General features: G+C 64.0%; 46 protein-coding genes (2 of these 46 only partly in view). 26 read left to right on the forward strand and 20 right to left on the reverse strand.

Annotation, left to right across the window (positions count from 1 at the left end; translation table 11 throughout):
- A protein-coding gene (locus ACFSOZ_RS28685; protein ID WP_379103585.1) for an autotransporter assembly complex protein TamA crosses the window boundary here: on the reverse strand, positions 1 to 1,112 show its 5' portion. It extends 817 nt beyond the left edge of the window; only the first 1,112 of its 1,929 coding nucleotides appear in the window; its start codon is at positions 1,110 to 1,112; the stop codon falls past the left edge of the window.
- A 273-nt stretch (positions 1,113 to 1,385) separates the two neighbouring features.
- On the opposite strand from ACFSOZ_RS28685, the gene ACFSOZ_RS28690 reads away from it, so the two are divergent.
- The 11 genes from ACFSOZ_RS28690 to ACFSOZ_RS28740 all read left to right on the forward strand — a co-directional run bounded on the left by ACFSOZ_RS28690 (position 1,386) and on the right by ACFSOZ_RS28740 (position 21,516).
- Positions 1,386 to 6,884 carry an alpha-2-macroglobulin family protein gene (locus ACFSOZ_RS28690; RefSeq protein ID WP_379103587.1) on the forward strand — a complete coding sequence of 1,833 codons (5,499 nt, stop codon included), beginning with the start codon at positions 1,386 to 1,388 and terminating at the stop codon, positions 6,882 to 6,884.
- A gap of 108 nt (positions 6,885 to 6,992) precedes the next feature.
- Complete coding sequence (gene pbpC, locus ACFSOZ_RS28695; protein WP_379103589.1) at positions 6,993 to 9,083, forward strand: penicillin-binding protein 1C; 2,091 nt, start codon at positions 6,993 to 6,995, stop codon at positions 9,081 to 9,083.
- A 9-nt stretch (positions 9,084 to 9,092) separates the two neighbouring features.
- Positions 9,093 to 9,824 carry a M15 family metallopeptidase gene (locus ACFSOZ_RS28700; protein ID WP_379103591.1) on the forward strand — a complete coding sequence of 244 codons (732 nt, stop codon included), beginning with the start codon at positions 9,093 to 9,095 and terminating at the stop codon, positions 9,822 to 9,824.
- 165 nt (positions 9,825 to 9,989) lie between these two features.
- Entirely contained in the window at positions 9,990 to 14,255 is a 4,266-nt protein-coding gene (locus ACFSOZ_RS28705) for a beta strand repeat-containing protein (RefSeq protein ID WP_379103593.1), read from the forward strand.
- 80 nt (positions 14,256 to 14,335) lie between these two features.
- A complete protein-coding gene (locus ACFSOZ_RS28710; RefSeq protein ID WP_379103595.1) occupies positions 14,336 to 15,439 on the forward strand; it encodes a TIGR03032 family protein in 1,104 nt (367 codons plus the stop codon).
- A 223-nt stretch (positions 15,440 to 15,662) separates the two neighbouring features.
- Complete coding sequence (locus ACFSOZ_RS28715; RefSeq protein ID WP_379103598.1) at positions 15,663 to 16,691, forward strand: sulfate ABC transporter substrate-binding protein; 1,029 nt, start codon at positions 15,663 to 15,665, stop codon at positions 16,689 to 16,691.
- A 22-nt stretch (positions 16,692 to 16,713) separates the two neighbouring features.
- Complete coding sequence (gene cysT, locus ACFSOZ_RS28720) at positions 16,714 to 17,565, forward strand: sulfate ABC transporter permease subunit CysT (protein WP_379103600.1); 852 nt, start codon at positions 16,714 to 16,716, stop codon at positions 17,563 to 17,565.
- Positions 17,558 to 18,442 carry a sulfate ABC transporter permease subunit CysW gene (cysW, locus tag ACFSOZ_RS28725; RefSeq protein WP_379103602.1) on the forward strand — a complete coding sequence of 295 codons (885 nt, stop codon included), beginning with the start codon at positions 17,558 to 17,560 and terminating at the stop codon, positions 18,440 to 18,442. Before cysT ends, cysW begins: the two co-directional genes overlap by 8 nt.
- Before the next feature lie 13 nt (positions 18,443 to 18,455).
- Complete coding sequence (locus ACFSOZ_RS28730; RefSeq protein WP_379103604.1) at positions 18,456 to 19,496, forward strand: sulfate/molybdate ABC transporter ATP-binding protein; 1,041 nt, start codon at positions 18,456 to 18,458, stop codon at positions 19,494 to 19,496.
- A 229-nt stretch (positions 19,497 to 19,725) separates the two neighbouring features.
- Positions 19,726 to 20,712: a sulfate ABC transporter substrate-binding protein gene (locus ACFSOZ_RS28735; RefSeq protein WP_379103606.1), complete on the forward strand. Its 987-nt coding sequence runs from the start codon at positions 19,726 to 19,728 to the stop codon at positions 20,710 to 20,712.
- A gap of 354 nt (positions 20,713 to 21,066) precedes the next feature.
- The gene (locus tag ACFSOZ_RS28740) at positions 21,067 to 21,516 is read left to right on the forward strand and encodes an RrF2 family transcriptional regulator (RefSeq protein ID WP_013530871.1); all 450 of its coding nucleotides are present in this window, start codon (positions 21,067 to 21,069) and stop codon (positions 21,514 to 21,516) included.
- A 16-nt stretch (positions 21,517 to 21,532) separates the two neighbouring features.
- Here ACFSOZ_RS28740 and ACFSOZ_RS28745 read toward each other — a convergent pair whose 3' ends face one another.
- From ACFSOZ_RS28745 to ACFSOZ_RS28775, 7 genes are all read right to left on the reverse strand, one after another.
- Complete coding sequence (locus ACFSOZ_RS28745) at positions 21,533 to 22,078, reverse strand: gluconokinase (protein WP_379103607.1); 546 nt, start codon at positions 22,076 to 22,078, stop codon at positions 21,533 to 21,535.
- 2 nt (positions 22,079 to 22,080) lie between these two features.
- A complete protein-coding gene (locus tag ACFSOZ_RS28750) occupies positions 22,081 to 23,067 on the reverse strand; it encodes an ABC transporter permease (protein ID WP_379103609.1) in 987 nt (328 codons plus the stop codon).
- Positions 23,064 to 24,044 carry an ABC transporter permease gene (locus ACFSOZ_RS28755; RefSeq protein ID WP_379103611.1) on the reverse strand — a complete coding sequence of 327 codons (981 nt, stop codon included), beginning with the start codon at positions 24,042 to 24,044 and terminating at the stop codon, positions 23,064 to 23,066. The genes ACFSOZ_RS28750 and ACFSOZ_RS28755 overlap by 4 nt, the downstream gene beginning before the upstream one ends.
- Positions 24,041 to 25,588, reverse strand: coding sequence for a sugar ABC transporter ATP-binding protein (locus tag ACFSOZ_RS28760; protein ID WP_379103613.1), 1,548 nt, complete (start codon positions 25,586 to 25,588; stop codon positions 24,041 to 24,043). The genes ACFSOZ_RS28755 and ACFSOZ_RS28760 overlap by 4 nt, the downstream gene beginning before the upstream one ends.
- 79 nt (positions 25,589 to 25,667) lie before the next feature.
- Complete coding sequence (locus ACFSOZ_RS28765; protein WP_379103615.1) at positions 25,668 to 26,795, reverse strand: sugar ABC transporter substrate-binding protein; 1,128 nt, start codon at positions 26,793 to 26,795, stop codon at positions 25,668 to 25,670.
- A gap of 304 nt (positions 26,796 to 27,099) precedes the next feature.
- On the reverse strand, positions 27,100 to 28,128 hold the full coding sequence (gene gntR / locus ACFSOZ_RS28770) for an HTH-type transcriptional regulator GntR (protein WP_379103617.1): 1,029 nt from the start codon (positions 28,126 to 28,128) through the stop codon (positions 27,100 to 27,102).
- A 156-nt stretch (positions 28,129 to 28,284) separates the two neighbouring features.
- Positions 28,285 to 29,514, reverse strand: a complete 1,230-nt coding sequence (locus ACFSOZ_RS28775) for an MFS transporter (protein ID WP_379103619.1) — start codon at positions 29,512 to 29,514, stop codon at positions 28,285 to 28,287.
- A gap of 177 nt (positions 29,515 to 29,691) precedes the next feature.
- On the opposite strand from ACFSOZ_RS28775, the gene ACFSOZ_RS28780 reads away from it, so the two are divergent.
- Positions 29,692 to 29,970: a DUF3175 domain-containing protein gene (locus ACFSOZ_RS28780; RefSeq protein ID WP_379103621.1), complete on the forward strand. Its 279-nt coding sequence runs from the start codon at positions 29,692 to 29,694 to the stop codon at positions 29,968 to 29,970.
- Positions 29,971 to 29,988: 18 nt separating this feature from the next.
- Here the strand turns inward: ACFSOZ_RS28780 and ACFSOZ_RS28785 are convergent, their stop codons facing one another.
- A complete protein-coding gene (locus ACFSOZ_RS28785) occupies positions 29,989 to 30,765 on the reverse strand; it encodes a FadR/GntR family transcriptional regulator (RefSeq protein WP_379103623.1) in 777 nt (258 codons plus the stop codon).
- A 103-nt stretch (positions 30,766 to 30,868) separates the two neighbouring features.
- The gene (locus tag ACFSOZ_RS28790; RefSeq protein WP_379103625.1) at positions 30,869 to 31,765 is read right to left on the reverse strand and encodes an NAD-dependent epimerase/dehydratase family protein; all 897 of its coding nucleotides are present in this window, start codon (positions 31,763 to 31,765) and stop codon (positions 30,869 to 30,871) included.
- 119 nt (positions 31,766 to 31,884) lie between these two features.
- Here ACFSOZ_RS28790 and ACFSOZ_RS28795 point away from each other — a divergent pair, with 119 nt between their 5' ends.
- A complete protein-coding gene (locus ACFSOZ_RS28795) occupies positions 31,885 to 32,823 on the forward strand; it encodes an NAD(P)-dependent oxidoreductase (protein WP_379103627.1) in 939 nt (312 codons plus the stop codon).
- 186 nt (positions 32,824 to 33,009) lie between these two features.
- Here the strand turns inward: ACFSOZ_RS28795 and ACFSOZ_RS28800 are convergent, their stop codons facing one another.
- Positions 33,010 to 33,792, reverse strand: coding sequence for a FadR/GntR family transcriptional regulator (locus ACFSOZ_RS28800; RefSeq protein WP_379103630.1), 783 nt, complete (start codon positions 33,790 to 33,792; stop codon positions 33,010 to 33,012).
- Between the two features lie 182 nt (positions 33,793 to 33,974).
- Complete coding sequence (locus ACFSOZ_RS28805; RefSeq protein ID WP_379103632.1) at positions 33,975 to 34,964, reverse strand: substrate-binding domain-containing protein; 990 nt, start codon at positions 34,962 to 34,964, stop codon at positions 33,975 to 33,977.
- A 439-nt stretch (positions 34,965 to 35,403) separates the two neighbouring features.
- On the opposite strand from ACFSOZ_RS28805, the gene ACFSOZ_RS28810 reads away from it, so the two are divergent.
- The 11 genes from ACFSOZ_RS28810 (at position 35,404) to ACFSOZ_RS28860 (ending at position 45,466) form a co-directional block, all read left to right on the forward strand.
- Positions 35,404 to 36,144, forward strand: a complete 741-nt coding sequence (locus ACFSOZ_RS28810) for an ATP-binding cassette domain-containing protein (protein WP_111543565.1) — start codon at positions 35,404 to 35,406, stop codon at positions 36,142 to 36,144.
- 40 nt (positions 36,145 to 36,184) lie between these two features.
- A complete protein-coding gene (locus ACFSOZ_RS28815; protein ID WP_379103634.1) occupies positions 36,185 to 37,183 on the forward strand; it encodes an ABC transporter permease in 999 nt (332 codons plus the stop codon).
- Positions 37,184 to 37,419: 236 nt separating this feature from the next.
- Positions 37,420 to 38,247 (forward strand): AraC family transcriptional regulator, encoded by an 828-nt coding sequence (locus tag ACFSOZ_RS28820; RefSeq protein ID WP_379103636.1) that lies wholly within the window; start codon positions 37,420 to 37,422, stop codon positions 38,245 to 38,247.
- A gap of 137 nt (positions 38,248 to 38,384) precedes the next feature.
- Positions 38,385 to 38,828, forward strand: a complete 444-nt coding sequence (locus ACFSOZ_RS28825; protein WP_379103638.1) for an SRPBCC family protein — start codon at positions 38,385 to 38,387, stop codon at positions 38,826 to 38,828.
- Positions 38,829 to 38,840: 12 nt separating this feature from the next.
- Positions 38,841 to 39,635, forward strand: coding sequence for an FAD binding domain-containing protein (locus ACFSOZ_RS28830; protein WP_379103639.1), 795 nt, complete (start codon positions 38,841 to 38,843; stop codon positions 39,633 to 39,635).
- A 61-nt stretch (positions 39,636 to 39,696) separates the two neighbouring features.
- Positions 39,697 to 40,179 carry a (2Fe-2S)-binding protein gene (locus ACFSOZ_RS28835; RefSeq protein ID WP_379103641.1) on the forward strand — a complete coding sequence of 161 codons (483 nt, stop codon included), beginning with the start codon at positions 39,697 to 39,699 and terminating at the stop codon, positions 40,177 to 40,179.
- An 11-nt stretch (positions 40,180 to 40,190) separates the two neighbouring features.
- Positions 40,191 to 41,558 carry a xanthine dehydrogenase family protein molybdopterin-binding subunit gene (locus tag ACFSOZ_RS28840; RefSeq protein ID WP_379103643.1) on the forward strand — a complete coding sequence of 456 codons (1,368 nt, stop codon included), beginning with the start codon at positions 40,191 to 40,193 and terminating at the stop codon, positions 41,556 to 41,558.
- 1 nt (position 41,559) lies between these two features.
- Positions 41,560 to 42,564: a xanthine dehydrogenase family protein molybdopterin-binding subunit gene (locus ACFSOZ_RS28845; RefSeq protein ID WP_379103644.1), complete on the forward strand. Its 1,005-nt coding sequence runs from the start codon at positions 41,560 to 41,562 to the stop codon at positions 42,562 to 42,564.
- A gap of 9 nt (positions 42,565 to 42,573) precedes the next feature.
- Positions 42,574 to 43,455: an AAA family ATPase gene (locus ACFSOZ_RS28850; protein ID WP_379103859.1), complete on the forward strand. Its 882-nt coding sequence runs from the start codon at positions 42,574 to 42,576 to the stop codon at positions 43,453 to 43,455.
- A 5-nt stretch (positions 43,456 to 43,460) separates the two neighbouring features.
- Positions 43,461 to 44,579, forward strand: a complete 1,119-nt coding sequence (locus ACFSOZ_RS28855; RefSeq protein ID WP_379103861.1) for a vWA domain-containing protein — start codon at positions 43,461 to 43,463, stop codon at positions 44,577 to 44,579.
- Positions 44,579 to 45,466 (forward strand): amidohydrolase family protein, encoded by an 888-nt coding sequence (locus ACFSOZ_RS28860; RefSeq protein WP_379103863.1) that lies wholly within the window; start codon positions 44,579 to 44,581, stop codon positions 45,464 to 45,466. The genes ACFSOZ_RS28855 and ACFSOZ_RS28860 overlap by 1 nt, the downstream gene beginning before the upstream one ends.
- A gap of 22 nt (positions 45,467 to 45,488) precedes the next feature.
- On the opposite strand, the gene ACFSOZ_RS28865 is transcribed toward ACFSOZ_RS28860, so the two are convergent.
- The 8 genes from ACFSOZ_RS28865 to ACFSOZ_RS28900 all read right to left on the reverse strand — a co-directional run bounded on the left by ACFSOZ_RS28865 (position 45,489) and on the right by ACFSOZ_RS28900 (position 55,214).
- A complete protein-coding gene (locus ACFSOZ_RS28865) occupies positions 45,489 to 46,019 on the reverse strand; it encodes a GNAT family N-acetyltransferase (RefSeq protein WP_379103646.1) in 531 nt (176 codons plus the stop codon).
- A 30-nt stretch (positions 46,020 to 46,049) separates the two neighbouring features.
- A complete protein-coding gene (locus ACFSOZ_RS28870) occupies positions 46,050 to 46,457 on the reverse strand; it encodes a carboxymuconolactone decarboxylase family protein (protein WP_379103648.1) in 408 nt (135 codons plus the stop codon).
- A 234-nt stretch (positions 46,458 to 46,691) separates the two neighbouring features.
- Complete coding sequence (locus ACFSOZ_RS28875; RefSeq protein WP_379103650.1) at positions 46,692 to 48,188, reverse strand: sugar ABC transporter ATP-binding protein; 1,497 nt, start codon at positions 48,186 to 48,188, stop codon at positions 46,692 to 46,694.
- Positions 48,188 to 49,243 carry an SMP-30/gluconolactonase/LRE family protein gene (locus ACFSOZ_RS28880; protein ID WP_379103651.1) on the reverse strand — a complete coding sequence of 352 codons (1,056 nt, stop codon included), beginning with the start codon at positions 49,241 to 49,243 and terminating at the stop codon, positions 48,188 to 48,190. The genes ACFSOZ_RS28875 and ACFSOZ_RS28880 overlap by 1 nt, the downstream gene beginning before the upstream one ends.
- Complete coding sequence (locus ACFSOZ_RS28885) at positions 49,240 to 51,363, reverse strand: ABC transporter permease (protein WP_379103653.1); 2,124 nt, start codon at positions 51,361 to 51,363, stop codon at positions 49,240 to 49,242. The genes ACFSOZ_RS28880 and ACFSOZ_RS28885 overlap by 4 nt, the downstream gene beginning before the upstream one ends.
- A gap of 75 nt (positions 51,364 to 51,438) precedes the next feature.
- Complete coding sequence (locus ACFSOZ_RS28890) at positions 51,439 to 52,464, reverse strand: sugar ABC transporter substrate-binding protein (RefSeq protein WP_379103655.1); 1,026 nt, start codon at positions 52,462 to 52,464, stop codon at positions 51,439 to 51,441.
- Positions 52,465 to 52,523: 59 nt separating this feature from the next.
- On the reverse strand, positions 52,524 to 53,510 hold the full coding sequence (locus ACFSOZ_RS28895) for an ABC transporter permease (RefSeq protein ID WP_379103657.1): 987 nt from the start codon (positions 53,508 to 53,510) through the stop codon (positions 52,524 to 52,526).
- Positions 53,511 to 53,780: 270 nt separating this feature from the next.
- Positions 53,781 to 55,214, reverse strand: coding sequence for a DHA2 family efflux MFS transporter permease subunit (locus ACFSOZ_RS28900; RefSeq protein ID WP_379103659.1), 1,434 nt, complete (start codon positions 55,212 to 55,214; stop codon positions 53,781 to 53,783).
- Positions 55,215 to 55,332: 118 nt separating this feature from the next.
- On the opposite strand from ACFSOZ_RS28900, the gene ACFSOZ_RS28905 reads away from it, so the two are divergent.
- Together ACFSOZ_RS28905 and ACFSOZ_RS28910 are read left to right on the forward strand one after the other, a co-directional pair.
- Positions 55,333 to 56,334, forward strand: a complete 1,002-nt coding sequence (locus ACFSOZ_RS28905; protein WP_379103661.1) for an ornithine cyclodeaminase family protein — start codon at positions 55,333 to 55,335, stop codon at positions 56,332 to 56,334.
- Positions 56,331 to 57,671: the 5' portion of an HAL/PAL/TAL family ammonia-lyase gene (locus tag ACFSOZ_RS28910; RefSeq protein WP_379103663.1), read on the forward strand. Its footprint extends 177 nt past the window's final position; 1,341 of the gene's 1,518 nt are visible here — the first part of the coding sequence; it begins with the start codon at positions 56,331 to 56,333; its stop codon lies off the right edge, out of view. The genes ACFSOZ_RS28905 and ACFSOZ_RS28910 overlap by 4 nt, the downstream gene beginning before the upstream one ends.

The raw sequence follows: 57,671 nt of genomic DNA on the forward strand, positions 1-57,671 counted from the left end.
TAATTGAGCTGGCTGAGATCATTGCTGCCGATGCCGCTGATGGCGCCGTCGATGCGCAGCTTTTCAGCCCGGCCAAACAGGTTGCGGTGGCCCCAATAGCCTTCCAGGCCGAGGCCTTCGGTGTTGGAGAACGTGCCGCCGACGCCGAAATAGCGCGGCTTGCGCTCGCTGACCTGGACGCCGATCGGAATGTTCCCGTCGGCATCGAGCTTGTCGGCTTCCTTGAACGTCACGCTGTTGAAGACCTCGAGCGCCAGCAATCGGTCGCGCGCGTCGCTGATCTCTTGCGGCGAGTATTGCCGGCCACGCTTGAGGCCGGTCATGTATTCGGTGAAGTCGCGATCGACCTTCTCGGTGCCTTCCACCGTGGTGTCGCCATAGCCGGCGACCGGCCCGGCGGCGACCGTCAGCGTCACGTCGAGCGTCGAGGTGGCATGGTCGGCGACGATCTGGCGGTCGGTTACCTTGGCCAGCGGCCTGCCCTGCTCTTTCAGTGTCCGCACGACCAGCGCCTCGGCCTTGAGCACGGCGCCGGAACCGGCGTCGCCGCCGGCGATCAGGCCATAATCGGCGCTCATCAGCCCGGCCGCGTCGCCCTCCAGCCGGACATTGCCGAGAGTGAATTTCGGCCCGCTGGCAATATCGATGACCACCGGGACCGGTTGCGGACCCTTGAATTCGGCATCCGGCGGCAAATCGTCGAGCGGCTTGCCGTCGATGGTGATGGTGACGACGCCCTCGTAGCGGGCATCGGCATAGAGCGCGGCGACCAGCTGTTCACGGTCGCTGCGCGCCTTGGCCATCAGCCCGAGCGAGCCGGAAACCGGGCGCTCCTCGTCACCTTTCAGCGTCGAGGCGTTTTCGAGCTTCTTGACGAGATCCTTGTCGGCATCGGGCGCGGAGATGGTCACGGCATAGCGCATGGGATCGACGATGTCGGCGTCCTCGTCCTTGGACGCCCCCCACAGCTTGATGCCGAAAAGCTCGAAAGCGGTGGCATTTCCGGCCTCGGCGACCAGTGCGGTCGAGCAGAGCATGGCCAAAAGCAGGGCGCGCGGAAGCACACGCCCTGGCGCGGTACCTCCTGACATCTGCTCTTCATGCGCCGGCATTAAGACAACCTAGATTGAAAAACTAAAATTGGAATGAAGTTCTGAAGCGCTCGTAAAGGGGCCACAATCCAATTGTCTGAAATAGGCAGGGCTTGGAATTCACACCTTCTGCGTTGCCGCAAGAAAGCGTGATCCCCTGTCCTATGGAGGTACTACCGGTCATCGGCCGGAAAGGAAACCGTTGGCAGGCGGAACCCTGCCGCGTCCGTGTGTTGACAAGCCTGACTGATGCTTGATCATGCCTTGGACGTCAGCAGTGTCTGGGAGGGTGTTATGGCAATGCGCGCGGCTCGTGGTCTGTCGATCCTGATTCTTCTCTTTTTCGCCTGGGCCAATGTCTTAGCCTGGGGAGGTGTCGCGCAAGCGGCCGAAGCCCGAAGAATCGCGACAACGGACAATTCCGATTATTTCGGCTTTGACCTCAGGTCCGACCAGAATGTCACGCTCGACCAGTGCAAGACGACATGTCTTGGCGATCCGGCCTGCCGCGCCTTCACCTACAACACCAAGGCCAAATGGTGTTTCCTCAAATCCGACTACAATCAGCTGAAGCCGTTCAACGGTGCGGTCGCCGGCAAGGTCGTCAACATCGATGGCGACCCCGACATCGGCGCGCCGCCGGAACTCGCCTTCTTCCCCAACTGGATGGCCGATCAGGCGCAGCAATACCGCAACAAGCTGCTCGGCCCGGCCTATGACAAGCCCACCGAAGGGCTGACGGCGCTGACGAATGCTGCCGAGCAGGCCGTGCTGACCGGCGACCATCGCTCCGCCATGCTGAAATACGAGGCCGCGGTCTCGGTGCTGCCCGACAATGGCCAATTCTGGCTCAACCTGGCGCGTGAAACGCTGGCCGTGCAGCCCGCCGCCAACACCTCCGAAGCGTCCACTTTGCCGGCGAACGGCACTTCGGCCGCTTTCAATGCCTACAAGCTGCTGCGCACCACCAAGACGCGCGCCGACGTGCTGGCGCTGCTCGGGAACGGCCTCGACAAGCGCGACCTCTACCGGCCGGCGCTGCAGGCCTATGAAGCCAGCCTTGCGCTGGTGCCTTCGCCGGCGGTGCAGGCCGATTATTCCGATCTGAAGGCGCGCAAGGGTTTCCGCGTCATCGACCACACCGTCGATGCCGACACCAGTGCGCCGCGCATCTGCGCGCAATTTTCCGAGGATCTGGTCAAGACGGGCGTCGACTACGCCCAGTTCGTCACCGTCGACAACGCGCCGCCCAAGGGCGTTGAGGCCAAGGACAAGCAGATCTGCGTCGAAGGGCTGGAGCATGGCCAGCATTACGACGTCACATTCCGCGCCGGCCTGCCGGCCGCCATTGGCGAGGTGACCGCCGCCCCCGTGGTGCTGTCGATCTATGTGCAGGACCGGGCCCCCTCGGCCCGCTTCACCGGCGACAGCTTCGTGCTGCCGGCCGGCGCGCGCCGCGGCATTCCGGTCGTCACCGTCAACATGAATGCCGCTGAAATGAAGCTCTACCGCATCGGCGACCGCTCGTTGGCCCAGCTGCTGTCGGGCTACCAGTTCCTGCGTCAGCTCGACGGCTACGATATCTCCAACATTTCCGAGCAGATGGGCGAGCCGGTCTGGCAAGGCCAGCTCGACATCGCCAATGATCTGAACAAGGAGGTCACCACCTCCTTCCCGGTCGACGAAGCGCTGCCGCAGCGCAAGCCCGGCGTCTATGTGCTGACCGCCCAGACCGTCAGCGACAAGAGCGACGACTACAACTCGATGGCCACGCAATGGTTCGTCGTCTCCGACATCGGCCTGTCGACCTATACCGGCCAGGACGGGCTCAATGTCTTTGCCCGTTCGCTGGGCAGCGCCAGGCCGATATCGGGTGCCGAACTGACGCTGGTTGCCAGGAACAACGAGGTTCTCGGCACCGCGACCACGGATGCGGACGGCCACGCCGTCTTCAACCCCGGCCTGACGCGTGGCGACGGCGGCATGGTGCCGGCCGTGCTGATGGCCAAGCAGGGCGACAATGATTTCGTCTTCCTCGACATGGGCCGGGCCGGCTTCGACCTGTCCGACCGCGGCGTCACCGGACGCCCGGCACCGGGCGCGCTCGACGTCTATGCCTGGACCGAGCGCGGCATCTACCGCGCCGGCGAGGATGTCCATGTCGCGGCCCTTGCCCGCGATGGCGCCGCCAAGGCGGTGGAGAACCTGCCGCTGACCTTCATCTTCTCGCGCCCCGACGGCGTCGAGGACCGCCGCATCGTCAGTGACGGCGCATCGGCCGGCGGCCATGCCGTCGACCTGCCGCTCGAGCCCAACGCCATGCGCGGCACCTGGTCGGTGTCGATCTACACCGATCCCAAGCAGCCGGCGGTTGCCAGCCAGATGTTCCTGGTCGAGGATTTCGTGCCGGATCGCATCGAATTCGACATGACCGCCGACAAACAGGAGATCGCGCAGGGCGAAACCGCCAACATCAACATTGACGGCCGCTTCCTCTATGGCGCGCCGGCGGCAGGCCTCGCGCTGGAAGGCGAATTGACACTGTCGACGTCCCGCGATTGGGACCGTTTCCAGGGCTTTTCCTTCGGCCTCGCCGACGAGCAATCGGCCGAACCCACGGTCACCCCCCTCACCGATTTGCCGGTGGTTGGCGACGACGGCAAGGTGACGTTCCCAGTCTCCGTCGAGCAACTGCCGTCGACCACCAAGCTGGTCGACGCCAAGGTGACGGTGCGCATGCGCGAAACCGGCGGCCGCGCCATCGAGCGCTCGCTCAACATCGGCATCCGCCCGCAAGGCCATATGATCGGCATCCGTCCGGATTTCGCCGACGGTGAAGTGCCGCAGGGCGGCACGGCCAAGTTCAGCCTGATCGCCGTCGATCCGGACGGCAAGCGTGAGGCGCTGAAAGGCGCGCAGTGGACGCTGGTCAAGGTCGAACGCAATTACCAGTGGTACCGCTCCAACAATTCCTGGAACTACGAGCCGGTCACCTTCACCAAGTCGATCGCCAACGGCCAGGTCGACCTCAGCGCCGACGGCGACGCAACGGTGTCCGTACCGGTCGACTGGGGCCAGTACCGGCTCGAGGTCGAGACCTCGGATCCCGAGGGTCCGGCGACCAGCTACGAGTTCGATGCCGGCTGGTATGTCTCCTCGACCACCACCGAAACGCCTGACGGCCTCGAGATCGCCCTCGACAAGGACACCTATGCCGCCGGCGAAGTGGCCAAGCTCAAGGTCTCGCCGCATTTTGCCGGCGAACTTCTGATCAACATCGGCTCCGACAAGCTGCTGAAGACCGTCACGGCAACCGTGCCGGTCGGCGGCAGCACCATCGACATCCCGGTCGGCGACGACTGGGGCGCCGGCGCCTATGTCACGGCAACCCTGTTCCGGCCGGGCGATGCGCAGGAAACGCGCATGCCGGCCCGCGCCATCGGCGTGAAATGGCTGAAGGTCGATCCGGGCTCGAAGAAGCTCGCCGTCACCCTGACGCCCCCGGACAAGACCATGCCGCGCCAGCAGCTGTCGATCCCGGTTTCCGTAGCCGGCGTGCAGCCGGGCAGCAACGCCTATGTCATGGTTGCCGCCGTCGATGTAGGCATCCTCAACCTGACCAACTACAAGGCGCCGGACCCGGAAAACTGGTTCTTCGGCCAGCGCATGCTGGGCATGGAAATCCGCGACCTCTACGGCCGCCTGATCGATGGTTCGCTGGGTAACACCGGCAAGCTCAGGACCGGCGGCGACGGCGCCAACATGCAGGCGCAAGGTAGCCCGCCGACCGAAAAGCTGGTCGCCTTCTTCTCCGGCCCGGTGCAGCTCGATGCTGACGGCAAGGCGCGGATCGACTTCGACATTCCGCAGTTCAACGGCACCGTGCGTGTCATGGCTGTCGCCTGGACCAAGGAAGCGCTCGGCCATGCCCAGTCCGACGTCATCGTGCGCGATCCGGTGGTGATCACCGCCGGCTTGCCGCGCTTCCTGGCGCCTGGCGACGCCGCCGTCATGCGCCTCGATGTCGCCGACACCGATGGCCCGGCTGGCGACTATGCTCTGTCGATCGAAACGACCGGCGACCTGTCGACGGGCGACAAGCCCCTGCCCCAGAAGCTGACGCTGGCTCAGGGCAAACGCCAAACCCTGACCGTGCCGCTGATCGCGCAGACGGCGGGCAACGCCTCGCTTACCATCAAGCTCGCCCACGCCGATGGCACGAAGGTCGAGCAGACGCTCTATGTGCCGGTGCGTCCGGCGCAATTGCCGGTCACCACCCGTCTGGTGGTCGACCTCAAGGGCAATGGCGGCGCGCTGCGCGTCGACAAGGAGCTTTTGGCGGCAAGCCTGCTCGACGGCGCCTCCGTCAGCGTCGGCGTTTCGCAGGCCGCCGCCTTCGACGTGCCGTCGCTTTTGATGACGCTCGACCGCTACCCCTATGGTTGCGCCGAGCAGACCACCAGCCGTGCCATGCCGCTTCTCTACGTCAATGAAATGGCGTCCGGCATCGGCATGGCCAGCGACCCTGACCTGCATGGCCGTATCCAGGATGCCATCTACAAGGTCCTGAGCTACCAGGCCTCGGCCGGCAGCTTCGGCCTGTGGGGTCCGGGCTCCGGCGACCTCTGGCTCGATGCCTATGTGACGGACTTCCTGACCAGGGCGCGCGAGCAGAAATACGACGTGCCGAGCCTGGCCATGAACCAGGCGCTGAGCAATCTGCAGAACTCGCTCGGCTACGACCAGAGCGTACAGGACCGTGGCAGCGAGATCGCCTACGCCCTCTACGTTCTGGCCCGCAACAAGAAGGCCTCGATCGGCGATCTGCGCTACTATGCCGACACCCAGCTCGAAGCCTTCTCGAGCCCGATGGCGGTTGCCCAGCTGGCGGCGAGCCTTGCGCTCTACGGCGATACGCCGCGCGCGGAATCCACGTTCCAGACCGCCCTGCAACTGGCCAGGTCAGCCACCGAGTACGACTACTACCGCTCCGACTATGGCTCGCCGCTGCGAGACGGCGCGGCGATGCTGGCGCTGGCGGCGGAATCGAAGCCGGTGCCGAAGATCGTGCCGGAGCTGATCAAGCTGGTGACCAGGGAACGCGCGCAAGCCCGCTGGACCAGCACACAGGACGATTCCTGGATGCTGCTGGCGGCCCGTGCGCTGAAGGAAGGCAATGATACGATCACGCTGACCGTCAATGGCGCGCAGCATGCCGGCGGCTATTCCGACCAGATCAACGGCAGCGACCTGGTCGACAGCCCGCTGACCATCGCCAACACCGGCAAGACCCCGCTGCAGGCCGTTGTCACCACCGTGGCGTCGCCGATCCAGCCCTTGCCGGCCGGCGGCGACGGCTTCACCATCAGCCGCACCTACTACAAGCTTGATGGCACCGAAGCCAATGTCACCGAGGCAACCCAGAACGAACGCTATGTCGTCGTGCTCAAGGTCAACGAGCAGAACACCTGGCCTTCGCGGTTGCTGATCACCGACCTGTTGCCGGCCGGCTTCGAGATCGACAATCCGGGCCTGGTCTCCAGCGCCCAGTTGACGAACTTCTCCTGGCTGGCGCAGACCGATGCCGCCCATCTCGAATTCCGCGACGACCGTTTCGTCGCAGCGTTCAACCCGAGCGACGGCGACCACGACCACAATCTGACCCTCGCCTATGTCGTGCGCGCGGTGACGCCGGGCACCTACGCCCATCCGGCGGCGACGGTGGAAGACATGTACCGGCCGCAATATTCGGCCCGCACCGCCACCGGCATGATGGAGATCAAGGCGCCGTAGGGCGGCGATGGTAGCGATCATGAAAATGGCGAATGTGCCTACGAGAGCCTCCTTCTCCCCGTCACTATACGGGGAGAAGGTGCCGGCAGGCGGATGAGGGGCAGCGCCATGCTCTTGAGAAAATTCCTGCGCCGGGCAGCCATCACGGGCGTCTCCCTCGCGGGCCTAGCGGCGATCACCGTCGCCGGCCTCTGGGAACTCGACCGCGCCTTTCCGCCACCACTGCCGGCCGAACTCACGGTCTCGACGGAAGTGCAGGACCGCGACGGCCAGCTGTTGCGCGCCTTCGCCACGCCGGACGGCTATTGGCGGCTCGAAACCAGGCTCGACCAGGTCGACAAGCAGTTCGTCGACATGCTGGTCACCTATGAAGACAAGCGCTTCTGGGACCATGAGGGTGTCGACGTGCTGGCGCTGGCTCGCGCCGCCGGCCAGTTCGCCACCAGCGGCCACATCGTCTCCGGCGGCTCGACCCTGTCGATGCAGCTCGCCCGGCTGATCGAGCCGCGCGAAAGCCGCAGCCTCGGCTCCAAGCTCAAACAGATGCTGCGCGCAATCCAGATCGAGCGCCGGCTGTCCAAGCGCGAGATCCTCGAACGCTACCTGACGCTGGCGCCCTATGGCGGCAATCTCGAAGGCGTACGCGCCGCCTCGCTCGCCTATTTCGGCAAGGAACCGAAGCGGCTCACCGTTTCTGAAGCCGCCCTGCTCGTCGCCTTGCCGCAGTTGCCGGAAAAGCGCCGGCCCGACCGCAACCTGCAGATTGCCCACGCCGCCCGCGACCGGGTGTTGACCCGCATGGTGTCAGCCGGCCTGCTCGGCGAGCGCGAGGCCGCGCGCGCAGCGCTTGACGATGTCTCGGGCCTGCGCCGCACGCTGCCGGCACTCGCCGCGCACGCCGCCTATGCGATGCTGCCCAAGGCCGTGCCTGGCCAGCCCTTGCAGCTGACGATCCGCAAAAGCGTCCAGGAAGGGCTGGAGCAGGTGGCCAGGGATGCCGCCACCAAGCTCGGACCCCGCCTCTCCGTCGCCATGGTGCTTGCCGACGCCCGCACCGGCGATATTCTCGGTGAAGTCGGCTCGGCCAATTTCTTCGACGCCAGCCGCTCCGGCTGGATCGACATGACCAAGATCGTCCGCTCGCCCGGCTCGACGCTGAAGCCATTCATCTACGGGCTTGCCTTCGAGCAGGGGCTGCTGGCGCAGGAAACGCTGATCGACGACAGCCCCGTCGATTTCTCCGGCTACCGGCCGAAGAATTTCGACATGGGCTACCAGGGCGACGTCAGCATCCGCCAGGCGCTGCAGCTGTCGCTCAACGTGCCGGCGATCCGCGTGCTCGATGCGGTCGGGCCAACCCGGCTGATGGCGCGCTTCCGCCAGGCGGGGGTGAACCCGATACTGCCGGTCAACGAGGCACCGGGCCTGGCTATCGGCCTCGGCGGTGTTGGTGTGACGCTGCGCGATCTCGTCCAGCTCTACACAGGGCTCGCCAATGGCGGCAAGACGCACACGCTGCATGATGGCACCGAGCCGGCCAACGCGGAGCGCACCACCGCCACCATCCTCGACAATCAGGCCAACTGGCAGATCATCGACATCCTGTCTGGCGTCAAGCCGCCCGAGGGTGCCTTGCAACGCGGCATCGCCTACAAGACCGGCACCTCCTACGGCTACCGCGACGCCTGGTCGGTCGGCTTCGACGGCCGCTATGTGCTGGGCGTCTGGGTCGGCCGTCCCGATGCCGGTGCGGTGCCTGGCCTGTCCGGCTATGTTTCGGCTGCTCCGATCCTGTTCGACGGCTTTGTCCGCTCTGGCCTCGCCACCGTGCCATTGCCGGGCAAGCCGCCCGGCGTGTTCAGCCCCAAACGCGAGGACTTGCCAGTAACGCTCGCCCGCTTTGGCGCCGGTTCGGACGGCCTGGTGCAAGCGGTGCCGACCGAACCCGCACCGACCATCATCTTCCCGCCGGACGGCGCCCGCGTCGATCTCGGCACCAACTCTGCCGATGCCTCGCCGCTGGTGCTGAAGCTGCAAGGCGGCCGCGCGCCATTCCGCTGGCTGGCCAACGGCAAGCCGCTCACCGGCATCGACCGCCGCCGCACCGCGACCTGGCTGCCGGACGGCGCCGGCTACTCGACGCTGACCGTGATCGACGCCGCCGGGCGTGCGGCCAGCGTAAAGGTGTTCGTCGAGTGAAAGCGCTCCTTGAATAGAGTGCGCCAGGCGATTCAGCACATTGGCTTTTGCGCGCTGATGGTCGCGGCTGTCGCTCTGCCGGCATATGCCGACGCCCTGCCCGCCGGCTTTGTCCGGCTCGCCGATGTCGACCCCTCGATCCGTCAGGACATCCGCTACGCCGGACCTGACGATTTCCTGCATCGCAAAGCCAATGGCTATGACGCGCCTGTGTGCATCCTCACCGAACAGGCTGCCAAGGCGCTCTCCGGTATCCAGAAGGCGATCGCCGCAAGAGGCCTGACGCTGATCGTGTTCGATTGCTACCGTCCTGCCCGTGCCGTCGCCGACATGGGCGAATGGACGCGAGAGGGTGGGCCGCCCGATCCGCAATGGTATCCCCGGGTCAAGCGTGGCGACCTCATCGCCAAGGGCTATGTCGGTGAACTGTCCAGCCATTCTCGCGGCTCGACCGTCGATGTCGCCATCACGCGAACCGACAGGACATCCGCGCTGAAACCGGCCTGCGGTGCCGTCGATGCCGACACGCTCGATTTCGGCACCGGCTTCGACTGCTTTGATCCGATGAGCGAAACCGCCCACCCTGGTCTCGCCGGCGAAGCGGCGGCAAACCGCAAGATGCTTGTCGATGCCATGCGCGCCGGTGGTTTCAAAAACTATGCTCGCGAATGGTGGCACTTTACGCTGGAACACGAACCCTTCGCCAAGCAACGTTTCGATTTTCCGATCATCGCCGACTGAGGCGCCCCAAGCCCGGCGGATCTGCTATGCGGCGACCCGGCACTTCAGCAAGTTGTTGTATAATTACAACATAAATTGCCGGTCACCAGTATTTGTCCCGAATTCGGGCTGACTCGATTGCAATTCTCTTCCGCCGGGATACGCATGGCCGCTGGAGGGCTTCCAATGGGCTTTACGTCGGGTTTTGACGTCGCGTTCGCGCGTGACGTTGTTCAACTATGTCCAAAGCGTCGCCGCCTGCTGCTTTTGGGCACGGCGCTCGGCTCGACGCTGATCGCGTTCTCCGCCTCCCCATCCTTCGCCGCGAACTGCACGCAGCCACCCTCGCCCTCGCCGATCACGGTCACTGGTGCGGCAACGCCGATCTCCTGCATCAACACCGTCGCACGCACGGCAACCGTGGCTGGCGACAACGCCATCGGTATTGTGACGACCGGCGACGGCAACACAATCGACATCACCAACAGCGGGCTGCTGACGACGACTTCGACCTCCCTCATTCCAGGTCCATCCTTCTCGCAGTCGACCGGGGCGCGCGGCATCTATGCCGGCACCAACGGCATCGGCGCCGACATCACCATCAACAACACCGGCACCATCAATTCGTACAGCGACAGCATCAAGGCGACCGACGCCGCCACGAATGGCACCGTGTTCAGCAGCGACACGCACATCACCATCACCAATTCGGGCAACCTGAACGCTGGCCCCAACGCCGAAGGCATCTTTGCCAAGGCCAGCTACGGTTCCAACAACATCGTGACGATCGACAACAGCGGTGCCATACAGACCGGCGCCAGCGCCGCCCCGAGCGGCACATCGTCCGGCATCTTCGCCGATGTCGGTGGCGACGACAGCCAGATCAACATTACCAACAGTGGCGCGATCAGCACGATCGGTGCCAGTGCAGCGGGCATCTCGGCGATCGCCAACTATTACAATGGCGACAACGGCAGCATCGTCATCGACAACAAGGCAGCCGGCACCATCACCACGACGGGCGCGGGCGCTTATGGCATCTTTGCCCAGGCCGGCGGCATCGCACCGGACGACGGCGGTGCGGTGACCATCACAAACGCTGCCACCGTCAGCGCCGGCTATATAGGCATTGCCGGCTTCGCCTATGGCAGCGGCGGCGACATCGCCATCACCAACAAGGCCGCCATCACCTCCGGTACCGCCGGGCATGACGGGTCCGATGGCATCAAGGCGGTGGGCTATGGCGACGACTCGACCATCAGCATCACCAACAGCGGCGCCATCGACACCACTGCCGGCGGCGCCTATTCCGTCGGCATCGAGGCCATCAACACACCGTGTCAGTGTGCGGGTTCCAACACGCACATCTTGATCACCAACACGGCCGACATCACCACCGGAGTCGATTCGGCTGGCATCCTCGCCCGCTCGTTCGGCGATGGCGCCGTGGTGACGATCGACAACAGCGGCAACATCCAGACCGGACCCAGCACCTCGGGGGGCAATTCGTTCGGCATCTTGGCCGCCGTCGCCGGCGATGACAGCCAGGTCAACATCGCCAACAACGGTTCGATCAGCACGGTCGGCGCCGACGCTATCGGCATTGGAGCCGTCAATTACTATGCCGGTTCCGATGCCAGCATCGTCATCGACAACAAGGCAGGCGGCACGATCACCGCCACCGGCAGCCATGCGGCCGGCATCTTCGCAGGCAGTATCGGCCCGGACGGTGCCAGCACAATCGAGATCACCAATGCCGCCACAATCAACTCAGGCTACATGGGCATCGGCGCCATCAACTACGGCAGCGGTGGCGGCATAACCATCACCAACAAGGCCGCCATCACCTCCGGCACTGGCGGAGACAGTGGGTCCAGCGGCATCCTGGCCGTGGCCAATGGCGGCGACTCGATCATCAGCGTCACCAACAGCGGTGCCATCGACACCACGGCTGGTGGCGCCAATTCCATCGGCATCGAGGCTACCAACGAAGCGTGTCTGTGTGCGGATCCCAACCCGCAAGTCTCGGTCACGAACACAGCTTCCATAGCCACAGGCGCCGATTCCGTCGGCATCTTCGCCCGCGCGGCCGGCACCGGCGGCATGGTGAGTGTCGACAACAGCGGTGATATCAAAACCGGCGCCAGCACTTCGACCTTCGGTGCCTCGTCCGGCATCTTCGCCGATGTCGATGGCGACAACAGCCAGATCAGTGTCACCAACAGCGGTGCCATCCACACGGTCGGCGCCAACGCGGCCGGCATTTGGGCGATCGCCAACTACTATGGCGGCTCCAACGGCAGCGTCGTCGTCAACAACAAGGTGGGCGGCACGATCACCACCACCAGCAGCGATGCATTCGGCATCTTTGCCGAGGCGGGCAGCCAGGCCGCCGCTTCCGCCAACCCCAGCGACGGCGGCACGGTCGAAGTCACCAATGCCGCCACGATCAATGCGGGCGCAAAGGGCATCGGCGCCTATACATATGGCTCCAACGGCACGGTCACCGTCACCAACAGCGGCGCGATCGTCTCGACCAGCGACAGCATCTACGCCAAGTCGAACGGCGACGACAGCAATGTCACCATCACCAACAATGCCTCTGTAAGTTCCCTGAACGGCAATGCGGCTATTTCGGCATTCACTGCCGGAGCCAACAGCGACATCACGATCACGACGAGCGGAAACGTTGCCGGTGCCGGCGGCTTTGGCGTGAGTGCCGATGCAAACGGAGCGTCGAGCGCCGTCGTCATCAATGCCGGCACCAGCATCCATGGCGCTCTCGGCGGCATCCTGGCCGATTCGGCGGCGGGATCGACGATCAATATCGATCCTTCCGGTTCCCTCAGTGCCGGGAACAACCTGGCCATCAAATCGACCGCCGGACCGGCCGCCATAAACAATGATGGCGTGATCATTGGCCGGGTCGAATTGAGCGACGCCGAAAATGTCATGAACATCAATGGCAACGGTGTCTTCAGGGCATTCACCGACAGCAAGTTCGGCGCCGGAGCCGATACGCTCAACAACGGCGGCACCCTTTACGCATCGGGCAGCTATTTCGGTTCCTCGCCAAATACAGTCAGCCTGCTCGGTCTCGAAAACTTCGTCAACGGCAGCCTCGGCTCCGGAGCCGGCCTGACAACGATGATCGATGGCGTGGCCGGCGACAGGCTGACAACGAGCGGCAACTTCACCGGACAGGGCAACTCCAGGCTCGGTGTCGACGTCCACTTTGCCACCGGTGTCGCCGATACGCTGACGATCGGCGGCAATGCTTCCGGTCATACCGAGTTGCTCGTCAATGTCGTTGGCACCGGCGTGCCGGTGGTCTTCATCCCCGTGGTCACGGTGACCGGAACGACCGCCGACAGCGATTTCGATCTGGCTGGTCCCGTCAATGCCGGCTTCTTCACCTATGGCCTGTTCCTGCAGGGCAACACGCACGGCCTGCGTTCCGTCGGCCTTGGCAATGCGGGTTTCGAACTGCCTGCCGGCGTGACCGGCGCACAGGATGTGTGGCTGGACACGACCGGCTTCTGGCAGGATCGCATGGCGGATCTGCGCACGCAGGAAAGCGGTGTCCATAATGCGGATATGCCCGAATCCAAGCTCGCCGCGCGCATGGGCGGTCTCTGGGCGCGGGCGTCCGGCGACTGGTCGAACCGCGACAGCAGCGTAACCTACTCCGATCCGGTCTCGGCGCTGACCGAGACGCTCGATCTCGACCGCAAGCAGCGCACCGGCGCTTTCCTCGGCGGCATCGACATGGGGCTCGAAGGTGTCGCCGGCGGCGACATGCTGTTCGGCGTCATGGGCGGCTATGTCACCTCCAGGCTCGACTTCACCGCCACCGACGACCGCTGGAACTACAAGGGCGGCACGGTCGGCGCCTATGCCACCTATCTGAACGGCGGCTTCTACCTCGACGGCCTCGTCAAGGCAGACTTTCTCGATGTCGACATCAACGACGTCGGCGGCAAGGCGAGCACCAACGCCACCAACATCGGCGCGCGGCTCGACGCAGGCTACCGCGTCGCCATCGGCCGGGGCTTCGTCGAGCCGCAAGCCAGCCTGGAATGGGTTCACACCAACATGGATTCGGTCTCGCTGTTCGGCGGCGACGTCGACTTCCAGAACGGCAGCAGCGGCCGCGCCAAGATCGGCGTGCGCATCGGCACCGACATGCGGATGAACGGCATGACCGTCAGCCCCGACCTGACGCTGAGTGTCTGGAACCACTTCGGCAGCGACAATGCCGTCAACATCGCCTTCCCCGGCAGCGCCTTCTCGGCCACCGACAGCGCCGGCAACGGCACATTCGGTGAGATCGGCGTCGGCGTGAACGTGGCCAGCGCCAGCAACTGGTCCGGGGTGGTCCGCAGCAGCGTCCGCTTCGGCAACGATTACAGCGCCGGCTCCATCGGCGCGGCACTCCGCTACGGCTGGTAGTCCAGCGGATTGCATCTGAACTTCTTGCGCCGGCCCTCGCGGCCGGCGTAGTCATGAATGGGTCCACCCATGGAGCGAGCGTGAGCACATCCAAGGCCACCGACGAAGCCACGGCGAAACCGCCGGAAGCCCCGCCTGCCAGCCCGGTTGAACAGCAGACCAACGTCTCGCTGTCGCGCGGCTTCATCAACTGGATGGAGACGGCGCAATGCTCGCTGGCCTTCACGTCCTACCAGACCGGGCAGTTGTTCCTGGTCGGCCTCACCGGCGACAGGAAGGCGTCGATCCACCAGACCAGTTTCACTAGGGCCATGGGCGTGACCGTGGCCGGCCAGCGCATCATCCTTGCCTCCGACACGGCGGTGTGGCGGCTGGAAAACATCCTCGGACCCGATCAGGTCGCCAACGCCGTCTACGACCGCATGTATATGCCGCGCGCTGCCTCCTACACCGGCGACCTCGACATCCATGAACTGGCAGTCCGGGAAGACGGGCAGATCGTCTTCATCAACACCAAGTTCTCATGCCTGGCGACACTGAGCCCGACGCACTCCTTCCGGCTGCTGTGGAAGCCGTCCTTCATCAGCAAGCTGGTGCCGGAGGACCGCTGCCACCTCAACGGCCTCGCCATGCAGAACGGGCGGGCCCGCTATGTCAGCGCGATCAGCCGGTCGGACTCGGTCGGCGGCTGGCGCGACCGCCGCTGGGAGGGCGGCATGATCATCGACATCACCGAGGACAGAGTGGTGGTCGACGATTTGTCGATGCCGCATTCGCCGCGCGTCCATGACGGCGCGCTGTGGGTGCTCGATTCCGGCCGCGGCTTCCTGGTCCGCATCGATCCCGGCACGCAGGAAAAGCAGAACATCGCCTTCTGCCCCGGCTTCCTGCGCGGCCTGAGCTTTCATGGCCGCTTTGCCATCGTCACCACCTCGCTGCCCCGCGACGGCCTGTTCAAGGACCTGCCGCTGCAGGACAATCTGCAGACGCGCGACGCCGAGCCGCGCTGCGCCCTCTACATCATCGACCTGCATACCGGCGGCATAGCCGAGTGGATCGAGTTGAAGGGGCACATCACCGAGCTGTTCGACATCGCCGTCATTCCGGGCTGTCGCTGCCCGTCGTCAGTGCCGCTCAACAGCCCGAACATCGCCTCGCTGATCACCATAGACAGCGAAGGCTGAGCGAATCGCCCCTCACCGGCGAAGTCCTTGTCCCGGCCGGTCCAAAGCCTAGATGAAACGTCAGGCAGGCTCGGAGTTGGCTCCGTGCGGCCATGAGGAAGAAATTTCTCCACACACCGAAATATCGTCGAGAATTTTCTTCAAGGGGGCAAAAAAGGCAACATTGAATGCATCTAATTTCTATCAATTCGGTAGATTTGGCGCCGGTTCAACGGAGGCAGAAATGACCAAACCTCATTTCAGGAAACTGCTCGGCGCACTGGTCGCCACATCTGTCCAGTTCGGCACGCTCGGTTTCGCGTTTGCCGATACCACCATTCTCAACGTGTCCTATGATCCGACACGCGAGCTCTACAAGGCCTATGACGAAGCTTTCGCGGCACATTGGAAGGCCGAGACCGGCGAGACGGTCACCATCCAGCAGTCGCATGGCGGATCGGGCGCCCAGGCCCGCGCCGTGATCGACGGTCTCGACGCCGATGTGGTGACGCTGGCGCTCGAAGGCGACATCAACGCCATTGTCTCGAAATCGAAGAAGATCAATCCCGACTGGCGCACCAAATTCGAAAACAATTCAGCGCCTTACACCTCGACCATCATCTTTCTCGTCCGCAAGGGCAATCCCAAGGGCATTCACGACTGGAACGACCTGGTCAAGGACGGCACCCAGGTGATCACGCCCAATCCCAAGACATCCGGCGGCGCACGCTGGAACTATCTCGCCGCCTGGGCCTACGCCAACGCCAATGATGGCGGCGACGAGGCCAAGACCAAGGAGTTCGTCGGCAAGCTCTACGCCAATGCCCCGGTGCTCGACACCGGTGCGCGCGGCTCGACCGTGACCTTCGCGCAAAAGGGCATCGGCGACGTGCTGATCGGCTGGGAAAACGATGCCTATCTGGCACTCAACGAATTCGGCGCCGACAATTTCGAGATCGTCTACCCGCCGACATCGATCCTGGCCGAGCCGCCGGTGGCGATTGTCGACGCCAATGTCGACGCCAAGGGCACGCGCAAGGTCGCCGAAGCCTATCTGGGCTGGCTCTATTCCAAGGAAGGGCAGACGATCATCGCCAAGAACCACTATCGTCCGGCCAAGCCCGACCTTGTGGCGCCGGAGGACCTCCCCAAAACACCTGAAATCAAGCTGATCTCCATCGACGATCCGCTTTTTGGCGGCTGGAAGAAAGCACAGCCTTATCATTTCGGCGACGGTGGTATATTCGACCAGATCTACAAGCCGGCCCAGTGAGCTAGATCTAGATCAGGACGATATGACCACAGCACCCGCGCAGGCGGGGTGGCGATTCAGGCAGCCGAGTGTCATTCCGGGTTTCGGACTGACGCTCGGCTTCTCGCTTGCCTACCTCACCCTCATCATCCTCATCCCGCTGTCCGGGCTGCTCTGGCGCTCGGCCGCCCTTGGCTGGCCTGAATTCTGGGCCATCGCCACCGATCGCCGCACCATCAACGCGCTTGAAATCAGCTTCGGCACCGCCTTCATCGCGGCTGGCGTCAACGTCGTGTTCGGCACGCTGGTCGCCTGGGTGCTGGTCCGCTACCGCTTTCCCGGCCGCCGCATCGTCGATGCCATGGTCGACCTGCCCTTCGCGCTGCCGACAGCGGTGGCCGGCATCGCGCTGACCACGCTCTACGCGCCGAACGGCTGGATCGGCAAATTGCTGATGCCGCTCGGCATCAAGGTCGCCTACACGCCGCTCGGCATCGTCATTGCACTGGTCTTCATCGGCCTGCCCTTCGTCGTGCGCACCGTGCAGCCGATCATGGAGGAGATCGACAAGGAAGTGGAAGAAGCCGCCGCAACGCTCGGCGCGAGCCGCTTCCAGATCATCACCCGCATCCTGTTTCCGGGGCTGGCGCCGGCCATCATCACAGGCTTTTCGCTGGCCTTCGCGCGCGGTGTCGGCGAATACGGCTCGGTCATCTTCATCGCCGGCAATTTGCCCTATAAATCCGAGATCGCGCCGCTGCTGATCGTCATCCGGCTGGAGGAATACAATTACCCGGCGGCGACCGCGATCGCGGCGATCATGCTCGCTCTGTCGTTCGTCATGCTGCTGGTGGTCAATCTCGTGCAGACATGGAGCCGCAAGCGCTATGGCTGATCCCGAGATCAAATCCTACGAACCGCACCACGAGAGCCAGTCGGCGGCGGTCACGGAAAGCCGCCCGGCGCGCGTGGCGCTGATGGCCGTTGCCTTCGCCTTCCTCGGCATCTTTCTGCTCCTGCCGCTGATCATCGTCTTCCACGAAGCGCTGGCGAAAGGCGTCGGCGCCTACACCCAATCGCTGAGCGATTCCGACACGCGCTCGGCGATCCGGCTGACCCTGCTTGTCGCAGCGATCTCGGTGCCGCTCAACATCGTCTTCGGCATCTCCGCCGCCTGGGCGATCGCCAAGTTCGAGTTCAAGGGCAAGGCCTTCCTGACCACACTGATCGACCTGCCCTTCTCGGTCTCGCCGGTCATATCAGGCCTGGTCTATGTGCTTCTGTTCGGCGCCCAGGGGCTGCTCGGCGGCTGGCTGAAGGCACATGGCATCGTCATCCTGTTTGCCGTGCCCGGCATCGTGCTGGCCACCGTCTTCGTCACCTTCCCCTTCGTTGCCCGCGAACTGATCCCTCTGATGCAGGAACAGGGCAATGGCGACGAGGAGGCAGCCCTGTCGCTCGGCGCCAATGGCTGGCAGACCTTCTGGTATGTGACCTTGCCCAACGTCAAATGGGGGCTGCTCTATGGCGTGCTTCTGTGCAACGCACGTGCCATGGGCGAGTTCGGCGCGGTTTCGGTGGTGTCGGGCCACATACGCGGCCTGACCAACACCATGCCGCTGCATGTCGAAATCCTCTATAACGAGTACAACGCCGTCGGCGCCTTTGCCGTCGCTTCATTGCTTGCGGGCCTCGCGCTCGTCACGCTGGTCTTGAAAACACTTCTCGAGATGCGCTACGGCGCCGAGATTGCCGCGACGCGCGGACACTGACAGAGGGATTTGCATGGAAGTTCGCGTTGCCAACGTGCGCAAGGAGTTTGACCGGTTTCCGGCGCTGCACGACGTGTCGCTCGATATCAAGTCGGGCGAACTGATCGCCCTGCTGGGGCCGTCCGGTTCCGGCAAGACGACCCTGCTCAGGCTGATCGCCGGGCTGGAGCGGCCGACACGGGGAAAAATCTTCTTCGGCGACGAGGACGCCTCGCAGAGGTCGATCCAGGAGCGCAATGTCGGCTTCGTCTTCCAGCACTATGCGCTGTTCCGGCACATGACGGTGGCCGACAATATCGGCTTCGGCCTCAAGGTCCGGCACGGGCCGTCGCGCCCGCCGGCGCAGGAGATCCGCCGCCGTGCCTCCGAGCTTCTCGATCTTGTCCAGCTTTCGGGGCTGGAAAAGCGTTATCCGGCACAGCTATCCGGCGGCCAGCGCCAGCGCGTGGCGCTGGCGCGCGCCATGGCGATCGAACCCAAGGTGCTGCTGCTCGACGAGCCGTTCGGCGCGCTCGACGCACAAGTGCGCCGCGAATTGCGCCGCTGGCTGCGCGAAATCCATGACGCCACCGGCCACACCACCGTCTTCGTCACCCACGACCAGGAAGAGGCGCTGGAGCTTGCGGACCGCGTCGTGGTGATGAGCCAGGGCCGCATCGAGCAGGTCGGCACCGCCGACGACATCTACGACACGCCGAACTCGCCCTTCGTCTACGGCTTCATCGGTGAATCGAGCTCGCTTCCCGTCAAGGTCGAGAATGGCGAGATCTGGCTCGCCGACCGTCCGATCGGACTTTCCGCGCCCCACGAGCCCTCGGGCGATGCGACGCTGTTCTTCCGTCCGCACGATGTCGAATTGCTGGACGGCTGCAGCGGCTGCATCGCCGGTACGGTCGCCGCCAGCCGCCGCGTCGCCGGCACCAGGCGCGTCGAACTCGAAATCGGTGGCGAGCGCCAGCGGGTCGAAATCGAACTGCCGGTCGATCACCCCGCGGCCCAGAAAAGCCGGGTGGCCTTCCGCCCCGGTCGCTGGAAGCTGTTCCCGGTCGCCTGATCCATCCGCCTGCCCGTCGGTTCGGGAAGGATTGTGCGCGTACGTGGCGCCATTGTGCCGGCTGTGGCGTCGAAAAGACCCTTGCCTGGAAGGAAATCCTAACAGCCGGCCGTTTTGGCGACGTCTTTTCTCGCGGCAAGGGCACGGAGCCGCCGTGCGTGCCTCGTCGCGCACCATGCGCCACGGCTATGGTCCGACCATAAACGCATTGCATCGGAGCCCTGTTTTCATGAAGCGATTTTTCCTTGGCGTTGCCACCGTCGCCGGCCTGTTCCTCGCATCCTCCCAAGCCTGGTCGGCCGACAGACTGCTGAACGCTTCCTATGATGTCGGCCGCGAACTGTTCGTCCAGGTCAACAAGGCCTTCATCGCGGGGCATCCGGGCGTGACCGTCGACCAGTCGCATGCCGGCACCTCGGCGCAGGCGCGCGCCATCGCCGAGGGCCTCGCCGCCGATGTCGTCACTTTCAACCAGGTCACCGACATCGAATTCCTGGTCAAGAAGGGCCTCGTCTCGGCCGACTGGCAGAAGGATTTCCCCGACAAAGCCTCGCCCTTCTATTCGCTGCCGTCCTTCCTGGTGCGCGCCGGCAATCCCAAGCACATCAAGGACTGGAACGATCTCGTGCGCGACGACGTCCAGGTGATCTTCCCGAACCCGAAAACCTCGGGCAATGCGCGCTACACCTATCTGGCAGCCACCGCCTACGCCAAGGAAGCCTTCAAGGGCGACGACGCCAAGGTGAAGGAATTCATCACCAAGCTGTTCAACAACGTGCCGATCTTCGACACCGGCGGCCGCGCCGCGACCACCACCTTCGTGCAGCGCGAGATCGGCGACGTGCTGATCACCTTCGAGTCCGAAACGCGCGGCATCCGCAAGGAGTATGGCGACGACAAGTTCGAGCAGGTCACGCCTTCGGTCAGCCTGCTCGCCGAATTCCCGGTTGCGATCGTCGACAAGGTCGCCGACGAGCATGGCACGCGCGATCTGGCCAAGACCTATCTCGACTTCCTCTACACGCCTGAAGGTCAGGATATCCTTGCCCAGAACGGCAACCGCGTCCGCGACGCGGCTGTTGCCGCCAAATACAAGGCGCAGTTTCCCGATGTGCGCCTGCTGACGGTGGAAGATGTCTTCGGCGGCTGGGACAAGGTTCAGAAGGAGCATTTCGCCACCGGCGGCCTGCTCGACCAGACCTACGGCAGCCGCTGACGGCAGCAACTCCGAGGTGAACGAGAAAGCCGGCGCTTTGCCGGCTTTTTTCATTTCATGCACCGGCACCTCGGTTTTCAGCGGACCAAAGCATGATCCCGAAACGTGGAATCCGGTTCTCGCTGGAGATCATGCTCAAGCCAAGGGAGAGCTCCCATCCCGATTAAATCAGGATGAACAGGCTCTATCGGCGTCATCCATGCAAAACGTTACAAAGAATCAACGCGTTTGTGCCTAATGTGCCATCCGCGCGGCTAGTTTTCGCGAAACATCGTCGCGTAGCGAAAACGTCATTATTTGCACACAAACAGTCGCCAGATGCGAGTGGTTGGGGCTTTATGGGTTGACTTGGGCATGCTGACAAAAAAAGGCAAATACGGCCTCAAGGCCCTCGTGCATCTGTCCGGCCTGCCGGCCGGCCAATTGGCCTTCGTCAACGACATCGCGGTCGCCAACAACATTCCGAAGAAATTCCTCGATGCCATCCTGGGCGAATTGCGCAATGCCGGCTTCGTCCAGAGCCGCAAGGGCAAGGAAGGCGGCTATCGCCTTGCCCGGCCGGCCTCCGAAATCAAGATCGGCCATGTCGTGCGCGTGCTCGACGGACCGCTGGCGCCGATCCCCTGCGCCAGCCGCACGCAGTATCAGCGCTGCGAGGACTGCGACGAGGCGACCTGCCAGGTCCGGCATATGATGCTGGAGGTGCGGCAGGCGATTGCCGAAGTCCTGGACAATCGCAGCCTCGCCGCCATGCGCGATGCCGACAATGATGATTTTCCCGTCGAACTGACGTCGCAGATCTAGCTTCAGAAACGCACGCTCATGACCCGCGTATCCCGCGCACCGCGGCAGCGACGAGTTCGCTGAGCGGGCGCGTCGCGTCGAGCGTCGATGCCCGCTCGTCCGCGGCCGGCGGCTCGAGGATGGCGAACTGGCTGTCGACCAGGCTCGCCGGCATGAAATGGCCCTTGCGGCTGCCGACACGCCATTTGGCCGTGGCAGGGTCGATCTCCAGATAGAGGAAGACGATCTCCGGGCAGAAGCCGCTCAGCCGCTCGCGATAGCTGTGCTTCAGCGCCGAGCATGCGGCAACCACGCCTTGTCCCTGCTCCACCGACGCCGCGATGCGCTCGCCGATCGCGTCGAGCCAGCCTTCGCGCAGCTTGTCGGTGAGCGGCTCGCCGCTTGCCATGCGCGCGACGTTTTCGGGAGGATGCAGCTTGTCGCCCTCGATGAACACGGCACCCAGCGCCGCCGCCAGCGCAATGCCGACGGCCGACTTGCCGCAGCCGGCGACGCCCATCACCACGATGGCCGGCACCGAACCGGGAGCGCCCGTTGGCGCCTCTGCTGCCTTTTCGTCCACGGTCAGCGGCTTGCCGGCGCGCGGCCGTAGAGCAACAGCATGGCGACGATGACGACGCCATAGATGATCTGCCGCCCCGCCTCCGGCATCTGCATGACCGACAGAATGGACTGCAGCAGCGTGATCAGGATGACGCCGGCAACGGTGCCGAGATAGGACCCACGTCCGCCGAGGATCGAGGTCCCGCCAAGCACCACCGCGGCGATCGACGGCAACAGATAGGCGTCACCCATCGACTGCGCCGCCTTGGAGGCGTAGCCGGCCAGAAGCACGCCGCCGAAGGCCGAAAGCCCGCCGGAGACGGCGAAGGCGATCATCACCACGCGCCGCGTGTCGATGCCGGAGAGATAGGCCGCGCGCTCGCGGTTGCCGATGCCGTAGACGGCGCGGCCGAAGCTGGTGCGGGTCAGCACGAACACCATCGCCGCGCCGATCAGCGCCCAGATGGTGAACGCGTTGGGTACGCCGGGAATGGCAAAACCGGTCGCCAGGTAGCGCATCGCGCCGGTCGCCGAATCCTGTGGCGAGAAGCCGCCGGTGTAGACCACCATCAGCCCTTGCGCGACAGCGTTGGTGGCCAGCGTGATGATCATCGAGGGGATGCGCAGATAGGCGACACCGATGCCGTTGACGATGCCGATTGCGACGCCGCAGAAAATGCCGAACGGGATAGCCAACGCGACGCCAGCTGGCCCGGAGGCGGCCACCGCACTGGCCATCATGGCGCCTACTGCCACCGACCATGGCACCGACAGGTCGATCTGGCCGAGCAGGATGACAAGCATCATGCCGGTGGCGATGACGCCCAGAAACGAAGCCACCTTGAGTTGCTGCAGCAGATATTCCGGCGACAGGAAGCTTCTGGAATAGAGGCTGCCGAGGAACAGCAGCAGCACGATACAGGCAAAGGCTGTGAGCACTGCCGGGTCGGCGCGGCGGATGAATTTCGGCATGCGCCCGGCAATACCACCGATGGTCGTTTCGCTCACAGGAACCACTCCAGCCGATTGCGGACCCTGAACAAGGCGAAAGCGCCGAGGCTGACTGCGATCAGCAGGATAACGCCCTGGAACAACGGTTGCCACAGCGGATCGAAATCGAAGACGAAGAGCAGGTCCCCGATGGTGCGGAAAGCCAGCGCCCCGAAGATCGCCCCGATGACGCTGCCCTTGCCGCCAAACAGCGAGACGCCGCCGAGCACCACGGCGGCAATCGAAAACAGCGTGTAGGCGTTGCCGCTGGCATAGGCCGCGTCGCCCGTATAGGTGAAGAAGGTCAGGAACAGCCCGCCGACCGCGGCAAGCAGTCCGGCCAGTGCGTAGGCGGCGAATTTTCCACGACGGATCGGCACGCCGGACATATAGGCCGCCATCTCCGACGAGCCGGCTGCGTAAGCCGCACGGCCGAGTACCGAGCGGCTGAACGGCACCCAGACGATCAGCACCACGGCGAGCAGCACGATCAGGCTGGCCGGCACCACGCCGAACAGGCGCCCGGTCAGCGCGTCGGCGAGGTCCTCGTTGACCGAGCCACCGGGGAACGGCCGAAGCAGCAGAGCGATGCCGAAGTAGACCGCGCCGGTAGCGATGGTGGCGACGATCGGTTGCAGCCGCCCATAAATCACAATGGCGCCGTTGATCGCGCCGCACAGCAGCCCGGTGCCGAGCACAGCAATAACCCCGAAGGCGGTCTCGATGCCGGTGCCAATCACCAGCCACGAGGCGAGGCAATTGGTGAGGGTGAAGATCATGCCGACGGAAAGGTCGATGCCGGCGGTGATCACCACGAGCGTCTGCGCCATCGCGACGAACGCCAGCAGCACGCCCTTGTTCGAGGCCGTCTGCACGACATTGGCAGTGAAGCCCGCCGGATGGTTCGAGGTGTAGATCACGAACATGACGATGAAGATGCCGAGCGCCAGCAGCGTTCCGCGCTGTTCGGCCAGCCAGTAGCGCCAATCCTTCACGCGTTTGCTCCCAGGCTCACAGGGCTCTCCTCGCCATGGATGTTGAGCGCGCTGGCGATCAGCGCCCGCTCGGTAATCTCGGCGCCGACCAGCTCTCGCTTGACCGCGCCGTCATAGAGCACCAGCACGCGGTCGCAGCAGCCGATCAATTCGTCATAGTCGGTCGAATAGAAAAGGATCGCCGCACCTGCGTCGGCGAGCTTGCGCATCAGCTGATAGAGTTCCTGCTTGGTGCCGACATCGATGCCACGTGTCGGATCGTTGAGCAGGATGATGCGCGGCTGGCGCATCAGCCATTTGGCGATGACCACCTTCTGCTGGTTGCCGCCAGACAGCGCCCCAACCGGAATGTCGAGACCGGCCGTCTTGATCGCCAACAGGCCGACCATGTCGTCGATCAGCCGCTGCTCGGCGGCGCGGTCGATGATGCCGGCTTTTGACAACCGGTCGAGGGCGGCGAAAGAGAGGTTTTCGCGCACCGTCATCGGCAGCATCAAGCCTTCCGTCTTGCGATCTTCCGGGATCAGCGCCATGCCGATCCCGTCATGGCGTGCAGCGGCAGGGCTGGCGATCGCGACCGGCTTGCCGTCGATCAGGATCTGACCGGACAGGCCGCGCAGCACGCCGAAGAAGGCAAGCAGCAATTCGCGCTGGCCCTGACCGTCGAGACCGCCAAGACCGACCACCTCACCTGCCCCAACCGTCAGCGAGACTTTGTCCAACCGGTCGGTCCATGAAAGCTGCCGTGCCTCCAACACCGGAACGGCGGCAGCCGAAGCGCGTACCGGCTTCGGCGGAAAGATGTGGCTGTATTCGCGCCCGATCATCAGTTCGACGACTTCATTGTCGCTCTTTGTGCCCGCCGCGTAACTCGCGACATTGCGACCGTTGCGAAACACCGTGCACTGGTCGGCCAGTTCGGCGATCTCGTTCATGCGATGCGAGATATAGAGCAGTGCCAGCCCTTCCGAGCGCAGCCGCTTCAGCACGCCGAAAATCTTGGCGACATCGGTCGCGGTCAGCGCCGAGGTCGCCTCGTCGAGGATCAGGATGCGCGGCTTGCGTGCCAGCGCCTTGGCGATCTCGACCATCTGGCGGCGCGACAGCGGCAGGTCCTTGACCAGCGCCAGCGGGTGGATGTCTGCGGCGCCCGCTCGCGCCAGCGCTTCTTCAGCGATGCGGCGCTGTGCCTTGCGGTCGATCATGCCGAACCGCGTCGGCGGGTCGGAAATAACGATGTTATCGGCGACGCTGAGTTCGGGAACCAGCGACAGCTCCTGGAAGATGCAGACGATGCCGGCCTGGTTGGCAGCCGCCGGCGAAGCGAACGTCACCTCGCGGCCATCTAGTGTCATGCGGCCTTCGTCGGGCGCGACGACGCCCGCCATCACCTTGATCAGCGTCGATTTGCCGGCGCCGTTTTCGCCGAGGATGGCGTGGATGCTGCCGGATACGACCGAAAGCTCGGCCTTCTCCAGCGCCCGCACGCCGCCATAGCGCTTGGATATGCCTTCCATCCGGAAGAGCGGAACCGCACCGTCCATCGACCCTCCGAGACAGTTTTGCGATTGAGGTGGAAAGCCATCGGCGCCGCGGGAGATCCCGCGACGCCGGACGTGCAGCCTACTGGTCCGCCTTGGTCTGACCCATGATTTCCTGCGCGGTGAAATTGATGCCGCAGGTCGGGAAGGAATTGCCGACGAAGAAATTGTCGGACTGATCGGGGAAGAAATCCTGACCTGCCTTGAAGTTCGGATCCTCGACGATCGCAAGCGGGAGCTTGACCGACTGCGGGACGACATTGCCTTCAAGTGCTGAGATCGCCGTCTTGATGGCAACCGCCACCTGGGCCGGGCCGGTACCGGCCGACGAGCATTTCAGCCCGTCCGCTGCATGGGCGGCGCAGAATTTGCGGAAGCCGTTCTCTGTTTCGCCGCCGAACGGTACGAACGGATGCTTGGCGTCGATCATCGCCTGCACGATGCCGGTGTCGCCACCCTGGCCGGTGATGCCGACGAACGGGCCATTGGTGGCGATCGCGTCAGCCGTGACCTTCTGCGCTGTCGGATCGTCCCACTTGCCGGCGACTTCGGTGACGTCCCATTTCTTGCCTGAAGCGTCGAGAGCCTCATGGATGCCATTGTGACGATCGGTGTCGACCGACGTGCCGGCAACGCCGCGCACTTCAAGAATCTTGCCGCCATCGGGGATATGGCTGATCAGCCATTTGCCCCAAAGTTCGCCGAGGCCCTTTTGATCGACATTGACGTTGATGGCATCCTTGGTATCGAGAATGTTGTCGAAGGCGACCAGCACGACCCCGGCTTCCTTGGCGCGCTTGATGACCGGAGCGAAAGCGGTCGGGTTCTGCGCGTTGACGACAATGGCGTCATAGCCGGAATCGATGAAGTTGTTGATCGCCGAAATCTGCGCCGGCACGTCCTCGCCGGTCGACACAACCTTGAATTCTTTCAGCTTGGCGGCGACGTCCTTTTGCGCTGCGTAAGCCTTGGCGGTCTGGATCATCTGGATACGCCAGGTGTTGGCGATATAGCCATTGGCGAGCGCGATCCGGTATGGACCATCTTTTTTGGGAAACTTGAAGAACTGCGTATCTGCGGCCCAGGGCGCGAAGCAGTCCGCCTCGACGGCTGGTCCCTTCACGACTTCGGGGCCGGCGGCCATTGCGGCCGAGTTGAGCATGACGAATGCAGTGGCGGCAACGATGCCACCCACGAGTGACTTGATCATCGATATTCCTCCCAGTTGCAGTTCTGATTGTTGTTGGCTGACGTACAATTCACGCGTCTGGCCAGGCACCTCCCGCCTTGCCGGCCGCGCTTTTCAGGTGGCCGAATGCCGACCCGATCCCCTCCTTTGTCGCCCCTCAAGCGAAGACGAAAACTATCATATTATACATAATAAACAAGTATCAGCTGTCGCTTATGTATAATAAACAAGCTCTGGCTTTCGCCGCGAGTTTCTACAATGGGCAATTGGTAGCGCTACCATGACGTTGTGTAAACCGGCTTTTACACACTCGCTTCTGTGTGTTTCAACGGGCGGTGCTCTCGCGGCGCTTGAGTTCGAAACCGAGGTCGACGATCCGCTGTTCCGGCCTGTTGCCGGCGATTGCCGCCAGCGCCATGGCGACCGCACGCCGGCCGATTTCATAGCGGTGGGTGCGGATGCTGGTGATCGAAGGGAACGCCACCTGCATCATGTCAAGGTCGTTGAAGCCGACAATGCCTATCGTCTTCGGCACCGCGATCGAGGCGCGATGGCACTCGAACAACACGCCCAGCGCGATGTCGTCATTGTTGCAGAAGACACCGTCGAGCGTCGGCACCTTGGCCAGCGCGTCGCGCAGCATTTCGCGGCCGAGCGGCACGCTGGACAACACCGGCGTGGTGGTGACGAGGCGCGGGTCGAACAGGCCGGCAGCCTCCATCGCCGCGCGATAGCCTGCCAGGCGCCGCTGCGAGCGCGGGTCCATGCGCGCGCCGATGAAACCGATGCGGCGGTAGCCTGCCTCGATCAGATGTTCGGTCGCCGTCCTGCCGCCGTCGAAATGCGAGAAGCCGACCATCATGTCGACCGGATCGGGCCCGGTTTCCATGACCTGCACCACCGGGCAGCCGGCGCTTTCCAGCAGCTTTCGCGAGGTTGGCGTCTGGTCGATGCCGGCGACGATCAGCGCTGCCGGCCGCTGCGAACCGAACAGCTGCAGCAGCCGCTCTTCCTCGAGGCCGGAATAATGGGTGTTGCCGAGCTGGATGCGGAACGGGCTGGCCGACAGGCTGTCATAGATGCCGCGCACCACCTCGGCAAAGACGTTGTTGGTGAGCGACGGCACCAGCACGCCGAACACCTCGGCACGCGCCGAGGCCAGTGCCCGGGCATTCGGGTCCGGCACGTAACCGAGTTCGTCGACGGCGGCCTGGATCTGGCGGCGCAGCTCTTCCGAGACACGCTCCGGCTCGCGCAAGGCCCGCGACACGGTAATGGCGCCAACGCCGGCCTTGCGCGCCACATCGGCAATGGTCGGGCGGCCGCCGCCCCGGCGCGAGCGTGGCTTGATCAAGGACGCACTCGCTCGGAAAAGCACCCGCCAAAGCGCGGTTGCGATACGATCGTCCTTGCTGTCGTCATCTCACCGGCCCGCTTTGCCGCACCCACTCGTGTCTGGCGTCGCGCAGCCTGTCGTCCTTGTCAAGCAAAGGGGACCGACCTGACCCGTTCAGGCCATCGCCACAACACTTCGCCTTGCCTTCCACGACAACAACCCGATCGCCAGTATGTTCAGCAAATTCCATGCGATACCATTGAGGAACGCCGCGGCATAGGAACCGGTCAGGTCGTAGATCCAGCCCGACATCCATCCGCCGATCGCCATGCCGAGGATCGTCGCCATCATGACGATGCCGATACGCTGCCCAGCCTCCCTGGCCGGCATGTATTCGCGCACGATGATCGCATAGCAAGGCACGATACCGCCTTGCGAAAGGCCGAACACCAGCGAGACGACGTAGAGCGAAGCGAGCCCGTCGAACGGGATGTAGAACAGGAGCGACAGGCACTGCAGCACCGAGCCGATGAGCAGCGTCTTCACGCCGCCGATACGGTCGGCGAGAAAACCGGACGCCAGCCGGCTGACGACGCCCGCCGCCATCATGATCGACAGCATGTCGGCGCCATGCGCCATGCCGTAGCCGAGATCCATGCAATAGGCGACGATATGCACCTGCGGCATCGACATCGCCACGCAGCAGCCGAGACCGGCGACGACCAGCAGCACCTGCAACGCTGCCGGCGACAGCGAAATCGACTGCACCGGCCGGCTTCCCGGCGAACCGGCGGCGGCCGCAGCCGGGGCACCGCGCCGCAGCATCAGCACCAGCGGCACCATGGTCACCAGGCAGAAGATGCCGATTGCCGCATAGGTGAAGCGCCAGCCTTCCGCCTTCATCAGCGTCGGCATGATGGTCGGCCAGATCGCTCCGGCAAGGTAGTTGCCGGCGGCTGCTGCCGTCACTGCGACACCGCGCCGGCGATTGAACCAGTGCGAGATATCGGCGATCAGCGGTCCGAAGATCACCGATGTACCGACACCGATCAGCAACCCTTGAGCAAGGGTGAATTGCAGGATGGAGGTCGACAGCGCCGCGAGCAGGAGGCCGGCGGCGAGCGCAATCGAGGAGATGAGCGCCGGGATCCAGTAGCCCATACGGTCGATGGCCCGGCCGACCAGCACGTTGCCAGCGGCGAAACCGACCATGGTCGCGGTGTAGGGCATGGACGCCGCGGCGCGATCAACGCCGAACTCGGCCTGCACGGCGGGCAGCACGACGACAACCGCCCACATGCCGACGGCGCCGATCGTCGCCAGCAGCATCGAAATGGCGAGCCGCATCCAGGCATAGGTACTGTCGATGCCGGGCCTCGGCCGGCTCAAGTCGGTTCGGGTCAAGGCGTTTCCTGTCGGCGGTCTCGAAAATCGGCTGCCGTTTGCGCCACTATCGGCGCATTCCAGACACGCAGCAGCGCCACAGCGGGCAAATCCGTGGCTCCAGAGCCAGGGCGGATTCGGGAACCGATGCCAATGTGTGGAGTTTCCCGGCAACGCACCCTGCAAAGGAGTCCTGCCATGACCAAGAAGAAGAAATGGTCGGCCGAGGTGACCGGGCACAGCGACGCGATGGATCTCGAGGACCACGTCTTCGAATCCGATGACGCCAGGAAGATCGCCGCCTCGCTCAAACGATCCGCCGAACACAGCGACCGGCGCAAGGCCGAGCCGTTTCAGTCCGCCATGTCGATGCTAAATTTCTACATCAACCGCGCCGGCAAGAACCTGCCCGCCACGCGCAAGAAGGACGCCAAGGACGAACTGCGCGCCGCCTTCGGACGTGAGCCGGACGACTAGCCGCGACCCGGTCGGCCCCTATCGCGATCGGATGACGCTGTCGGTGTTGGCCAACAACTTGCGCACCGCGTTGCGCGCCGCGTCCGGCCGCTGCAGGCGGATGTTCTTCTCGATCGCCTCATGCAGCTTCTGCGCATGGTTGAGATCGTCCACGGCTCGGGTGGTGAAGGCGAACAAATGATCGAAGGCGGATTCGATCAGCACGCCGAGCGGCACCAGAAGATCATTGCCGGAGGCGCGCAGGATGGCGAGGTGAAAGCGGGTGTCGGCGCGGGTGCGCTCCTGCAGGCTGGCCGCCTCACCCATATCGCGGCAGGCCTGGCTGATCTCGGCCATCTGTTCGCCGGTCCGCCGCATGGCGGCAAAGGCGGTCGCTTCCGGCTCGATGATGTGGCGGAACTCCTGCACGGTCTTCAGGAACACTTCGCGATCCGGTGATGTCGCGTACCAGGCCAGCACATCGCGGTCGAGCAGGTTCCAGCGCTCTTTCGGCTCGACCCAGCTGCCGATCTTGGGGCGCGATGCCAGCAGGCTCTTGGCCATCAGCATCTTGATCGCTTCGCGCACCGCCGAACGGCTGACGCTGAAGGTCTCCGACCATTTCGCTTCATTGGGCAGGATGGTGCCGGGCGGGTAGTCGCCACGCACGATCCGCAGACCAATCTCGCTGGCCAGCGAAGCATGGACGCTCGAGCCTGGAATGCGCGCCGCGTCAGGTCGGCGAACGCCGGCCGGGCGGTCAGTCGAGGCCGCTTTCGCTGGCGATTTTTCCTTGTTCGGCTTCGCGTCCCGCATAGGCTCCAGAAAGTCCGGATTGAAGAGGCTGTCAAGCGCGGCAAGCGGCTTGGGCCGCAAAGCCTACCGCTGTGCACAGATCAGCCCCGATTGCTCCCGCGGATCAGGCCTGCTTGACGTATTTGCGCCAGCTGTGCTCCGGGCGGAAACCCAGCATGTCGCGCGCCTTGCGGTTGGAGAGCAGCGTCTCGTACTCGCCGAGTTCGGCCTTGACCGGTACGCCCGGATAGAACCGCTTCAGCAATTCAGCCGTCGGCAGGTCGGACGAAGTGTCGTCATTGGCAGCATTGAACACCTGATAGCCGAGGCCATCCTTCTCGATGGCGCGCAACGTGATCTGGCCGAGATCGCGCGCGTCGACATAGCTCCAGGCGATGCGCTTGCGGAAACCCGGATCGGCGAACCATTTCGGAAACAGCGAATATTCATGCGGCTCGATGACGTTGCCGATGCGCAAGGCATAGATATCGGTGCCGTTGCGCTGCGCAAAGGCGCGTGCCGTCTTCTCGTTGACGACCTTGGACAGGGCGTAGCTGTCCATCGGATCGACATCATAGTCCTCGTCGAGCGGGAAATACCGGGGATCACGCGGCTCATTGGCGAACACCAGCCCGTAGGTCGTCTCGCTGGAGGCGATCACCACCTTGGGGATGCCGAGCTTCACCGCCGCCTCGATGACATTGTAGGTGCCGAGCGCGTTGATGCGGAAAACTTCATTGTCGGTGGTGATCATGATGCGCGGGATGGCCGCGAAATGCACAACGGCATCAACCGGCTGGGGGCGCAGCGACGGATCGAATTCGTGCAGGCCCATATAACTCGACAGCGCGTTGAACACCTGCCCGCTGTCGGTGATATCGGTGATCAGGGTGCGCACCTTGGGATTGTCGAGCGGCTTGGTGTCGATGTTGAGCACCTGACAGCCCTGCTCCACCAGATACTGCACGACATGGCGTCCGGCCTTGCCGCTGCCGCCGGTGAACATGATCCGCTTGGTCATTTTGCTCTCCACATCCTCTGGGATTTATGTGTATTGTCAGACAATATCGCAATCCGCAACCACCCTCGCCTGCAAAATGGCAGCGCCTGGCATCAATCAATTCAACAGGACTTGAAGACATGAACACGACTGCCGCGAGCGAAAAGATCGGCTTCATCGGCCTTGGCCTGATGGGACACGGGATCGCCAAGAACATCGTCGACAAAGGCTACAGCCTGACCTTTCTCGGCCGCAAGAACCGCAAGCCGGCGGAAGACCTGCTTGGCCGCGGCGCCACGGAAGCGTCGAGTTCGCGCGATGTGGCTGCGGCATCCGACATCGTCTTCATCTGCGTCACCGGCTCGCGCGAAGTCGAAGCCATCGTTCGCGGCCCCGGCGGCGTCAAGGAGGGCTTGAAAAAGGGCTCGGTCGTCGTCGACTGCTCGACCTCCGATCCGGTCTCGACCATTGCACTGGCGGCCGAACTCAAGGCGCTCGGCATCGACTATGTCGACGCGCCGCTGAGCCGTACGCCGAAGGAGGCCTGGGAAGGCACGCTCGACGCCATGGTCGGCGCGCCGGACGCCGTCTTTGCCCGGCTGAAGCCGGTGCTGGAAACCTGGGCCGGCCGCATCGTCCATATCGGCGACACCGGCGACGGCCACCGCATGAAACTGCTCAACAATTTCATCTCGCTCGGCTATGCCGCGATCTATTCCGAGGCGCTGGCGCTGGCGCAGAAGGTCGGCATCTCGCCGCCGCGCTTCGACAGCGTCATCCGCAATGGCCGCATGGATTGCGGCTTCTACCAGACCTTCATGCGCTGGACGCTGGAAGGCGACCGCGACGCCCACAAATTCTCCATCGCCAACGCTTTCAAGGACCTGACCTATCTGGAATCGATGGCCGGTGCGGCCGGCATCGCCAACCCACTCGGCAACGCCACCAAGAACTCCTTCGCCGGCGCCTTCGCCACCGGCCCGGCCGAGCAATTCGTGCCGATGCTGGCGACGCATATCGGCAAGGTCAACGGCGTCGACCTGATGCCGATGAAGGATGGCAAGAAACAGACGATTTGAGGTGAGAAGCGGTCCGCGCAGCGGACGAAAAGCCAATTGCTTGGCTTTTTGAGTTTCGAACGGTGAAGGCCCGGTTCGCTTCTGGGCGGATCAAAAGGTCCAGTGGACCTTTTGAAGGGACTGAACGCCTGAAGGGCTGGGAGCCTGCGAAGGGCCGCCGGAGGCTACGCGCGGAAAATGCGCCGGTCATCGCCTCGATCGCCCGATTCCTTCATCGGTGTTTTCAAGCAGCTTGTGCACGGCATTGCGCGCGGCTGCCGGACGCTGCAGGCGGATGTTCTTCTCGATCGCCTCATGCAGCTTCTGTGCCTGCCGCTGATCACCAACCCGCTGTGTCGTGAAGTCGAAGAGATGGTCGAGGGCCGATTCGATCAGCACGCCGAGCGGCACCAGCAAATCGTTGCCGGAGGCGCGCAGAATGGCAAGGTGGAAGCGCGTGTCCGCGCGGATACGCTCCTGCAGGCTCAAGGCATCGCCCATCTCACGGCAGGCCTGGCTGATCTCGGCCATCTCCTCGTCGCTGCGCCGCATGGCGGCAAAGGCCGACGCTTCCGGCTCGATGATATGGCGAAACTCCTGCACGGTGCGCAGGAAGGCCTCGCGGTCGGGCGCCGTCGCGTACCAGGCCAGCACGTCGCGGTCGAGCAGGTTCCAGCGCTCTTTCGGCTCGACCCAGCTGCCGATCTTGGGACGCGAGGCCAGAAGGCTCTTGGCCATCAGCATCTTGATGGCTTCGCGCACCGCTGAACGGCTGACATTGAATATCTCAGCCCATTTGGCCTCGTTGGGCAGGATGGTGCCGGGCGGATAGTCGCCGCGCACGATCCGCAGGCCGATCTCGCTGGCCAGCGAGGCATGGACGCTCGCTCCCGGAAAGTGCGCGGCGCCAGCCCTGCGCATGACAGCCGGACGGCGGCTGGCTTGTGCCTTGGCCCGGTCGGCTCGCTTCTTTGACTTCTCGTCCGGCATCCACGTTCCAATGCGTCGGCCGTCTGTCGTCCGGACTGGTCCGAACCCGCACGGCACGCCGATCTCGTTGCCGAAAAATCCAGACCATGGACGCGCCAAAGCCGGAGCCTGTCGCCCCGACCACAGCGTCCCGTTCAGGAATTGACGGGGCGCCCGTTGCCGAGCGCCCCGAAATCAGGAACCTACTTCTGGATGCAGGTGTCGACCGTGTCCTTGGTGCATTCGTCGAGGCCGGTGAACACCGGATCGGCGACGGCCTTGCCTTCGATCAGGTCGATCATCACCGATGGCGCCTTGTAGCCCATTTCAAACGGCCGCTGACCGACCAGAGCCGTCACCAGGCCATCCTTGGCGATCGCCACCTCGTCGCCGATCGTGTCGGCGGCACCGATGACAAAGTCGTTGCTGGCGATCCGGTCCTTGAGCGGCCCGAACAGATCGCGATAGGGCTGCGGGGCGCCGAACAGCGGCCAGCCGCCCATGATGCCGAACGCATCCAGCTTGGGGTTGGCGGCGAGGATGTCGGTCATCGCCTGCACGCCTGCGGCGCCGTTGTCATTGGTGAACACCGGGCAGCCGGCGACTTCGGTCCAGCCACCTTCGCCGGCAAGTGCGGCGAGGCCTTCCTTGCCCGACAGTGCGTCACGCATGCCTTGCGCGCGGCGCAGGATGTTGTCGGCCGCCGGGTTGCCCTCGATGGTGCAGATCGTGCCGCCATTCGGCTTACCCTTCTTGATGTACTCACCGATCTTGTGACCCATCAGGTAGTTGTCGGTGCCGAGATAGGTCTTGCGCAGCGCCGCATCTTCCTTGCTGAGGTCGGCATCGACCGTCATGATCGGGATCGTCGGATTGGCGGTCTTGATCGTCTGCGCGATCAGCGGCGCGTTGGACGGCGAAATCGCCATCGCCACGGTGTCGGCCTTGCTCAGCATGTCCTGGACAATCTGCGCCTCGCCGGCCTCGTCCGAAGTCGACGCCGGACCGGTGTAGAAGCATTCATATTCCGAGCTGGCGTTTTCCTTGTTCCATTTCTCGCAGCCCTGGTGGATGGCTTCGAAGAACGGATTGTCGAGACCTTTCACGACAATGACGAGCTGTTTCTTGGCCAAAGCCGGTCCGGCGCCAATCGCCATCATGGCGACGGCGGCGAGCAAAAGTGATTTTTTCATGTCAGTCCTCCCTTGAAACAGACGGACACGGCGTGCCCGCCACACAAATCGACCGGATGCGTGATGACCGAGCTTCGTTTCGCGAGCGCTCGTGTCGTCAGACAGGTCGATAAGCATTTCCAGATGCGGCGTTAGACCGGCTCAAGCACGCCGAATCCTCGACCGATAAGCCTCCGCCGATCCCACCCGGCGAACCGCCAGCGGGGATCGGCATAATCTCCTCCGACGCTTAGCTAATATCGGCTCACCGCCAACGTCAATGCTATTTGTCCTACAAAACGGATTTTTAAAATAATCCGGCGATTGACGCGCGCCAGCTTTTGCGTAAAAGAACGCTAACGCTGTTTCCGGGAGGAGCTGGGGAGAGCGAGGCCAAAGCAGCGCCAGCATTCATGCCGGGAACAGCAGCAGGCCGCAAAACGGGGAGGCAAGAAGGCTGGTGGCAGTTCTCGAACTCACCAATATCTCGAAGCATTTCGGCGCCATCCAGGCGGTCAACGATGTCTCGTTGTCGATCGAGCCCGGACAGGTGGTCGGCCTGATGGGCGACAACGGCGCCGGCAAGTCGACGCTGGTCAAGATGATCGCCGGCAATTTCCGCCCGAGCCATGGCTCCATGCAGATGGACGGCAAGGACCTGGTGCTGCACAAGCCGGTCGAGGCGCGCCAGCACGGCATAGAGATCGTCCACCAGGATCTGGCGCTCTGCAACAATCTGACAGCGGCGGCAAATGTCTATCTCGGTCGCGAATTGCGCCGCGGCGTTGGCCCGTTCCGCATTCTCGACTACGCCTCGATGTACAAGCGCGCTGGCCAGATCTTCGCCGAGCTCAAATCCGAGACCCGCCCGCGCGACCTCGTCAAGCAGATGTCGGGCGGCCAGCGGCAGGCTGTGGCGATCGCCCGCACCATGCTGTCGCAAGCCAAGATCGTGCTGATGGACGAGCCGACGGCGGCGATTTCGGTGCGGCAGGTCGCCGAAGTGCTGAACCTGATCCGCCATTTGCGCGACCAAGGCATCGCCGTCGTGCTGATCAGCCACCGCATGCCCGACGTCTTCACCGTCGCCGACCGCGTCATCGTCATGCGGCGCGGCCGCAAGGTCGCCGACAAGACGATTGCGTCGAGCTCACCCGAGGAAGTCACCGGGCTGATCACCGGCGCCATCGAACAGGTATGATTTCAAGCGTTTTCACAATGGCAGCAGATGAAGGCCGACGATGGCACTGACAATTGACCAGCCGATCGAACACAAGCAGCAATCTCTGCCGGCAAGGCTGTTTGCCAGCCAGACCTTCTGGGTGGTGATCGCGGTCATCCTCGCCTGCCTGTTCCTGTCGTTTGCCACCGATGCCTTCGCGACATCGAAGAACCTCTACAACATCACCCGCAACATCACCTTCGTCGCCATCATCGCGCTCGGCATGACCTTCGTCATCATCACCGGCGGCATCGACCTGTCGGTCGGCTCGGTGCTGTGCCTGTCGTCGATGGTGCTGGCCGTCACCATGCACGCCGGCTACTCGATCGAGGTCGGCATCCTGGCGTCTATCGCCACCGCGCTCGCCATCGGTGCCTTCAACGGCGCCCTGATCGCCTATCTCGGTTTTCCACCCTTCGTGGTGACGCTCGGCATGCTGTCGATCGCCCGCAGCCTGGCCATGGTCGCTTCCAACAACACCGTCGTCTTCCAGTTCGGGCCGGACCACGCCAAGCTTCTGGCGCTGGGCGGCGGCGCCTGGGTGTTCGGCATCGCCAATCCGGTGCTTTACATGATCCTTTTGGCGCTGATCACCGGCTTCATCCTGCGCTGGACCAAGTTCGGCCGCCACATCTTCGCCATTGGCGGCAATGAGCATGCGGCGACGCTGACCGGCGTTCCGGTGCGTCAGATCAAGGTCGCCGTCTACATGATCTCGGCGCTGTCGGCAGGTATTGCCGGCATCATCCAGACTGGCTGGCTGGGCGCCGTGACCACCAATCTCGGCACTGGCATGGAGCTGCAGGTAATCGCCGCCACCGTCATCGGCGGCGCCAATCTGGCCGGCGGCGTCGGCACCGCCTTCGGCGCCATAGTCGGCGCGGCATTGATCGAGGTGATCCGCAACAGCCTTGGCCTGCTCGGCATCAATGCCTTCTGGCAAGGCGTGTTCATCGGCGGCGCTATCCTGCTTGCGGTGCTGTTCGATCGCATCCGCAATTTCCGCCGCAGCGATTAGGACCATGATGCCGAAAGGTGGAAACCCGTGGCATGACGGCTTCGGTTTGAGGCACCAACGCCGGCGCGGCCATCCAACCGTTGTTCGGTTCACTACCTATCGCTCAGTCTGAAAATCCACAGCCAAGGCACGTCGCAGAAGACCACGGCCGCCCTGCACCTTGACGCGCGCCCGAACTCCGCCGCACAATCCCCGCTGCAGGCGAAGGGAGGCCAGTCGCCTGCGGGAGGATTACCATGACGGAAGCGATCAGGCTCTACTGGGGCCGGTTCGGACATGTTTCTGTCCTGAATGTCGCAAGCGACTTCGTCACACACGCCCATGGCGAGGCACATCTGATCATCTGGCTGGAAGGCACCGCCGGCGAGATGACCATTGGCCGTGAAACGGTACGGCTTGGACCGCACACCGCCGCCGGCATCAACTCCTTCCAGCCGCACAGCCACGTCCTGTCGCACAACGGCACGCCGGGCCTGTTTCTCGCCTTCTACATCGACCCCGACTGGGCGCGCCGCCGCCGCGACCTGCCTTCGTCCGCGCCGCTGTTCTCACAGGCTGCGATCACACTGGAGCCCTGGCTGTACCAGGCCGCCGCCAATCTGCTCGACCACCTCAGCGACAATGAGAGCGTCGACGACGTCGCCAATTACGAGATCGAGCGCTTCATCGACAGCGTGCTCGATGCCGCGGACGCCTCGGCGCCGCATGAGGCGCGCGTCCGCATAAACACCATGCAGGATTTCCGCGTACGCAAGGCGATCCAGCTGATGAAGGCCAATGTGTGCGAGCGCATCTGCTTCGACGACGTGGCGCGCAGCGTCGGCCTGTCGCGGCCGCACTTCTTCGCGCTGTTCAAGGAACAGACCAATCTGACGCCCAATGTCTACTGGAACACGCTGCGCATGGAGGAAGCCGTGCGGCAATTGCAATGGTCGCGGGAACCACTGATCTCGGTCGCCTGCAATCTCGGCTTCACCACGCAGGGCAATTTCTCGCGCTTCTTCCGCGACCACGTCGGCGTGCCGCCGACGCTCTACCGCGAGGCGGCGCGGATGATCGCCTGAGCCAACCGGCCGCCACCCTTTTCAGACTCCACCCTTTTTCAGACGCATTGATACGTGCTCAAGACGCATTGATAAGCGCCCCTGAAATGGCCGCCCTACCCTTGCCCAACTGTCGCATTCGCAAGGGAACATTTGATATGGCGAACGTCACCATCTCCAGCGTCATCGACGCGCCGGTCGAAGATGTCTGGGCGCGCATACGCGACTTCAACGGTCTGCCAAGCTGGCACCCGCGCATGGTCGAAAGCCATATCGAGGATGGCAAGGACGCCTCGACGATCGGCTGCGTGCGCAATTTCCAGCTCGCCAGCGGCGCCCGCATCCGTGAAAAGCTGCTTGATTTCTCCGATCCGAATTTCCTCGTCAGCTATTCCATCCTGGAGACGCCACAGCCGCTGACCAACCACAAGGCGACGCTGCAGCTCAGGCGCGTGACCGATGGCGATCGCACCTATGCCGAATGGACCGCCAGCTTCGACGCCGCGCCCGAGGAAGCCGACAAGCTGGCCGAGGGCATGGGCGCCAATGTCTTCCAGGGCGGCTTCAATGCCCTGAAGAGCCATTTCGCCGGCCATAGCTGAAGGAGCCAGACCATGGCGCTAGCACTGCAGACTTTTGCAACGGTGAAGGACGCCAACGCAGCGTTGAAATCCGCCGGGACCCGCTATCTCGGCGGCGGCACGCTGGTGGTGCGCGCCGCCAATGAAGGCGACGTTTCGGTCTCCAGCCTTGTCCGCTCGACCGAGCCGTCGCTTTCAGCAATTGCCATCACCGATGACAAGGTCCGCATCGGCGCATCGGTCACCATGGCGACGATCGCCCGTCATCCGGACCTCAGCGCCCTCGCCCGCGTCGCGCGCGCCGTTGGTGGTCCGGCCGTCCGTAACATGGCGACCGTCGGCGGCAATCTGTTCGCACCGGCGCCCTATGGCGATTTCGCCGTTGCCCTGCTGGCGCTCGATGCGACGGTCATCACCGATGACGGCGAGATGCCGATCGAGACCTTTCTGGCGGGGCGCGACAGCAACCGCGCCATCGTCACCTCGGTCGGTTTCACGCTTCCGAAGGCTGACGGCTTTCGCTTCCTGAAAGTGTCGAGGGTCAAGCCGAAAGGCGTCTCGGTGCTCAGCATCGCCGCTTTTGTGGAACAATCGCCGGACGGCACGGTCTCGTCGGCACGGATCGCGCTTGGCTGCATGGCCAACCGGCCGATGCGCGCCAAAGCGGCGGAGAAGGCGCTTATCGGCCGAAGCCTGACCAGGGACGGCATCGCACCGGCACTGGCCGCGGCCAACGAGGGTACCTCGCCGGCGACCGATCCCATCGCCAGCGCCTGGTATCGCAACGAAGTGCTGCCGGTCCATCTCGGCCGGCTGCTGCTGGCCTGAAAACACCGGTTGGGGGGCGCGCGTCTGTCCGATCAATCGGGCAGGCGCGCAAGGAGGAAACATGGCAAAGGTCCCAGTCCAGTTCACGCTCAACGGTTCTGAAAAAGCCGAATTCATCGACAGCGGCACGACGCTGCTTCACGCGCTGCGCGACAAGATCGGCGACACGTCACCGAAAGGCGGCTGTCATCAAGGCACTTGCGGTGCCTGTTCGGTTGTCATCGACGGCGAGCTTAGGCTGTCCTGCCTGACACTGGCCGAGACGTGCAACGGGGCGGCGATCAGCACGACATCGGGGCTTTCGGAGGGCGGCGTTCTGCATCCGCTGCAGCGCGCCTTCCTCGACACCTTTGCCACGCAATGCGGCTTCTGCACACCGGGGATGATCATGGCCGCCAAGGTGCTGCTCGACCACACGCCCAACCCCAGCCGCGACGAGGTAGTCGAGGCACTATCGGGCAACATCTGCCGCTGCACCGGCTACGAGCCGATCATCCAGGCGGTGCTGATCGCCGCCCGCGCCAACTCGCAGAACGCGGCCTGAGGGAAGCAAACATGGAACTGCGCAAGAGCTACTTCGCCGATGTCCGCAAAGATGATCTGCACGAGATCGGCCAGCCCCGGCCGCGCTCGGATTCGCCCGGCCATGTCACCGGCAAGACCGCCTTTTTCGCCGACCGCAATTTCCCCGGCATGTTGCACCTGAAGATGGTGCGCAGCCCGCACCACCATGCCCGCATCCGCTCGATCGACACCTCGGAAGCCGAGAAGCACCCCGGCGTAGTGAAAATCCTCACCGCCAGGGACGTGCCGCACAATGTCTACACCATCCTGATCCTGATCCAGATCGGACCGGAGGACGAGACGGTGCTGGCCGACGGCAAGGTGCGCTGGAAAGGCGAAGCCGTCGTCGCGGTGCTCGCCGAAACCGAGCGTGCGGCACAAGAAGCCGCTGCCAAGGTCAAGGTCGACTATGAGGTGCTGCCGGCCGTCTTCGACATGGAGGAGGCGCTGAAGCCTGGCGCGCCGCTGGTCAACGAATATCACGGCCAGAACCACTACCTCTATGACAGCGGCGAATGCCGCAAGGTGCATTTCGGCGATGTCGAGGCGGGATTCGCGGCCGCCGACCACGTGCTGGAGCAGAGCTACCAGTCCTCGCCGATCGAGCATGCGCCGACCGAGACCACCGGCTGCGTGGTGGCGCCCGAAGGCAATGACCGCTTCACTTGCTACACCAACACGCAGGCGATGTTCTTCACCCTCGACAATGCCTCGATCATTCTGCAAATGCCCGGCAACAAGCTCCACTTCGTCGGCGGCACCGTTGGCGGCGGCTTTGGCGGCAAGGTTGACGTCATCGTCGAGCCGATCGCCATCCTTGGCGCCAAGCTCACCGGCCGTCCGGTCTCCTTCATCTACAGCCGCGAGGAGGAGATGCAGATTTCCTCGCCGCGCGCCGCCGAAAAGGTCGTCATCAAGGACGGCGTCATGAAGGATGGCCGCATCGTTGCCCGCAAAGTCACCGGCTACACCGATGCCGGCGCCTATTCCCGCCATTCGCCCTATGGCGCGCAGAAGGGCGCTGGGCATTACCCCGGGCCCTACACCATTCCCAACGTCTGGATCGACACCTACTGCGTCTACACCAACCGCACGCCCTCCTCCGCCATGCGCGGCTTCGGCGTCACCATCGGCGATTTCGCGCTGGAGGTGCAGATGGACAAGCTGGCGCGGCTGATCGGCATGGACCCGCTCGAATTCCGCTTCATCAACGCCTATCGTGACGGCGACATGAAGGCGCATCGCCAGCCGACCGAGGGTGCTGCGCTGATCGAGTGCATGCAGGAAGCCTCGCGCGCCGCCAACTGGCCGGTGGCGGAAAAATTCATGGCGATGTCGTCCTACGCGAAGGGAGCTTGAGATGGCGATCAGGCGCGGACGCGGCGTTGCCGCGATCAACTACCCAACCGGCATGAACCTCGGCGGCGACCCGACCCAGGCTCTGGTGCATTCGACGCCGACCGGCAATTTCATGGTGACGCTGTCATCAGTCGATCTCGGCCAGGGCATGAAGCAGATCATGGCGCAGATCTGCGCCGAGACGATCGGCGTGCCGACCGACCGCGTCGTCGTCGACACCGCCGACACCGACACCGGCCCGCACTGCATGGGCACCTTCGCCTCGCGCGGCACCCACCGCGCCGGCAACGCCGTCATCCAGGCGGCGAAGGAAGCCCGCCAGGTGATGCTGGAAGTGGCAGCCGAGGAGCTGGAGGTCAACGCCTCCGACCTCGAGACCGACGGCCAGGGCAACATCCTGGTCAAGGGCGCGCCGCAGAAATCGATCTCGATCTTCGATGTCGCGCTGTCCGCGCATTTCAAGCGCGGCCGCTCGATTTCGGGACGCGGCATGTTCCTGATCCCGCGCTCCTATCCCGAGAAAGAGACCGGCGCGATGAAGCCGTCGACCTGCTATGCGCATGCCTGCACGGTGGCCGAGGTCGAGGTCGATGACGAGACCGGCGAGGTCACCGTGCTGACGGTGAAGAACATCTTCGAGATCGGCCGCGCGCTGAATCCGAAAATGGTCGAGCAGCAATTGGTCGGCGGCTCGTGGATGGGCATCAGCCACGCTTTGTACGAAACGACCGAGCCCTACTACCCCAACCGCGACCATGGCGGCACCGACTTCAACCAGTATCTGATGCCGGGGCCGGGAGATCTTGCCGAAACCGAGATCATCGTGCTCGAGCGGCCGTCGGCCGACGGGCCTTATGGCGCCAAGGGGCCGGGCGAAATGTGCGCCAACCCGCAGATACCAGCGGTCGCCAATGCCGTCTTCGACGCCGTCGGCGTGCGCATCGACACGCTGCCGATCACGCCGGAGCGCATCCTGCGCGCGCTCAAGGCGCAAGCGGCGAACTGAGTGATCGAAATGCCTGAGGTGAACGCCGAGACATCAGCAGCCTCGCCGGAGGCGGTGGCGGAGCACCTCGCCGCCTCGCGCTATCTGGCCGATGAAAGCCTGGCGACCGCCATCTTCCTGGCGATCCGGCTCGGCAAGCCGCTGCTGCTCGAAGGCGCGCCGGGCGTCGGCAAGACGGAAGCGGCCAAGGCGATTGCGCAGCTGCTCGGCCGCGATCTGGTGCGGCTGCAATGCTACGAGGGCATCGACGCCGCTCATGCGCTCTACGAATGGAACTACCAGCGCCAGCTGCTCGCCATCCGCCACGCCGGCGAGCACGAGATCGACATCTATGACGACCGTTTCCTGATCGCCCGGCCGCTGCTGCAGGTGCTGAAGGCGCCGGATCAGCGCGTGCTGCTGGTCGATGAAATCGACCGCTCGGACCATGAGTTCGAAGCGCTGCTTCTGGAATTCCTCTCCGATTTCCAGATCAGCATTCCCGAGCGCGGCACCATCCGCGCCACAGCACAGCCGATCGTCATCCTGACCTCGAACCGCACCCGCGAACTCGCAGAGGCGCTGCGCCGCCGCTGCGTCTATCACTGGATCGGCTACCCCGACGCCGAGCGCGAGGCCGCCATCATCATGCTGCGCGCCGGCGATGTCGCCGAAGCGACGGCGCGCGCGGTGGCGGCAGCCGTACAGACCATCCGCACCCGCCCGCTGGCCAAGCCGCCCGGCATCGCCGAGGCGGTCGAATGGGCCAACGCCGCGACCATTCTGGAAAAGGGTGGCAGCCCATGGCCCGAAGCCTTCCGCCGCGCCATCGGCGTGCTGATCAAGGACGAAGAGGACCTGTCCTATATCGCGCCGGAGCTTGGCCGGATTGTCGAGGAGGCACTGGCGTGAGCGCCATGCCCCGTGCGGCCACGCCGTTCCTCGGCTTCGGCCGGCTGCTGCGCCGCTACGGCTTTGCCGTCGCGCCGGAGCAGGTGTCCGGCTTCATGCAGGCGGTGACATTGCTCGGGCCGCGCTCGATGGCCGACATCCGCGAGGCAGCCCTTGCCACGCTGGCGCCGCCGCCCGACCGCCGCGACGAATTCGAGGCGCATTTCCAGAGCCATTTTTATGGCAACGCATCTGCCGTGGTCGAAGGCGATGCGGACGAGGAAACCCGCATCAAGGACGATGGCGGCGCGAGCCAGGAAGAGATCGAGGTGGTCAGCCGGCAGGAAGGCGGCGAGTTGTCCTCCGGCGCCGAACAGTTGAGCACCCGCGATTTCCAGCGCGACATCGATGGCTTGGCAGCCTTTCGCCGCAAGCTCGCTTGCGCCCTGCCCGCGCGCCGCTCCTTCCGCACCGTGCGCACCCGCTCGCGCGGCAAGCTCGACCTGCGCCGGTCGCTCAGGGAAATCGTCAGCGCCGACGGCGATGTGCCCTCGCCGCTGCTGCGCCGCAGGCAGACCGTGCCGCGCAAGCTGCTGATCCTGATCGACGTCTCCGGCTCGATGAAGCTGCACACATCCGATTATCTGAAGCTCGCGCATGCGGCCGTGCAGGGTGCTGACCGCGCCGAAATCTTCACCTTCGGCACGCGGCTGACCCGCATCACCACGGCGCTTCGTATTCGCGACCGCGACCAGGCGCTGGCCCGCGCCGTAGCCCAGGTCGACGACTGGGACGGCGGCACCCGCATGGGGCCGACGCTGCTCGCCTTCCTCTCGGTGCCGCGCTTTTCCGCCTTCGCCCGTGGGGCTGCCGTCGTCATCCTCTCGGATGCGTTGGAGCGCGGCGATCATGCCGAACTGGAGACGGCGATGCGCCGGCTGAGCGCCCGTGCCTTCCGGCTTTCACTGGCAACGCCGCTGGCCGGCGACCCGCGCTTCCGGCCGGCAACGGCGGCACTCAGCGCCATCCTGCCGGTGCTCGACGATCTCGTCGACGGCTCGTCGCTCAAGGGCCTGACCGACTTCATCCTGTCGCTCGCCCGCCCAGCCCCACTGGCGGCGACAATCTGGAAGAGGGTTTCGTGATGCAGAAAGCAATCGACGCGCATTTCCACATCTGGCGCCAAAAGGACCAGCCATGGTTGGTCGGGCCGATGGTGCCGCGCATCTTCGGCCCCTACGAGCCGATCCGCCGCGACTACCCGATCGAGGAATTTCTCGCCGACCAGAAGGGTGCCGGCGTCGAGAAGGCCGTCTATGTCCAGACCAACTGGGCCAAAGAGGATTTCGAAAAGGAAGTCGCCTTCCTGCAGAAGGCCGCAGACGAGACTGGCTGGCCGCACGCCATTGTCGGCTATGCCGACATGACCGTGGACGATGTCAGGCCGCAGATCGACCGGTTGAAAAAATATCCGCTGCTGCGCGGGGTGCGCATGCAGTTGCACTGGCACGAGAGGCCGGCCTTCCGCTTCGCCACTTCGGCCGATCAGGTCATCGACCGGAAGGTGCGCGCCAATGTGGCACGGCTGAAGGATTATGACCTGTCCTTCGACCTGCAGCTCTTCCCCGCCCAGATGAAGGACGGGCTGACATTGGTCGGCGAGAACCCCGAGACGAATTTCATCCTCACCCATGCCGGCATGCTGACCGGCATGGAGCCGGAAACCACCGAAGCCTGGAAAACAGGCCTGCGCACGCTGTCGGCGGCGCCCAATTTCTACGCCAAGCTGTCTGGTCTCGGCACCTTCGTCCACCGCAACGACCCGGCACTGATCGCCTACATCGTCGACAATACGATCGACATCCTGGGCACGGACCATCTGATGTTCGCCTCGAACTTCCCGATCGAGAAATTGTGGACCAGCCACGCCGAACTGACCAGCGCGCATCGCGCGGCGGTGGCGAAACACGGCGCGGCGGCAGAGGCGGATATTTTCTGGAATACTGCGGAGAAGGTGTATCGGCCGGTATAGTACAGATTGGCAATGGATCAGCTCACAACGGCCGACCTAAAACCTGGACAATATGCCGTTTGACACCGATGTTGACTGGCCCCGCCGTCCGCACCAGCTCGAAGCCTTGCCCCCGCCAAAAGCGATGAGCCTGCTCATTTTCTGCGAGCACGCCGAGTTCCACCCACTTGACGTTCTGGGATTTCAGCCACCTGAAAAAGCCGTCGCACAGTGCTCGCCCCAACCCTCTTCCGCGAAGTTCTTTGTCGATCATGAACAATGCGATCCACCAACACTCCACTCGCGGATAATTGCGGTCGCAGGCCAGCAAGCCCACAAATTCGCCATCGATTGCCTTCACCCCGAATACGAACTTGTCGGCTTGCGTCCGGTTCGGTGGAAAGTTCTCAAATTCCTCCTTTGCACTGGCAGCGTTGGGCGGCTCGCCTCGTTCCAGCACGACATAGTCCGAGCAGCCCTGATACAGCGGCACCAGTCGTGGAGCATCAATTCCAATCAGGCCTTCAATCTCATAGCCAGAGAGCGAGGTTGGAAATCTGGTGCTTTTGTCCATGAAAATTCGAGCCCTGGAAAGCAGCCGCCCTCACTTCACCTCGAACTGCGGATCGACCGGGATCTGCATCGCAGTGACCATATGGTTGGTCTGCCCGGCCAGCCCAATGATCGACACCAGTTCGCCATGCTGTGCATCGGTCATACCTTTCGCACGAGCGGCGGCGGTGTGCGAGTGGACGCAGTAGGAGCAGCCATTGGCGGTCGAAACCGCGATATAGATCATCTCCTTGGTCAATGGATCGATGGCGCTGTCAGCGACCATCACCACCTTCAACTGCTCCCAGATCCGCTTCAGCGCCGCAGGATCATTGGCCAGCCCGCGCCAGAAATTGTTGACGAAGTCGGATTTGCGGGTCGCGCGGATGTCATCGAACACCGCCTTCACGGCCGGGATTTTCTCCACCTCGGCATCGCTCAGAAGTTTTGTGGTGGCCATGATGTCGTCCTTTCATTTGAATTGTCGTGTGAGCGCATTGAATCAGGCCCTAAGCAATCCCGGCCAATCCCTTTAGATGGCTCACTTTTCTGGCTGCGGCACTAGAGATTCAGGTCAGGCCGAGTCGAAAACGGTAGTTCCGAGAACCGAAGCGGCGCGTACTTTGGGACGTGAGCACCGGAAGCGCAGGAAGCTCCCGTTTGCAGGCCGGCCTCACCTGAATATCAACACACCCTAGTGAACCGCCGCATACATGATCTTCTCCTCCGTCGCCTCCGCCGGGGAAAATTCCTCGACAATGCGGCCCTGCCGGCAGACCAGGATGCGGTCGGACAGGTTCATGATCTCCGGCAGGTAGGACGAGATGACGACGACGGCCAGGCCCTCATCGGCCAGCCGGTTGATGATCTGGTGGATTTCGGCGATCGCGCCGACATCGACGCCACGCGTCGGCTCGTCGAAGATGACGATGCGCGGCCGCTGCACTAGGCCCTTGCCGATCACCACCTTCTGCTGGTTGCCGCCGGACAGCTCGACCACGCGCGCATTGTCGTTGATCGCCTTGATGTTCAGCGTCTTGGTCCATTCGGCCGACAGCGAGCGCATCTCCTGCTGGTTGATCACCCAGGCCTTTTCGCGGCCCGCCGCCAGCAGCCCGCCAAACAAGTTCTCGGCAATACCCATCGTCTCGAAAATGCCTTCGCTCTTGCGGTCCTCGGTGACGTAGACGATGCCGTCGGCCACCGCTTCGCTCGGCACGAGGTAGCGCACGGGTTTGTCGTCGAGTTCGATCGCGCCGCCGCGCAGGAAATCGCGCTTGTAGATGCCGGAAACGATCTTGAAGGTCTCGGTGCGGCCCGAGCCGATCAGCCCGAACACGCCGGTGATCTGGCCCTCGAAGATCGAGAACGAATTGTTGCGCACGACATTGCTCATCGAAATGTCCTGCACCGACAGCACCTTCTTGCCGGCCTTGCGCAGCTTGGCTTCGTCGCGCTGGCGATAGATCTGCCCCGACAGCGTACGCCCGACCATGGCGGCGACGATCCGATCGCGGTCGAAGGCGGACGTGTCGTCGGTAATGACCAGCTCGCCATCGCGCAGGATGGTGATGCGGTCGGCGATATCAAGCGCTTCTTCCAGCGCGTGGCTGATGAAGACGATCGACACGCCGCTCGCCTTCAGCCGCCGGATCAGCGCGAAGAAGTGCCGCTTCTCCTCCGGCGTCAGTGTCGCCGTCGGCTCGTCGAAGATGATGATCTCGGCATTGTGGTGGACGGCACGCGCGATCTCGACCATTTGCCGCTTGGCCGCACCCAGCGTCGCCACCATGGCGTTGGGGTCGACCGGAAAATTCAGCGATTGCAGGAACTGCTGCGCCGAGATGTAGGTGCCGCGCAGCCGGTTGAGGAATTTTTCCGTGCCGAGATAGAGGTTCTGCGCCACCGTCATCGACGGCACCAGGCTGGTCTCCTGGAACACCATGGCGATACCCGCCTCAAGCGCTGCATGCGGCGAGGCGTAGGCGATTTCGGCGCCCTTGTGGAACATCTTGCCTGAAGTGGCGTCGACCACCCCGGCAATGATCTTGGTCAGCGTCGACTTACCCGCGCCATTCTCGCCGAGCAACGCATGGATCTCGCCCTTGCGCAGCTCGAAGCTGACGTTTTTCACCGCCGGCACGCCGCGATAGGTCTTGGTGACACTCTCCAGCCGGACGATCGGTTCCATCAGAAACCTCCCGACGCGAGGTCGACGGACAGCACGCAGTCGCCGCCCCTGGAGGCGATGTACAGAAGGCCGTCCTTTTCCGCGACGCTGCAGATGCCGTGGCGCGTGCCGTTGGCGCGGCTGTGCAGGCTGAATAGTGGCTGCATGTCCCTGTCGAGCCTGACCACCAGCCCATAGGAGCGGCTCGGCGACCACGGCTTGTGGATGCCCATGGTGCGGATGCCGCCGCATTGCAGCGGTTCGAGGAAACTGCGGCTGGAGGCCAGCGCCGGCGCGATCCAATAGGCCGGCGGCACCTGCTCGATCATGTCCTGCCGGTAGTGCGTTTCCTGCAGCACGAACTCGATCAGCCGGTTGCGCGGCGCAAACAAGGTCAGCCACGCCCCGCCATCGGCCGCCGGCGACAGCCGTGCGGGATAGCCGGGCAGATGCGTCAACACCGTCGAGCGGTTGCCCGTCACGCCGTCACACCGCACCAGCTGATGGCTCCAGCTTTCGCTGACCAGCACATCCCGCCCCATCGGGTGCAGCCCATAGGGAAAGGCGATGTCGCCGGCCACCTTGTGGAAGTCACCGCCCGCCGCGTCTCGCTTCCACACCGAACCGGACGCACCCTTCTTCATCAGGTCGGCGGCCCATTGCGACGGCGTATGCTCGGCCGAACCATTGGCCAGCCACAGCGTGCCGTCGTCGGCATAGGCAAGCGCGGTGATGCAACGGACCCCGGCAGGCAGCGCAACCTCCTTGCCGCCAGTCTGCAGCCTGCCGCTCTCCATCCCAGCCGTCAGTTCACCCGATGGCGAGAGCGCCAGCGCTGTGACCGGAGATGGAAATTTCTCGACCACGGTTGGCTCCGCCCCGGCAGCAATCGCGAAGACGGCGTTGCTGCTGGAAGACAACAGCCTGTCGCTGGAAATCAACAGATTGTCCGGCTCGGTCAGCTCCGTGAAAGCCGGCGCGTCATCCAGCCGCGTGTTGGGGCGGAAAGTGCCGTCGAGCGGCGGAATGGTCACCGCCTTGCCGCGAAAAAGGTCAAGCACCGGATCGAGGATCATGGTTTTGCTCCCCAATAGGAAGCGGGACTGGTCCAGTTCGGGTCGGCGCCTGATATCTTGTAGCGGCCGATGCGGTTGTTGAGGATGCCACCGACGAACAGAAAACCCTTGTGCTCGCGCATCGAGGTAACCATCGGGTGCGCGCCGCCGGTGAGGTCGCCCATCGCCTCGACGATGCCGCCCTTTTCGTTGAACTTCACCACGCCACCGGTGTTGATGTTGGGGAACAGCCATTCGTCCTGCGGCAGCCGGCGCGTCATGCGCTTGCGCATGTCGGGATGGCGCAGCGACAGGTCGAAGCTCGGCGTGCGCATGCCCAGCCACGCCATCCAGTAATTGCCGTCAGAGGCGCGGTTTATGTTGTCGGGATAACCCGGCATGTCGCGGATGACGCATTCGGCGGTGCCCGCCTTCGGCCCTTCCAGCCAGTAGCGGTGCACGCGACAGGCCCAGCTTTCGGCGAAGAACAGCGACTTGCCGTCATGCGCCATGCAGACACCATTGGTGTAGCGGTAACTGTCGAGCAGCGTCTTGGTCGAACCGTCCTTCGGGTCATAGACCAGCAGCCGCCCGGTGGCGCGGTTCTCGATCGAGTCCAGCGCCCAGTCATGCGCATCATAGCGCTTGGTCGAGTCGGTGAAATAGATGCGGCCGTCCGGTGCTACGTCGCAGTCGTTGGGGTCGCGCAGCCGCGCATCGTCGACGATCGAGGTCCAGGAGCGCGACGTCTCGGCCGACAGGCGTTTCACCTCGCGATCCGGCGAGACGGAATAGAGCCCCATGGCGCCGACGCAGCTGATCAGATTGCCTGATTTGTCGAAGGCCAGGCCGAGCGGAAAGCCGCCGATGTGGGCAAACACTTCCGATTTGACATAGTCAGGCGCGAAGAAGCGGACGATCTCGCCATGGCGGGTGCCGCAATAGAGATGGTCGTCGCGGTCGAGAATGACATCTTCCGGCCCTTCCAGTTCGCCGAGCCCGATATGGTCGGCGGCAGACAACCGGTTGTCGAGTTCGTAAGGCGTGCCTGAGCCGGGTGCGGCCGACTGGGTCGCGCCCATCTTGAGATAGACCGGCGCGACATAGACCTCGTTCAGCACCTTGTGGCGGTTCTTCAGCCAGCGGATGTCGATGGTCACCGCCATCGCCAGCATGATGCCGAGCACCATCTGGTTGGTGCCGGTGCCGTAGCCCATCCGGATCAGCCCGTTGGTCATGGTCAAGACGATGATCGCGCCCATCAGCCCCTTGATCACCGAGCCGCGGCCGCCGCCGAGGCTGACGCCGCCGACCACCGCCGCCGTCAGCGCCATGATCTCGAGATTGAGGCCTGTCCCCGGCCCCGCTCCGCTCAGCCGGCAGGCGATGAGAAAACCGCCGATGGAGGCACAGAAACCCGAAAAGACATAGGTCATGAACACCGTGCGGCGCACGCGGATACCGGCATTGTGCGCCGAGCGCCTGGAGCCGCCGACCGCCAGCACATGCCAGCCCGGCCGCGAACGCGTCAGCGCGATGTGGGTGACGATGGCCAGGATGATCGCCAGCCACACCGAGACGGACAGGCCCCAGAAAGTGCTGTCGCCGATGAAGTCGAGCACATCCGATGTGGCTGTCGAAAGCTGCACATCGGCGGCATAGGTGGTGACGAGGATATCGAACAGCGCCCGCCCGAAGATGAAGGTGACCAGCGTGGTGAGAAAGGCGCGCAGGCGGAGGTAGCCGACGAGATAGCCATTGATGGCGCCGAAGACGAGGCCGGCGGCAAGCGAGGCGGCCAGCGCCAGCCAGATCGACTGTTCGAGGATGAAGAAGACATAGACGGCCGAGAAGCAGGACAGGGCGAAGATCGAGCCGACCGACAGGTCGATGCCGCCGCCCAGCATCACCACCGTCATGCCGGTCACGACCATGGAGAACTCGCCGAGCTGGCGGGTCGATTCCTGCAGCGAGGTCAGCTTGAAGAAGCCCGGAATGATCGAGCCGAAGGTCGCCAATGTCACCACCAGCGCCAGGAACGGAATGGCGTTGTCGGTCCAGCGCTTGGTCAGGATCTCGCCGACCAGATGGTCGGGCACGAGATTGTAGCGCCAGGACTGCAGGCGTTCGCGAAAGGACATCAGGTCACTGCTGCAAGAGAAAGAGGTGGCCGGGCAATCCGGCCACCTCGTTGATTGGTGTTGGCAAGGATCGGTCTATTTCGCCGCCGCTTCGGCCTGCAGCGCCTTCAGGTCCCAGCAGCTGTCGGGCTTCAGGTCCGCCTTGGTCGTCGCCTTCTCCAGCGTGTAGATGTAGGTGTGCGAGGTGCCGGCCGGCTGGCCGCTCTGCAGCAGGAACTTGATGATGGCGTTCATGTCGCCCGACTGGCGGGCAAGATCGGTCATCACCACGGCGCCATAGGTGCCGTCGGCCAGCTTGTCGCAATCGGCGGTCTTCTCGCCGCCGCCGGTGGTGACCAGGAACACCTTGCCCTCGAGCTTGGCGTCGCGGATCGCGGCGGAGGCGCCGGTGGCGTCACCATCCCAGAAATCGATGATCGAGCAGATGTCGGGGTTCTGCTGCAGCATCGTCGTCGTCACGTTGCGCGAGGTCGTTGCATCCCAGTTGGAGTCGGGCTTGGCCACCACCTTGAAGTCGGGATGCTTGTCCAGCACCTTCATGATGCCGGCATATTGATAGAGGCTGGAGGAGTTCGCTTGGTCGCCCTGCACCAGGCCGATCTTCTTCGACGAGTTTTCGCCACAGCCCTTGATCGCCGCTTCCGCCTCGAGCTGGCCAAGCCGATCCCAGTCGCTGCCGATAAAGGCGTCGGCCGGGAAGTTGGCGGGATTGTCGACGAGAAGCACATAGGTGCCGGCGGCCTGGGCTTTCTTCATCAGCTTGGAATAGGAGTTGAGGTCCGGCGCGTGAATGATCAGCACGTCCGGCCTGGTGTCCGACGAGATGGCGTCGGTGATCGCCTGCGCACCGGCGTCGACCACCCAGTTCGGGTCGCGCGTCTCGAACACGCCGCCCCAGGCCTCGACTTCGGTCTTCAGATAGTGTGACCAGCCCTGCGCCAGGTCGAAGCCCATCGCCAGCGGCACCAGCATGACACGCTTGCCCTTGAGCGCCTGCGCATAGGCGGCCGGGCCCGGATCGTCGGCGGCAAAGCTGGGCGCCACGAAGGTGGCAACGGCAAGCGCCGTGGCAGCGGCCATGAGTGTCTTGATCAGTTTCATGTCACATCCTCTGTTTTGCTGTTGTTATCCACGGACGGTCCCAACCGCCCGCGTTTGGTTTAGATATCGCCCTGCTGCGCGGTCTGTTCGTCACGTGGGTTGATGACGCCGTCGACGATGATCGCCGCCAGCAGGATCGCCGCCTTGATCAGGTTCTGGTAGAGCAGCGGAATGTCGATGATGGTCATGGCATTCAAGAGGATGCCGATCAGCGCCGCGCCGACCAGCACATTGCGCACCCCGCCCCGTCCGCCGGACAGGCCGATGCCGCCGATCACTGCCACCAGCACGATGTCGTAGAGCAGCGTCGAGTTGACGACGCGGGTGTTGATCGAATGCAGGCTGGCCGCCGTCAGCAGGCCGGCAATCAGCGCGACGAAGGCGGACAGCACGTAGCGCAGCACCAGCATCGGCCGCACCGGAATGCCGATGTTGCGCGCCGCCACCGGATTGTCACCGGCGAAATAGATGTAGCGGCCCCATTTGGTGTAGCGCAGGAACAGGAAGAACAGGAAAGCCAGGCCGGCGAAGACGAACACCTCGATGGGAATGTCGAGGAAGCGCAGGCCGCCGAGAAGCTCGACCCAATGGCCCTGCGGCACCGGCACGGCATCCTGCGTGATCAATTGCGAGCGCACATAGCCGAAGACGAAGGAGCCTGTCGCCAGCGTCACGAAGATCGCCGGCACATCGGCATAGGCGACGAGGAAACCGTTGAGCAGGCCGATGGCGAGCACACCGGCCAGCACATAGGCGAAGGCCAGCCCGTCGGCTGTTCCTGAATTCAGAAGTTGCAGATACCAGGCAACCGACATCGCCATGATCGCCACGGCGGAGAGGTCGATGCCCCGGCCGATGATGACGACCGCCATGCCGAGCGCCAGTATCCCCAGCACCGATACCGAGCGGACGATGGCGACGAGATTGTTGGGGTCGATGAAGCCCGGCAGGCCGATGGCGGCGGCAATGAACAGCACCACCGCGATGGCAAAGACGATGCCTTCCTGATTCAGGCTCCTGAAACTCGGCCAGCCGATCGTGTTCATGTCTGCTTACGCCCCGATGGCAGCGCTGCCATCCCTGGGAAAGAAAGCTAATCGGCTCAGCGCCGGTTCGTCAAATGAATCCGCGTTCAGAACCCGGGCTGGCACCGATATTCGCCGGGTGGACACATTGATTGCCGAAGCTGGCGCAATGCGCGGAAAACCCTGGGTTTTTGGCAATCGATTGCGCCATTGCGATGGCTCGCGAAATCGCCACACCAAGGCGAAAGGACAGAGCGGAATTTATCTCCGCATTGGGCGGAAAATTCGATTTCAATTCCTCGGCGCGTGGCCTGAAACCTCGGCGCCAGCCCCTCGCGGCAGCGCGAGGAAGCGGAACGACGCCACCAGCCCGATGGCGCCGATCACCAGGAAGGCGATTCGAAAATCGACGAGGTCGAGCGCCGGCCGGTCCCTGGCGATCTGCGACAGGTTGAGGATCGCCGCCGCCACCGCGACGCCGAACAGCATCGCCACTTGCTGCAGCATGCTGGACAGCGTCGCCGCCGAGCTGCGCTGCGCCGCGTCGATGTCGGCGAAGGCCAGCGTGTTGAGGGCAGTGAACTGCATCGAGCGCGACAGGCCGGCGATCAGCATCAGCACAATCACCATCGCTTGCGGCGTTTGCGGCGAGATCGCCGCGCAAGCCGCGATCGCCGCCGATGCGATCAGGCCGTTGACGACCAGCACCGAGCGGAAGCCGAAGCGCCGCAGCGTCGGCGTCGTCACCGTCTTCATGCCGAGATTGCCGAGGAAATAGGCCAGGATCATCATACCGGCATCGACGGGGCTTAGGCCGAAACCGACCTGGAACAGCAGCGGCAACAGGAACGGCGTGGCATTGATCGCCACCCGGAAAATGGTGCCGGCGGCAAGCGTTGATATGGCGAAGGTCAGCACCTTGAACGACGAAAGGTCGAGCAGCGGATGCGGCGCACGCCTGAGATGGCGCATTGCCAGCCAGCCGATGACGATGCCGGCGGCGATCAGCAGCACTGTCGGCAGGACACCGTCCTCAGGATGCGCGATGCGCTCGAGGCCGTATAGCAGCAGCGCGAGACCGGCCGATGTCAGCACGAAGCCCGGCCAGTCGAGCGGCTTGGGATCGGCCTCGCGGTCGCCGGGAATGAAACGGGCAACCAGCGCCAGCCCGATCACCCCGAGCGGGATGTTGATGAAGAAATTCCAGTGCCATGACAGATAGGTCGTGATGAAGCCGCCGAGCACCGGCCCGACCACGGGCGCGAACAGCGCCGGCCAGGTGATCAGTGCCGTGGCATTGAGCAGTTCGGACTTCGAGGCGTTGCGCAAGACGAGAATGCGGCCGACCGGTGTCATCAGCGCGCTGCCCAGCCCTTGCACGACACGAGCGGTGACGAACTGGGTCAAATTCTGGGAGAAACCGCAGGCGAGCGAGGCCAGAGTGAAAAGGATGATCGCCAGCAGGAAGATGTTGCGCGCGCCGAACCGGTCGGCGAGCCAGCCCGACAGCGGCACGAACACCGCCATGGTCAGCATATAGACGGTGATGCCGATGCTCATCGCCACCGCCGGCACGCCGAAGGACGCGCCCATCTGCGGCAGCGAGGTCGAGATGATCGTCGAATCCAGCAACTGCATGAAGAAGGCGATGGCAACGATCAGCGCCACGCGCCGCGCATTGGTGGCCGTTTCGGGTAGGGTTTCAGTCTCGGGAATGGCAGTCATGACGGAACCGGTTTGAACAGCATTTGGCCGGCCGCGTCCAGACACGGCGCAACAAACTTTCGTGTCGCATCGCGGCCTGTTATGGATGAGCGGCGACCGGGGAAAGTGCACGCAGCAGATGAAACCCATCTATATCGACTACCTCAATGCGCTCGACATCGACGCCCTTGCCATGACCGATGGTGAAATCATTGCCGCCGTCGAGACTGGCCTGGTGGCGCAAGGCAATGGCCAGACGGTGATCGAGCCGCGCGTTCATCTCGAGCCGGATCCGTCCTTCCACGGCCATTTCAATGTCTTGCGCGGCTACGTCGCGCCGCTCGACACCGCCGGCGTCAAGATCGTCGGCGACTATGTCGACAATTACCTGCACGGCCTTCCCTCCGAATTCGGCATCCTCAATCTGTTCGATCCGCGCACCGGCACGCCGCGCGCCATCCTCGACGCCACCGTCATCACCGACATGCGCACCGGCGCCGTCACCGCTATCGGCGCCAAACATCTGGCGCGCAAGAATTCGAAGGTGCTGGCCCATATCGGCGCGCGCGGCACCGCCTACTGGAATGTGCGCCTGCTCGACCATCTCTTCGACTTCGACGAGATCCGCGTCCATTCGCGCCGCCCGGAAAGCCGCGACGGCTTTGCCGCCCAACTCTCCGCCGATCTCGGCAAGACGGTGACGGCGATAGCCGACTGGAAGAGCTGCATCGAGGGCGCCGATATCGTCGTCGAGGCCTCGCGGCTGCCTGAGCCGCAGCCATTGTTGAAGACCGAATGGATCAAGCCCGGCGCACTGGTCGTCCCCTACGGCACGATGAGCGCGGTGGAATTGTCGCTGACCGACATCATGCAAAAAATGGTCGTCGACGACTGGGGGCAGTGCAAGGGCGGCAAGTTCGGCTCGTTGCGCGCCCATGTCGAGACCGGACGGCTGAGCGAAAAGACGCTGCATGCCGAGCTTGGCCAGATTGCCGCCGGCCTCAAGGCCGGGCGCGAAAACGACAGCGAGACGATCCTGTTCTGGCACCGCGGCCTGTCGCTATCTGACATTGCGTTGGGCAAGGCGATGCTGGCCAAGGCGCAGGCGCAAGGCATCGGCCAGAGACTGCGCTTCGCATGAGCGCGCTCGTCCTCACCGGAGCCGGCGTCGGCACTGCGGATGTCGCCGCAGTCGCCCGCGAAGCGCGCAAGGTCGAGGTCGCGCCCGATGTCATCGGCAGACTCCAGAGGGCGCGAAAAGTGCTCGACCAGGCCGCCGCGTCCGGCCAACACATCTATGGCCTCAACACCGGGCTCGGCGCCAATCTCGGCACCACGGTAGAGGGCGACGCCAGCGCCTTCCAGCGCCAGTTGCTTGAAGGACGCAGCGGCGCGGTCGGCGAAGCGTTGCCGGTCGAGGCCGTGCGGGCAACCATGGTGGCGCGCGCGGCAATGCTTTCAGCCGGCGGCTCCGGCCTTTCGCCTGCCGTGTTCGTCGCCCTGGTCGACGCACTCAATGCCGGCGTCCATCCGGTGATGCCGTCGCTCGGCTCGATCGGCGCCGGCGATCTGGTGCTGATGACGGCGCTTGCCCGCCTGCTGACCGGCGAAGGCGAAGCCGACTATCAGGGCCGGCGCATGCCGGCCGCCAAGGCGTTGATGATGGCCCGCCTCGTCCCCATCAACCTGGCGCCCAAGGACGGGCTGTCGCTGATCAACGCTTCGGCGGTCTCCACCGGCGGCGGTGCGCTGGTGGTGACGGATGCGCTGTCCGCCCTCGCCCAGCAGCAGCAGGCCGGCGCGCTGACCATGGAAGGCATTGGCGCCAACCGCACCATGCTCGACCCGCGCCTGCACATGGCGCGGCCGGCGGCCGGACAGCAGGAAGCCGCCAAAGCCCTCAACGATCTGCTCGCCCGCGACGAGGTGCCCGAACCGACCACCTTGCAGGACCCGCTGTCGATCCGCTGCATGCCGTCAATCCATGGTGCGCTGATCGAGGCGATCAGTCAGGCAAGACTGGCGATCGAGATCGAACTCAATGCCGCCGGCGACAACCCGCTGGTGCTCAGCGACGATGAACTGGTGCTGTCGACCGGCAATTTCCACACCGCGTCGCTGTCGCTCGCCTTCGAGACGCTCGGCCTGGCGATCGCTCAATGCGCCGCCGCGAGTGCCGCCCGCTTCATCCAGCTCACCGGCTCCAGTCGCAACGGCCTGCCCAAATACCTGTCGCCGGTCGGCGGCGCCTCGGCGGGTTTCGTGCCGCTGCAGAAGACGGCGACATCGATCCTGGCCGCCATCCGCCACAAGGCCAATCCGGTGATGCTGGATTTCTTGGCCGTTTCGGAAGGCGTCGAGGATCATGCCACGCAAACACCGCTGGCGGTTGCGAAATGCGCCGGGATGATCATGCTGTGGCGGCGGCTGATCGCCTTCGAGCTGATGGCGGCCGCACAGGCGATCGACCTGCGCGAC

This window comes from Mesorhizobium newzealandense (assembly GCF_042682145.1).
In the GTDB taxonomy this organism is placed as follows: domain Bacteria; phylum Pseudomonadota; class Alphaproteobacteria; order Rhizobiales; family Rhizobiaceae; genus Mesorhizobium; species Mesorhizobium newzealandense.

What these genes read in the sequence shown, in the direction of transcription:
- ACFSOZ_RS28830 (WP_379103639.1), top strand. Translation starts at nt 38,841, where the DNA reads ATGGCGCTAGCACTGCAGACTTTTGCAACGGTGAAGGACGCCAACGCA.
- ACFSOZ_RS28880 (WP_379103651.1), bottom strand. Translation starts at nt 49,243, where the DNA reads ATGATCCTCGATCCGGTGCTTGACCTTTTTCGCGGCAAGGCGGTGACC.
- ACFSOZ_RS28885 (WP_379103653.1), bottom strand. Translation starts at nt 51,363, where the DNA reads ATGTCCTTTCGCGAACGCCTGCAGTCCTGGCGCTACAATCTCGTGCCC.
- ACFSOZ_RS28835 (WP_379103641.1), top strand. Translation starts at nt 39,697, where the DNA reads ATGGCAAAGGTCCCAGTCCAGTTCACGCTCAACGGTTCTGAAAAAGCC.
- ACFSOZ_RS28860 (WP_379103863.1), top strand. Translation starts at nt 44,579, where the DNA reads ATGCAGAAAGCAATCGACGCGCATTTCCACATCTGGCGCCAAAAGGAC.
- ACFSOZ_RS28780 (WP_379103621.1), top strand. Translation starts at nt 29,692, where the DNA reads ATGACCAAGAAGAAGAAATGGTCGGCCGAGGTGACCGGGCACAGCGAC.
- ACFSOZ_RS28805 (WP_379103632.1), bottom strand. Translation starts at nt 34,964, where the DNA reads ATGAAAAAATCACTTTTGCTCGCCGCCGTCGCCATGATGGCGATTGGC.
- ACFSOZ_RS28785 (WP_379103623.1), bottom strand. Translation starts at nt 30,765, where the DNA reads ATGCGGGACGCGAAGCCGAACAAGGAAAAATCGCCAGCGAAAGCGGCC.
- ACFSOZ_RS28795 (WP_379103627.1), top strand. Translation starts at nt 31,885, where the DNA reads ATGAACACGACTGCCGCGAGCGAAAAGATCGGCTTCATCGGCCTTGGC.
- ACFSOZ_RS28690 (WP_379103587.1), top strand. Translation starts at nt 1,386, where the DNA reads ATGGCAATGCGCGCGGCTCGTGGTCTGTCGATCCTGATTCTTCTCTTT.
- ACFSOZ_RS28705 (WP_379103593.1), top strand. Translation starts at nt 9,990, where the DNA reads ATGGGCTTTACGTCGGGTTTTGACGTCGCGTTCGCGCGTGACGTTGTT.
- ACFSOZ_RS28815 (WP_379103634.1), top strand. Translation starts at nt 36,185, where the DNA reads ATGGCACTGACAATTGACCAGCCGATCGAACACAAGCAGCAATCTCTG.
- ACFSOZ_RS28865 (WP_379103646.1), bottom strand. Translation starts at nt 46,019, where the DNA reads ATGGACAAAAGCACCAGATTTCCAACCTCGCTCTCTGGCTATGAGATT.
- ACFSOZ_RS28875 (WP_379103650.1), bottom strand. Translation starts at nt 48,188, where the DNA reads ATGGAACCGATCGTCCGGCTGGAGAGTGTCACCAAGACCTATCGCGGC.
- ACFSOZ_RS28900 (WP_379103659.1), bottom strand. Translation starts at nt 55,214, where the DNA reads ATGACTGCCATTCCCGAGACTGAAACCCTACCCGAAACGGCCACCAAT.
- ACFSOZ_RS28870 (WP_379103648.1), bottom strand. Translation starts at nt 46,457, where the DNA reads ATGGCCACCACAAAACTTCTGAGCGATGCCGAGGTGGAGAAAATCCCG.
- ACFSOZ_RS28715 (WP_379103598.1), top strand. Translation starts at nt 15,663, where the DNA reads ATGACCAAACCTCATTTCAGGAAACTGCTCGGCGCACTGGTCGCCACA.
- ACFSOZ_RS28730 (WP_379103604.1), top strand. Translation starts at nt 18,456, where the DNA reads ATGGAAGTTCGCGTTGCCAACGTGCGCAAGGAGTTTGACCGGTTTCCG.
- cysT (WP_379103600.1), top strand. Translation starts at nt 16,714, where the DNA reads ATGACCACAGCACCCGCGCAGGCGGGGTGGCGATTCAGGCAGCCGAGT.
- ACFSOZ_RS28890 (WP_379103655.1), bottom strand. Translation starts at nt 52,464, where the DNA reads ATGAAACTGATCAAGACACTCATGGCCGCTGCCACGGCGCTTGCCGTT.
- ACFSOZ_RS28790 (WP_379103625.1), bottom strand. Translation starts at nt 31,765, where the DNA reads ATGACCAAGCGGATCATGTTCACCGGCGGCAGCGGCAAGGCCGGACGC.
- ACFSOZ_RS28845 (WP_379103644.1), top strand. Translation starts at nt 41,560, where the DNA reads ATGGCGATCAGGCGCGGACGCGGCGTTGCCGCGATCAACTACCCAACC.
- ACFSOZ_RS28760 (WP_379103613.1), bottom strand. Translation starts at nt 25,588, where the DNA reads ATGGACGGTGCGGTTCCGCTCTTCCGGATGGAAGGCATATCCAAGCGC.
- ACFSOZ_RS28820 (WP_379103636.1), top strand. Translation starts at nt 37,420, where the DNA reads ATGACGGAAGCGATCAGGCTCTACTGGGGCCGGTTCGGACATGTTTCT.
- ACFSOZ_RS28825 (WP_379103638.1), top strand. Translation starts at nt 38,385, where the DNA reads ATGGCGAACGTCACCATCTCCAGCGTCATCGACGCGCCGGTCGAAGAT.
- ACFSOZ_RS28800 (WP_379103630.1), bottom strand. Translation starts at nt 33,792, where the DNA reads ATGCCGGACGAGAAGTCAAAGAAGCGAGCCGACCGGGCCAAGGCACAA.
- ACFSOZ_RS28905 (WP_379103661.1), top strand. Translation starts at nt 55,333, where the DNA reads ATGAAACCCATCTATATCGACTACCTCAATGCGCTCGACATCGACGCC.
- ACFSOZ_RS28840 (WP_379103643.1), top strand. Translation starts at nt 40,191, where the DNA reads ATGGAACTGCGCAAGAGCTACTTCGCCGATGTCCGCAAAGATGATCTG.
- ACFSOZ_RS28735 (WP_379103606.1), top strand. Translation starts at nt 19,726, where the DNA reads ATGAAGCGATTTTTCCTTGGCGTTGCCACCGTCGCCGGCCTGTTCCTC.
- pbpC (WP_379103589.1), top strand. Translation starts at nt 6,993, where the DNA reads ATGCTCTTGAGAAAATTCCTGCGCCGGGCAGCCATCACGGGCGTCTCC.
- cysW (WP_379103602.1), top strand. Translation starts at nt 17,558, where the DNA reads ATGGCTGATCCCGAGATCAAATCCTACGAACCGCACCACGAGAGCCAG.
- ACFSOZ_RS28855 (WP_379103861.1), top strand. Translation starts at nt 43,461, where the DNA reads ATGCCCCGTGCGGCCACGCCGTTCCTCGGCTTCGGCCGGCTGCTGCGC.
- ACFSOZ_RS28895 (WP_379103657.1), bottom strand. Translation starts at nt 53,510, where the DNA reads ATGAACACGATCGGCTGGCCGAGTTTCAGGAGCCTGAATCAGGAAGGC.
- ACFSOZ_RS28740 (WP_013530871.1), top strand. Translation starts at nt 21,067, where the DNA reads ATGCTGACAAAAAAAGGCAAATACGGCCTCAAGGCCCTCGTGCATCTG.
- ACFSOZ_RS28765 (WP_379103615.1), bottom strand. Translation starts at nt 26,795, where the DNA reads ATGATCAAGTCACTCGTGGGTGGCATCGTTGCCGCCACTGCATTCGTC.
- ACFSOZ_RS28850 (WP_379103859.1), top strand. Translation starts at nt 42,574, where the DNA reads ATGCCTGAGGTGAACGCCGAGACATCAGCAGCCTCGCCGGAGGCGGTG.